This window comes from Sphingomonas sp. IC4-52, from assembly GCF_020707225.1.
Classification (GTDB): Bacteria; Pseudomonadota; Alphaproteobacteria; order Sphingomonadales; family Sphingomonadaceae; genus Sphingomonas.
The window spans coordinates 114,453-172,123 of the sequence record NZ_JAJFEU010000003.1; the positions used below are offsets into that span (position 1 = coordinate 114,453).

The following is a 57,671-nucleotide window of genomic DNA, read 5'->3' on the forward strand; positions in this document are numbered from 1 at the left end:
CGGCAAGTGTCGGTAATCACGACGCGGCAGACGGCATCGACAACCATTGGCTCGATCGCCTCCGCCGCTTCCATGCGATCTCCGTGCGCGATGAGAACAGTCGCGCATTGCTCACCGGCCTGGCGCGGGAGATCCCGCTCGTCCTCGATCCCTGCCTGCAATTCCCGAACGTGATTCCCGACGCAGCCACACCCGCCGGCAAGCGTTACGCCGTGGTGTACGGCCACAGCTTCCCGGATTGGTTTACCGCTCAGCTTCGCCGCTGGGCGGACCGCACCAACACCCGCCTCGTCACGATCGGCTATCCCAGCCAAATCGCGGACGAGGCCAGGATTGATGCCACTGCGGCCGATTTCTCCTCATTGATCGCCGGTGCGTGCGCGGTCGCGACCAATTTCTTCCACGGCTGCGTCTTTGCGATCCGCCACAATCGCCCGTTCGTCTGCGCCGCCTCGCCCTATCGCCGCAACAAGGTGCAGGATCTCACCCGTATCCTGGGGCTGCAGGATCACCTCGTCGCCGAGGGCCTGAGCGACACCGCCTTCGCCGATCGCCTCGCGGCCCTTCCGGCCGACCTCGCCGACCGCCTCGCGACCGCCCGCGCCGCCTCCACCCGCTTCCTCGACCATGCCCTCGCTTAACGCCCTCACTCCCGCCGACATCGTGGAATCGGGCCTGTGCATCGGCTGCGGGGGTTGCGCGACAAAGGGCATGGCCTGGGATCGCTATGGTCAGCGCAAGCCAAGCGCCGCGACACTCTCAGACTATCGAATCGGTACGATCGGCCCTGTCCCGACAACCATCGATCCGCAAACGCACGGATCGCACGTCGGGCGGCACAGCGGAGACCAGGATCGGCCAGCGCTGTCCGAAGGGGCCATTCCCTCGGCGACGATAACCAGCCAACCCGCCCCGAGCGGCGCTGCCTTCGCCGCCACCTGCCCCTTCTCCCCCGCGGCGCGCAACGAGGACCAACTCGCCGCAGCCCGCTTCCCGAAAGCCTCTCACCACGATCCCCGCCTCGGCCGCTACGAGGCGAATTACGTCGGCCACGCCGAGCAAGCCCCTTTTCGCGAGCGCGGCAGTTCCGGCGGCATGGTCAGCTGGGTCGCCGCAGACCTGCTTGCATCCGGTCAGATCGACGGCGTCGCGCACGTCATCCCCTCGACGGGCGAGCGCCTGTTCCACTACCGCATCTCGCGCACCCCCGATCAGATCCTGGAAGGCGCCCGGTCGCGCTATTATCCCGTCGATCTCGCCGAGGTGCTGGCCGAGATCCGCGCCACGCCTGGCCGCTATGCTATCGTCGGCGTGCCCTGCTTCATCAAGGCGGTCAGCCTGCTGCGCGAACAGGATCCGATCCTGAACGAACGCATCACCCACCTGCTCGGCCTGTTCTGCGGTCATATGAAAAGCGCCGCCTTCGTCGACAGCTTCGCCTGGCAGCTCGATGTGAACCGCAAGGATGTGCGCGCGGTGGAATATCGCCGCAAAGATCCCGATCGCCCCGCCAATTGGTACACCGCGCACCTGACCCTCAACGACGGCACCGCGCGCTGGCAGGACTGGTTTCACCTCGCCGATGGTGACTGGGGCGCCGGCTTCTTCCAGAACTCTGCCTGCGACGCATGCGACGATGTCGTCGCGGAATGCGCCGACGTGTCGTTCGGGGATGCGTGGGTGGAGCCTTACTCCTCCGACGGCCGCGGCACCAACGTGGTGATCGTTCGCTCGCCGGACATTGCCGGCCGCATTTCCTCGGCGATCGCGGACGGCCGCCTCGACCTGAAGGCTGTCGATGCGGACTTCATCGCAAATACCCAGGCCGCCGGTTTTCGCCAGCGTCGTGAGGGGCTGGCCTATCGCCTCACCTGGCAAAAGCGCCGCGTAACGCCCGTCAAGCGCGTTGCCCCGCGGGCAACCGGCCATCCGCCGCGCCGCCGCGCCATCTATCGCCTGCGCGCCGGCATTGCCCGCTGGAGCCACCGAATGGCCTTTGCGGCCAAACGACTGAACCGCACCGCGCTCTACACCCGCTGGGCCAAGGCAAGCCTCTACGTCTACCAGGCGTTCGCCTACAAACGCGGTCGCCTGGGTCGCCTGCTCGCGCGCCTCGACGGCGTCGAAGGCTAAGCACAAAGAAAAAGCGGCCGCCGAAGCGACCATTTGCGTAGCACGCACCCTGGGCCGCAGGCGCCAGCGTGGTCCGTTCCCGGTTGATCACGCAATTGCCCGGTCAACGCCGCAGACATCACCAATCCGCATGCGATGTGACAGTTATGTCACGAAAGTTTCAAAAGTCACTTTCTGCTGCACCGCACGGTTGCGATCAAGCACCAGAACGGGTCTGCGGGTCGGCCCACGTTCAGGGTAATGAAAAGGTGTTTGTCAATGCGTACTTTCCACTGGTTGTCGGCCACTGCGCTGGCGACCGCCGCCGTCGTGGTGCCAGGGGTTGCGCTGGCGCAGAGCGAGCCGCAGTCCGGCGAACCGTCGACTGTTGGTGCCGCTACCGGCGAGCAGGAAGCTGATCCGTCCAACGAAACGATTGTGGTCACCGGTACGCGTATCCGTCGTCCCAACGACGATGCGCCGACGCCGATCACGACGTTCGATTCACAGCAGATTTTCTCCACCGGTCGCGTCGCGGTCGGTGACGCTTTGAACCAGCTTCCGCAGTTCCGTTCGTCGCTGGGTTCGCAGAACTCCACCTCGGGCCTCGGTGTTCGCGGTGTGAACTTCCTCGACCTGCGCTCGCTGGGCCGTGCCCGTACGCTGGTGCTCGTCAATGGCCGCCGCCATGTGTCGGCCGACATCATCAACAACGGCAACGCCGTCGACATCAACGCGATGCCGACCGACCTGATCGAGAATATCGAAGTCGTCACCGGTGGTGCGTCGTCGGCAGTTTACGGGTCGGATGCGATCGCGGGCGTGGTCAACTTCAAGCTGAAGCGTGACTATGACGGTATTGCGCTTCGCGGTCAGACCGGCATCAGCGACTATGGCGATGCGGGTAACCAGTATCTTTCGCTCGTCGCCGGCAAGAACTTCGCCGACGGCCGCGGCAACATCGCGTTCAACGCCGAATTCGCCCATCAGAGCGACTATTACGCGTCTGGCCGTCCGAACCTGCGCCAGAACGACGCCTTCATCGTCGTCGACACCGACAGCGGTGTTGCATTTGACGATGTGCCGGATCGTAGGTTCTTCCGCGACCTGCGCAGCGCCACGATTTCGCTGGGTGGCCAGCTCGGCTTCCGTCAGGGCGCCAACCCGGGGTGCGGCGTTGACGCAGTCGGCGCGGCCTTCACCTGCGGCTATCTGTTCGATCGCAACGGCAACCTGACGCCGCAGACCGGCGACCGGGTCGGCCTGGGCCCGAACGGCAACTACATCGGCGGCAATGGCACGACGAGCCGCGAAAGCCGCCTCACCGCCCTCTCGCCCGACGTGAAGCGTTACGTCTTCAACGCGCTCGGCCACTTCGAAGTGTCGGAGGGCTTCGTCCCCTTCTTCGAGGCCAAGTACGTTCGCACCGAAGCAAGCGGCTCGCAGAGCGGTCCGTTCTTCTCGCAGGGCCAGACGCTCTCCGATGGCGTGGCGATCGCTGGGTTCACCGACCGCTCCTACTCGAACGCTGGTTCGGGTTCCGTCAACCGTGAAGGCATCCGCCTCGACAACCCGTATCTCAACGCGGCAGCCCGCGCGACGATTGCTGGGCAGCTTCGCAACTCGATCATTTCGGGCGTGAACCCGAACACGGGCGCCGCATTCAGCGGCGCGTCTGCCGCCGCCAACCAGGCAGCAGCGCTGGCCCAGGTCGACGCCGGCACCTATCGTTTCAGCCTGCGTCGCAACTGGCTGGACCTCGGTATCCGCGACGAGCAGATCAAGCGCGATACCTTCCGCTTCGTCGGTGGTGTCCGCGGCGACTTCAACGACGACTGGAACTACGAAGTTTCGGTGAACTACGGTGAGCACCGCGAAAACAATCTGATCGTCGGCAACGTGAACACCCAGCGCTACCTGCTGGCGCTGGACACGACGCGCAACGCCGCTGGTCAGATCGTCTGCCGCGCGCAGGTCGACGGCGCCTATGCCGGCAGCGACCTGGGTGGCAATCCGGCACAGCTCGCGGCCGATATCGCTGCCTGCGTACCGCTCAACCCGTTCGGCGAGGGCTCGGTCAGCGAGGCTGCGCGCAACTACATCCTGTCGCCGACCGAAGCTTCGGGCAAGGCAACGCAGCTCGTCGTCAACGGCTTCGTCGCGGGTGATTCCAGCCAGCTGTTCGAACTGCCCGGTGGCCCGGTCGGTTTCTCGGTCGGTGGCGAATATCGCCGCGAAACGCTGAGCTATGACCTCGATCCGCTGACCCAAGCGGGCTACAACTTCTACAACGCAATCCCCAGCTTCCGCGCACCGGCGTTCGAAGTGAAGGAAGCGTTCGGCGAATTGTCGATCCCTCTGCTGAAGGACGTGTTCCTGATCAAGGAACTGACGATCTCGGGTGCGGCCCGCGTTGCGGACTACTCCGGTTCGGTCGGCACCGTCGTGGCGTGGAACGGCAACGCGACCTGGCGTCCGGTCGACGACCTGCTGCTGCGTGGCGGTTACTCGCGTTCGGTGCGTTCGCCGTATCTGGGTGAGCTGTACTCGCCGCTCGGTCAGAATTACGCCCCCAACCCGACGAACGACCCTTGCTCGGCCCGCAACATCAACACGGGTTCGGCGACGCGCGCGGCGAATTGTGCGGCCGCTGGCCGTCCGGCGGACTATGACTTCGTCTACACCTCGTCGCTGGAAATCCAGAGCGGTGGCAACCGTCAGCTTGAGGCGGAAACGTCCAACTCGCTGACGCTGGGCGGTGTGTTCACGCCGCGCTTCGTGCGGGGCCTGTCGCTGTCGGTCGACTATTATGACATCACGGTCAACAACGTGATCACGTCGCCGTCGGTCCAGCAGGCCTTGAACGCGTGCTACGACGCACCGAACCTCAACAACCAGTTCTGCGATCAGTTCACCCGCGCGGGTGCCAACGGTGGCCCGAACGGTGAAGAGGCGTTCCGGATCATCGAGGGATCGTTCCAGGATCTTCCGCAGAACTATGCCCGCTTCAAGACGCGCGGCATCGACACGCAGCTGGCCTATAACCGTGACTTCGGCTTCATGCGGGCGAACTTCAAGGCGGTCTGGACTCACCTGATCCAGCTCGACCAGTTCACCGATCCGTCGCGTCCGGACTTCAAGAACGTGCTGACCGGTGAGCTCAGCTACCCGAAGGATCAGGTGATCGCGTTCACCGATCTTCGCTTCGGTCAGTTCACGCTGGGCCACACGATCCGCTGGATCGACGGCATGTATCTGAACACGTTCGAAGACTATAACGGCGTGAACGGTCAGCCGCCGCAGAACCCGGACTATGCGACGATCCGCAAGTATCCGTCGGTCGTGTACAACGACATCCGGTTCGGCATCGACGTGGAAGACGATTTCACGCTCGACTTCGGCGTCAACAACGTAGGCGATGTGAAGCCGCCGTACGGTCTGACCGGCATCACCACCGGCTCGGGCATCTACGACAACCGCGGCCGCTTCTTCTATGCGGGCTTCCGCGCACGCTTCTGATCCAGCGATCAGATTGCAACTTCTGGGGGGTCGGCCACGCCGGCCCCCTTTTTTCATGTCAGTCCGCCGCTCATCGCTCAGCCTGAAGGTCGTTCAGAGCCAGGCGCGCGACGCCAGCACAACGCTCAATTCCGTCCCCCGGCTGGCATGCCCCGCCCCCGCTTCCTACATCTCCGCTCTAGCCCCCCGACCGGAACGGAAGTAGAACTAAACGCATGCTGACTCACATCTCCGTCCGCGGCGCGCGCGAGCACAATCTGAAGGACGTAAGCGTCGATATCCCGCGGGATACGCTGACGGTGATCACCGGCCTCTCCGGCTCGGGAAAGTCGAGCCTCGCGTTCGACACCATCTATGCCGAGGGGCAGCGCCGCTACGTCGAGTCGCTGTCCGCCTACGCCCGCCAGTTCCTCGAACTGATGCAGAAGCCGGACGTCGATCATATCGAGGGGCTCTCGCCCGCCATCTCGATCGAGCAGAAGACCACCAGCCGCAACCCGCGCTCGACCGTCGCGACGGTGACGGAGATCTACGATTACATGCGCCTCCTCTGGGCGCGCGTCGGCATCCCCTATTCGCCGGTCACCGGGGAGCCGATTGCGGCGCAGACCGTCAGCCAGATGGTCGACCGCGTCATGGCGCTGCCTGAAGGCACGCGGCTATACCTGCTCGCCCCCGTCGTGCGGGGCCGCAAGGGTGAGTATCGCAAGGAGCTGGCCGAGTGGCAGAAGGCCGGCTTCACCCGCGTGCGGATCGACGGCGAGATCCACGAGATCGAGGACGCGCCCGCGCTCGACAAGAAGTACAAGCATGACATCGAGGTCGTGGTCGATCGCCTCGCGGTGAACGCGGACATCGCCACCCGCCTCGCCGACAGTTTCGAGACCGCGCTGAAGCTCGCCGATGGCCTCGCCTATGTCGACCTCGCCGACGGCGTCGTGCCGGGGCGCGAGGACGAGGCCGCGTCCGGCGGCGCGATGAAGAACGCCGGTGTGCCCGCCAACCGCATCGTCTTTTCCGAAAAGTTCGCCTGCCCGGTCAGCGGCTTCACCATCGCCGAGATCGAGCCGCGCCTGTTCTCCTTCAACGCCCCCCAGGGCGCCTGCCCGGCGTGCGACGGCCTCGGCGAAAAGCTGATCTTCGACGAGGATCTCGTCGTCCCCAACCACGCGCTCACGATCAAGAAGGGCGCCGTCGTCCCCTGGGCGAAATCCAACCCGCCCTCGCCTTATTACATGCAGGTGCTCGGCTCCCTCGCCCGCGCCTATGATTTCAGCCTCGACACCCCCTGGGCCGAGCTTCCGAAGGAGGTGCAGAACATCATCCTCCACGGCACCCGCGGCAAGGCGGTCACCCTCACCTTCATCGACGGCAAGAAGAGCTACGACGTCAGCAAGCCGTTCGAGGGGGTCATCGGCAACCTCAATCGCCGCATGGCGCAGACGGAAAGCGCCTGGATGAAGGAGGAGCTCGGCAAGTACCAGAGCTCCCAGCCCTGCGAGGTCTGCCACGGCGCCCGCCTCAAGCCCGAGGCGCTGGCGGTGAAGGTGGCGATGCAGGACATCAGCCACGCCACCCACCTCTCGGTGGTCGACGCGCTCGCCTTCTTCACCGATCTGCCCAACCACCTCAACGACCAGCAGCGCGCCATCGCGGAGCGGATCCTGAAGGAGATCGTCGAGCGGCTCGGCTTCCTCAACAACGTCGGCCTCGATTATCTCAACCTCGATCGCACCTCGGGCACCCTCTCCGGCGGCGAGAGCCAGCGCATCCGCCTCGCCTCGCAGATCGGCAGCGGCCTCTCTGGCGTCCTCTACGTCCTCGACGAGCCCTCGATCGGGCTCCATCAGCGCGACAACGACATGCTGCTCGCCACGCTCCGCCGCCTGCGCGATCTCGGCAACACCGTGCTCGTCGTCGAGCATGACGAGGATGCGATCCGCACTGCCGATTACGTGATCGACATGGGCCCGGGCGCCGGCGTCCACGGCGGCCAGGTGGTGGCGCAGGGCACCGTCAAGCAGCTCCTGAAATCGAAGACCAGCGTCACCGCGGATTACCTCAACGGCACGCGCGAGGTCCCCGTGCCGGCCAAGCGCCGCAAGGGCTCGGGCAAGAAGCTAACGGTGCATAACGCCACCGCCAACAACCTGACCGGCGTCACCGCCTCGATCCCGCTCGGCACCTTCACCTGCATCACCGGCGTCTCCGGCTCGGGCAAGTCGAGCTTCACCATCGACACGCTCTACGCCGCCGCCGCGCGCCAGCTGAACGGCGCGCGCATCCTCGCCGGCAAGCACGACAAGGTCACCGGGCTGCAGCATCTCGACAAGGTGATCGACATCGATCAGTCGCCGATCGGCCGCACCCCGCGCTCGAACCCGGCGACGTACACCGGCGCCTTCACCCAGATCCGCGACTGGTTCGCCGGCCTGCCCGAGGCGCAGGCGCGCGGCTACAAGCCCGGCCGCTTCTCGTTCAACGTCAAGGGCGGCCGGTGCGAGGCGTGCCAGGGCGATGGCGTGCTCAAGATCGAGATGCACTTCCTTCCCGACGTCTACGTCACGTGCGACGTGTGCCACGGCGCGCGCTACAATCGCGAGACGCTGGAGGTGAAGTTCAAGGGCCACTCGATTGCCGACGTGCTCGACATGACGGTCGAGGACGCGGCGGAATTCTTCAAGGCCGTGCCCCCGATCCGCGACAAGATGGCGATGCTGGTCGAGGTCGGGCTGGGCTACGTCAAGGTCGGCCAGCAGGCGACGACGCTGTCGGGCGGCGAGGCGCAGCGCGTGAAGCTCGCCAAGGAACTCTCCCGCCGCGCCACCGGCAACACGCTCTACATCCTCGACGAGCCGACCACGGGCCTCCATTTCGAGGACGTGCGCAAGCTCCTCGAAGTGCTCCACGCCCTCGTCGAACAGGGCAACACCGTGGTGGTGATCGAGCACAACCTCGATGTCATCAAGACCGCCGACTGGGTGCTGGACTTGGGCCCCGAAGGCGGCGTCAAGGGCGGCGAGATCGTCGCCGAAGGCACGCCGGAGGTTGTGGCGGCGGAACCGCGGAGCTTTACGGGGAAGTATTTGGCGCCGTTGTTGGGGAAGCGTGAGGCTGTGGCGGCGGAGTGAGCCGCAAATCCTCCCCGAGCTTGCTCGGGGAGGGGGACCAGCGAAGCTGGTGGAGGGGCTGGGTGTGCGTGACGCCTGCCCCGCCCGCTCGTCATCCCGGCCTTGAGCCGGGATCCATCGTGCCGCGGTTGCAGGTGTTGCCGCGGGCGCGACGGAGTGAACGGTGAAGGCGCAACAGCGAAACTATACAACGGCTTTACGCGCCCCATTGCTGAGGCAGCCGCCGGCTTCGGCGGAGTGATCCCTTCTACGACTACAGGTCGACCTGGTAGTCTAAACCGTCGCTTGCCTTCTTGATCAGATCGATAGCCTCTTGTGACCACTTCCGGGTTGCCGAGTTCTCCTTTTTTCCAGTCTTTATTTTGCAATGATATCGATTGTCGGTGTCTCTAAATTTGACGCCTTTATCTTCCTCAATCCTCTTAAGGATTTTGTCGACCTGTTGCCAGTTTTTCAAGCCGAGTTCTTCGGCCACCATCCCAAGTGTGTATGGATGAAGTTTGTTTTCAGTGTCAGTTATCGTGAGCCCGAGCATTCTTGGGACCTCGTCGTCGCTGCTCGTAAGACGCTCCAGTGTAGTGAAGTCTACTTCAACCTCACCGTTGGGGATGTCCTTCCGAGTAAGCTTCATAACACGAGCGGCGAGGGCTCGAACGAGAGCAGGATTGACGTATTTGAGGTCATGTTGGGCGGCAAGAGCTTCAAATATGTCAGCAAGAGAAGAAACGTTTAGAACTTTCAGGCGATACTGCGTACTCCCGCCCGCGACGACAAACTCACTCGCACCCTTTGCCTTGTCTGGATCGGAATGCCAAACAATTTGAATAACGTTTCCGATCAACCCTGTCTCGTCTGCTGTTATACGCCCAATATCACGAAGAACAGTTTGTACGTTTGGGTCACCTAGCCCATATCCGAAGATGAACACGGGATGCTCAACAAAATAGGTTAGCAACTTAGCCGCGAAGTATCGACTATCCTCAGACCAGCTTTCATAGTCTGGCCCAGATATCACTAGACTGGACGGGTCTGAAACAGAACCATGAATATGAAAAATCTCTCCGAAAGAGTCTAGATTGTACCTAAGTACTCCTGTTCCAACAATAGGCTCATATCCGGTGAATATGCGCTCCAGAGTGTCGTCATAGTTTGTTGTTATTATTGCATGCGGCCTAATTGCAACAAGCGCCTTAAGCTCTCGCACAATTTCTTTATCATCCTCGTCTATTTTCTTTGGCGTGATACTTCTGAGATGGTCGGCAATCACGGTCTTTAAGAAGATGTACCTGTCTTTCGACTGATACAGTTCCTCCTCAAAGTTTCCTCTTCCTTTCGCCCAGGCCCATTCGAAAAGTGCATTGCCGATATCGGTCCCAATCGCAACTTTGTCGTCGTTATGCTTTTGCACCAAATAGCTATAATCTGGCCCCTCCTCGCCCATACACGACAAGGCGTGACGCAGGGCACCCTCCCAGTCAGGGGCTCCTATGTAGCGCCTGGCTAAGCCAGCCCCAATGAAGAGTACAGGCTGGCAATCAAAGTTTTCGAGCGTTTGCTCCACTGCAGAGACAGCGATTGTCGTTCCGTCAATTTCGGCGCTCACCTTGACCCCTCACTCTTCGACAGTAACTTGAGAGGAACAAATGAGGATCGTGATGTCAATGCATCACTTTGTGTGACCATTCTCTCCTGCTATAACTTTCGTCCGCGCATGCGCCCTTGAGCTGCGACACTTGCGTCCTCGATCGCCTCGCCCCCGATCGCATCCGACACTCAAAGCCTAGCGCGTATCAATTACTGGCTCTGCGTGAATGGGAACATCACATAGCACGAGAACAGCCCCGCCGCGGCAAAGCCGCGTCGTCAGTCGGCGCTATAGCGCCGCTGGCCGGGCGCGCGCGAGTGCGCTCGGGCGTAGCTTTGCTACGCTCTCGCCGCGCGCGCTGTCCTACAACCCCCCTTTCGGTATAACTCCCCCGTCCAGCAATCATTTGCGAGGACGAAACCGATGCCGCATCCGCTCCCCCTCCCCATCTTCACCGATGGTCCCATCACCGATGCGCACGCCGAGGCCGTCCGCCACTGGCAGTCGCTGATCGACCGCGGCCTCATCGGCAAGCGCACCGAAACCCCGCCCGATGTCGCCGCCAATCTCGCCGCGACCGATCGCCTCTTCCGCGAGATCGCCCGCGACCGCCGGCGGCTCCAGCGCGGCTGGTAGCCCGCGCCGCTCCGCCCCATGCCCGACACCCCCGCCGCCGCGCCGCCGGGGAACCAGGAAGCAATCCGCGAGGCCCGCATGATCCCCCGCCAGTCCCTCTTCGATGCCGCGCCGCCCGCCGCCCCGGCGCCAAGCCCTCCCTCGGCCACCTTCGTGCCCCTGCCCGATGAGGAAATCGCCGAAAACGGCGTCCCCGCCAGCGTCTCGCGCCGGCAGGACGGCTGGTCCGCCGCCAACCAGCGCCGCTTCCTCGAAGCCATTGCGGAGGGGCATGGCGTCGAGGCCGCCTGCCGCTGCGTCGGCCTGTCCACCGCCTCCGCCTACGCCTTTCGCCGCAGCGCGAAGGGCGCCGCCTTTGCGCTCGGCTGGCGCGCCGCCTCGCTCGTCGCACGCGAGGCGCTCGCCGAAACGCTGCTCGTCCGCGCGCTCGAAGGCCAGGTGGACACCTATATCCGCGCCGACGGCAGCGAGGTGACGCGCCACCGCCACGACAATCGCCTCGCCATGTCGCTGCTCGCCCGGCTCGATCGCCAGGTGGAGGCCGCGCCAGATGCGGATGTGAAGGCCGCCCGGCTCGTCGCACAGGAGTTCGACGCTTATCTCGATCTTGTCACGCGCGATGAGGGCCCGGCGCGCGCCGGCCTGTTTCTCGCGCGGCGCTGCGGCACGCTGACTGGCGGCTTGCTGGGCGACGATGATGCCGCCGCTCTGGCCGATCTTGCCCCGATCTTTGCGCTCGCCGCTGCCGATCGCCTCGCGCGCACCGGCGTCGCCACGGCGGGCGAGGTGCCGGTGGACGATCTCGATCTGGCGCAGCGCGCGGGCTGGACGGCGGAGCAATGGGCGCGCGCCGAGGCCGCCGGCCTGCTCCGCCTCGCCGTGCCGGCGCCGCCCGCGACGGCAGAGGACGACGCCACCGATCCGCACGCCGCCGCAGACACCACGAACGCGCCCGTTGCGCAGGGCGCGCCAGCGTCTCAACTTTCTCAACATTGGCAGGCAGCCGGCCTTTCCGGCGACGCGATGTTCGCCGATCCCGCCGATCCCGATGCCGCGCCGCTCGTCTGGTGGGATCCACTCGGCGGCGAATGGCTCACCCGCTTTCCTCCGCCGGACGATTATGACGGCGAGGAGGAGGGCGAGGCGGGCAGCGAGGATTACGCCCGCAGCCTGACGGCACTTGAGGCTTATGCGGTCGGCCCTGCGCCGCCCGGCTTTGCGGATCGTTCGCCGCATGATCTTTGGGCGCGCCGCGACCAGTTTTTCGCCAGCATCTTGCTCCGTCAACGCGATAATCGGGCGCGCGATTCGCTATTTGGGGTCAGCGCCCCTACATAGGGCAAGCTTCAGTCGCAAATCGACGGTCTTTGGCGCTTTGCGGCACCTTCTTCCTTCTTTCCCTGCTGCCGCGGCACCGGGGCGTACCGGTCGTCGGCCCCCGTCCGAAACAAGAAGGAAAATACACATGGCTAATCTTGGCACCGTCAAGTTCTTCAACGCTGACAAGGGCTTTGGCTTTATTGCTCCCGACAATGGCGGCGCGGATGCGTTCGTCCATATTTCGGCCGTGGAGCGCGCCGGTTTTGTTACGCTGAATCAGAACCAGCGCGTCAGCTACGAGCTGGAGAATGATCGCCGCGGGCGTACCAGCGCGGTCTCGCTCGAAGCCGCGGAATAACCTTCCCGTTGCACGTGGGCCGGCAATGGTGCCGGCCCGCGGATCCTCGAACCAAGGAGCTTCCCCCGATGGCCGATGATGCAACCATGTACCGGGCCCGCGCCGCGACCGAGATGGCCAATGCCCAGGGCGCGACGCTCGCCAATGTGCGCGATCGCTGCGAACGCGCCGCGCGTGCGTGGGAAACCATGGCCGAGCGCGCCGAGCGGGTCGCCGTCCAGCGTCACGAGCGTGAGGCCGCAACCGCGGCGCAGCGCGATGCCGCTGTCGCCAGCGTCACGACCGCGGCCGGCTAGAAGCCCCCTTCCCTGATCGTCTCCATCACCACGAAGGTGGAGGTGCTGGCGACATGCGGCAGCGTTGAGATCCGCTCCCCCAGCACGTCGCGATACTGGCGGATGTCGCGGGTGCGGATCTTCAGCAGATAGTCGAAGCTGCTGGCGATCATGTGGCATTCCTCCACTTCCGGAATGGCCAGCACGCCGCGGCGGAATTCCGCCAGCGCCGCCTCGCGCGTGTCGGACAGTTTCACCTCGGTGAAGGCGACATGGCCAAGGCCCAGTTTCTCCGGGTCCACCACGGCCTTGAACCCGCGGATATAGCCGCGGTCGGTCAGCCGCTTCAGCCGCGTCTGGCACGGTGTCTTGGACAGGCCCACCCGCTTGGCCAGTTCGGTCACGGAAAGGCGCCCGTCCTTTTCCAGCACCGCGATGATTTTCCGATCAAACGCGTCGATCTCGTCCATCTGGCCTGTCCTACATCCGCTTGATGGGCTAAATAGCCTGTCGGAATGCCGATCAAAAGTCGGATGGCCCGCGGGCAAATCGCTATATTTGCGGTCATGGAACCGCTGTTCGCCGATTTCGCCCCGCCGATCCGCCCCGCGACGCCGCTGCGCGCCGCGATCACCGCCGCCACGCGCCGCGCCGAACCGGAGGCGCTGGCGCCGCTGCTCGACGAGGCGACGCTGCCCGATGCGGTGAAGGCGCAGGCCCTCGCCACCGCGACGACGCTGATCACGGCGCTCAGGGCCAAGCACAAGGGCACCGGCGTCGAGGGTCTGGTCCAGGAATACGCCCTGTCCAGCCAGGAAGGCGTCGCCTTGATGTGCCTCGCCGAAGCCCTCCTCCGCATCCCCGACGACGACACCCGCGACGCGCTGATCCGTGACAAGATCGCTGGCGGCGACTGGCGCAGCCACATCGGCGACGGCCGCTCCCTCTTCGTCAACGCCGCCACCTGGGGCCTGGTGGTGACGGGCAAGCTGACGAACAGCGTCAACGACCGCGGATTGGCCGCCGCCCTCACCCGCCTCATTGCCCGGGCCGGCGAACCCGTCATCCGCCGCGGTGTCGACATGGCGATGCGGATGATGGGCGAACAGTTCGTCACCGGCGAGACCATCGAAGAGGCGCTGAAACGCGCCCGCCCGCTCGAGGCCCGCGGGTTCGGCTACAGCTACGACATGCTGGGCGAGGCGGCGACCACCGCCGCCGATGCCGACCGCTATTATCGCGACTATGAGACCGCGGTGCACGCGATCGGCAAGGCCTCCGCTGGCCGCGGCATCTACGCCGGCCCCGGAATCTCGATCAAGCTCTCCGCCCTCCACCCCCGCTACGCCCGAGCGCAGGCCGACCGCGTCATGGGCGAGCTGCTGCCCCGGGTCCGCGCCCTCGCGCTGATCGCCCGCGGCTATGACATCGGCTTCAACATCGACGCGGAGGAGGCCGACCGCCTCGAACTCTCGCTCGACCTCCTCGAAAGCCTCGCGCTCGATCCCGCGCTCTCCGGCTGGCACGGCCTCGGCTTCGTCATCCAGGCCTATGGCAAGCGTTGCCCCTTCGTGATCGACTGGATCGTCGACCTCGCCCGCCGCGCCGACCGCCGCATCATGGTCCGCTTGGTCAAGGGCGCCTATTGGGATGCCGAGATCAAGCGCGCGCAGGTCGATGGGCAGGCGGATTTCCCCGTCTACACGCGCAAAATCCACACCGACGTGTCCTATCTCGCCTGCGCCCGCCGCCTGCTGGCGAACCGCGATGCGGTGTTCCCACAATTCGCCACCCACAATGCGCAGACGCTCGCGACCGTCCACGCCATGGCGGGCCCCGACTTCACCCTCGGCGATTATGAGTTCCAATGCCTCCACGGCATGGGCGAGCCGCTGTATGATGAGGTGGTTGGCGCGGACAAGCTGAACCGCCCCTGCCGCATCTACGCGCCCGTCGGCACGCACGAGACGTTGCTTGCCTATCTCGTCCGCCGCCTGCTGGAAAACGGCGCCAACAGCTCCTTCGTCAATCGTATTGCCGATCCCGAGGTTTCGATCGCCGACCTCGTCGCCGATCCCGTCGCGATCGTTCGCGCGACCGACACGCCGGGGCAGAAGCACGCCGCGATCGCCCTTCCGGCTGATCTCTACCCCCGCCGCCGCAACTCCGACGGGCTCGACCTCGCGGACGAGCGCACGCTCGCTTCGCTGGGCGAGACGATGCAGGCCGGCGCGCACGGCAACTGGCGCGCCGCCCCCGCCGATGGTCAGGGCACGCCCCGCCCCGTGCTGAACCCCGCCGACCACCGCGACACCGTGGGCACCGTCGTCGAGGCAAGCCCCGCGCAGGCCGCCGCCGCCGCGCGCACCGCCGCTGCCGCCGCCCCCGCATGGGCCGCCGTCGCCCCCGCCGACCGTGCCGCCATCCTCGATCGCGCCGCCGACACGATGCAGGCGCGCATGGCCGAGCTGATCGGGCTGACCGTGCGCGAGGCGGGCAAGTCGGTCCTTAACGCGATCGGCGAGGTTCGCGAGGCGATCGACTTCCTGCGCTATTACGCCGACCAGGCGCGCCGCAGCTTCGGCCCCGCGCACCGGCCGCTCGGCACCGTCACCTGCATCAGCCCGTGGAACTTCCCGCTGGCGATCTTCACCGGGCAGGTCTCCGCCGCGCTTGTCGCCGGCAACACCGTGCTGGCCAAGCCCGCCGAGGAAACCCCGCTGATCGCCGCACAGGCGGTCGCCATCCTCCACGCGGCCGGCATCCCCGCCGACGCGCTTCAGCTCGTCCCCGGCGACGGCGCGATCGGCGCTGCGCTGGTCGCCGCGCCGGAGACCGCCGCGGTGATGTTCACCGGCTCCACCGAAGTCGCCCGGCTGATCCAGTGCGAACTCGCCACCCGCGTCTCGGCCGATGGCGCGCCAATCCCGCTCATCGCTGAGACCGGCGGCCAGAATGCGATGATCGTCGACAGCTCCGCACTCGCCGAACAGGTGGTGGCGGACGTTATCGCCTCCGCCTTCGACAGCGCCGGCCAGCGCTGCTCGGCGCTGCGCATCCTGTGCCTGCAGGAGGAGGTCGCCGACCGCATCCTCACCATGTTGCGCGGCGCGCTGCAGGAGCTGCGCATCGGCCGTACCGATCGGCTGGCGGTCGACATCGGCCCGGTCATCACCGCCGAGGCGCAAGGCAACATCACCCGCCACATCGCCGCAATGCGCGACCGCGGCCACAAGGTCGATTCGCTCCCGCTCGGCGAGGCGGCCACGCACGGCACCTTCGTCGCCCCGACGATCATCGAGCTGCCCGACATCGCCGAGCTTCAGCGCGAGGTGTTCGGCCCGGTCCTCCACGTCGTCCGCTACAAGCGCAGCGGGCTCGACGCGCTGATCGATCGCATCAACGCCACCGGCTACGGCCTGACCTTTGGCCTCCACACCCGCCTCGACGAGACGATCGCCCATGTCACCGCGCGGGTGAAGGCAGGCAATCTCTACATCAACCGCAACGTCATCGGCGCGATCGTCGGCGTTCAGCCCTTTGGTGGGCGCGGTCTGTCGGGCACCGGGCCCAAGGCGGGCGGACCGCTTTATCTCGGCCGCCTGGTGCGAGGCGCGATCGAGGCGCCCGCGGGCACGTCGACGACGGCCGACGCCGCCACCCGCGACCTCGCGCTCTGGCTGGAGGCGCGCGGGGACCAGGCCGCCGCGGCCGGCGTTCGTGAGGTTGCCGTCGCCTCCCCGCTCGGCCTGGAGGCGGAGCTCGACGGCCCGGTGGGTGAGCGCAACCTGTACGCGCTACACCCGCGTGGCCGCATCCTGCTGCTGCCGGCAACCACGGCCGGGCTGATGGCGCAGCTCGCCGCCGCGCTCGCCACCGGCAACGACGTGGTGGTGGACTCGGCGCTGCGCACCGATCTCCCCGCGCCGGTCGCCGCGCGCGTCCGCTGGACCAGCGACTGGTCCAGCGACGGCCCCTATGCGGGCGCGCTGATTGAGGGCGACGCTGCCCGCGTGCGTGACCTGCAACAGCGAATCGCTGCACTGGGCGGCCCGATCGTGCTGACCCAGGCGAACGATTATCGCCTCGAATGGCTGGTCGAGGAGGTTTCCACCTCGATCAACACCACCGCGGCGGGCGGCAACGCCAGCCTCATGGCGATGACGTAAACCGCGCCCCCGCGTACACATGGCGGGGTGCGCAGGGCGGGGTCCGCGCGGGACTGGATTTTTCCCCGCGACCCCGCTATGCGCGCGCTCTTCCAGGTAAATCGCTGGAACGCTTGCGGGAGGGTGCGGCAACGCGCCCGCGACGACCGCTAAACTTAAAGAGAGTGACATGGCGAAGAAAATCACAGGCTATATCAAGCTGCAGGTGCCTGCCGGCGCTGCAAACCCGTCGCCGCCGATCGGCCCGGCGCTGGGTCAGCGCGGCGTGAACATCATGGAATTCTGCAAGGCGTTCAACGCGCAGACCGCTGACATGGAAAAGGGTTCGCCCCTCCCCACCGTCATCACCGTCTACGCCGACCGCTCGTTCAGCTTCGAGACGAAGACGCCGCCGGCGACCTTCCTCATCAAGAAGGCGCTGAACCTGAAGTCGGGCTCGAAGGAGCCGGGCAAGACCAGCGCGGGAACCATCAAGCGCTCGCAGCTGTCGGAAATCGCCCAGGTCAAGATGAAGGACCTGAACGCGAACGACATCGACGCAGCAACGAAGATCATCGAAGGCTCCGCTCGCGCGATGGGCCTCCAGGTTGTGGAGGGCTGAGGACATGGCGAAGCTCACGAAGAAGCAGAAGGCGATCACGATCGACCGCGAGAAGCTGCACGGCGTCGACGAGGCGATCCAGCTCGCTAAGTCGGGTGCGACCTCCAAGTTCGATGAGACGATCGAAGTCGCGCTGAACCTCGGCGTCGATCCGCGTCACGCTGACCAGATGGTCCGCGGCGTCGTCACGCTGCCCAAGGGCACCGGCAAGACCGTTCGCGTCGGCGTGTTCGCCCGCGGCGCGAAGGCTGACGAGGCCCGCGAGGCCGGCGCCGACGTCGTCGGTGCGGAAGACCTGATGGAAACCATCCAGGGCGGCAAGATCGACTTCGATCGCTGCATCGCGACCCCGGACATGATGGGTATCGTCGGCCGTCTCGGTAAGGTCCTGGGTCCGAAGGGCCTGATGCCGAACCCGAAGCTCGGCACCGTGACGATGAACGTCGCCGAGGCAGTGAAGGCGGCCAAGGGTGGCCAGGTCGAGTATCGCGTCGAAAAGGCCGGTATCATCCACTCCGGCATCGGCAAGGCGAGCTTCCCGGCCGAGGACCTGCGCGCGAACTTCGACGCGCTGGTCGATGCGGTGGTCAAGGCCAAGCCGGCCGGCGCCAAGGGCAAGTACGTCCGCAAGGTCGCGATCTCCAGCACCATGGGTGCGGGCATCAAGGTCGACGTGGCGGAAGTCGCCTCGGCCTGATCCGGGCTTTCCAGTTAGCGTAACGAAAAAGGCCGGGGGCAACCCCGGCCTTTTTTGTTGCCCGCTGCCGCCGGCGTCATCGCCCGCGTGAACCCTTCCGTTGCCGAGGCGTTACGAACCGCATGAGCGAGGGCACCCCCGCTGCGCCCTGGTGGAAGCGCGGCGTCATCTATCAGGTCTATCCGCGCTCCTTCGCGGACAGCGATGGCGACGGTATCGGCGACCTTGCAGGTATAGAGGCGCATCTCGATCATATCGCCTCGCTCGGCGTCGACGCGATCTGGCTTTCGCCAATCTTCCCCTCGCCCATGGCCGACTTCGGCTATGACGTGGCCGATTATACCGGCGTTGAGCCGATGTTCGGCGACCTTGCCGCTTTCGACCGCCTGCTCGCCGCGGTCCATGCGCGCGGGCTGAAGCTGCTGCTCGATTTCGTCCCCAACCATTCCTCGACGCAGCACCCGTGGTTCATCGAAAGCCGCGCCAGCCGCGACAATCCGAAGCGTGACTGGTACATCTGGCGCGATCCGGCGCCGGACGGTGGCCCGCCCAACAACTGGATCAGCGACATGGGCGGCCCGGCGTGGGAGCTCGATCCGGCGACCGGCCAATATTACCTCCACACCTTCCTGAAGGAGCAGGCGGACCTCAACTGGCGCAACCCGGAGGTCGCGGCGGCGATGACCGACGTGCTGCGCTTCTGGCTCGATCGCGGCGTCGACGGCTTTCGCATCGACGTGCTGTGGCACATCGTGAAGGCGGAAGGATTGCCCGACAATCCGGGCAATCCCGGCTGGCGCGCTGGCATGGCGGAAAAGCTGCGCGTCATTCAGCAGCATTCCACCGACCAGCCGGAGGCGCACGCCTTCACCCGCGGCTTCCGCGAACTGGCCGACAGCTATGGCGAGACCTTGCTGGTGGGCGAGATCTTCCTGCCGCGTGACCGCCTGATGCGCTGGTACGGCAGCGCGGCCGAGCCGGGCGTCCATTTGCCCTTCAATTTCGAGCTGATCGAGAACCCTTGGGATCGCGACACGCTCGCCCGCCTCATCGCCGACTATGACGCCGCGATCCCCGAACACGGCTGGCCCAATTGGGTGATCGGCAGCCACGACGCAGCCCGCATCGCCGCCCGCGTCGGTGAGCGCCAGGCCCGCGTCGCCGCCATGCTGCTCCTCACGCTGCGCGGCACCCCGACTTTGTATCAGGGCGACGAGATCGGCATCGGCACCGTCGACATCCCGCCCGACCGGATTCGCGATCCGCAGGATTTGCGCCAGCCCGGCATGGGGCTCGGCCGCGATCGCTCGCGTACCCCGATGGCATGGGATGCCTCACCCAATGCCGGCTTCTCGACCGCCGAGCCATGGCTGCCGCTCCACCCCGACTGGCGCGCCCGCAATGTCGCCGCTGAGGACGCCGACCCCGCCTCAATGCTGTGGCTCTACCGCCGCCTTCTCGCCGCGCGTCGCGCCAGCGATGCATTGTCGCTCGGCGCCATGACGCTGCACGACGCGTCGGCCGACGTGCTCGCCTATGAGCGTCGTCTAGGTGAGGAACGACTGCTGGTGGTCCTCAATCTCGGCAGCACCGCGCGCGACGTGACGCTGCCCGATGCCACCCGCCCCGGCCGGATCATCGTCGCCACTGGCACGCGGGCCACATTCGACGGCACGGTCGATGCGGATGAAGGATATGTCGTGGAGCTGCTGACCTGATGCGCATTGCCATGTTGTCGTCGATCTCCTGGCCGACGCCGCCGACCGGCTATGGCCCTTGGGAATTGGTGACGAGCATGCTGACCGAGGCGCTGGTCGCCCGCGGTGTCGACGTCACACTCTTCGCCACGCAGAATTCCCGCACCGCCGGCAAGCTGGAGGGTGTCGCCCCGCGCGGCTATTCGGAGCCGCCGCACCTCGATGCCAAGGTGTGGGAAGCGATGCACATCGCGCATTGCATCGAACGCGCCGGCGACTTCGACCTCATCCACAACCAGGCCGATTTCATGCCGCTCGCCTGGTCGCGGCTGATCGACACGCCGATGCTGACGACGATCCACGGCTTTTCTTCCGAACGGATCGTGCCGGTGTACCAGCGCTACGACGATCATGTTCACTACGTCTCGATCAGCGACGCCGATCGCCACCCGTCGCTCAGCTATGCCGCGACCATCCATCACGGCATCCCGCTGGATGATTTTCCCTTTGACGCGGCTGGTGGTCAGGACCTGCTCTTTTTCGGCCGGATCCATCCCGATAAAGGCCCGCACGCCGCCATTGCCGCGGCAAAGGCGGCCGGACGGCGGCTGGTCATGGCGGGGCTCGTGCAGGATCACGGCTATCACGAACGCGACGTTGCGCCGCACATCGACAACGACCGCGTCGTCTTCCGCGGCGTCGTCGGTGGCGCGGACCGCATCCGCACCTTGGGCCAGGCCAGCGCCCTCCTCCACCTCATCGGCTTCGACGAACCCTTCGGCCTGTCAGTGGTGGAGGCGATGGCCTGCGGCACCCCCGTCATCGCCTACAACCGCGGCTCGATGCCCGAGCTGATCGAGCATGGCGTCACCGGCTTCCTCGTCGACACGCTGGACGAGGCCGTTGCCGCCATCGAGCGCGTGGGGGAGATCGACCGCGCCACCTGCCGCGCGCGCGTCGCGGAGCGGTTCAGCGTCGAACGCATGGCAGACGATTACATCAGGCTATATCAACAGCTTATCGGCTGAACGATTTTCTCCGCCGATGGCGTGACAAGGCTTCTCCAGCCCGCGACAATGCGTGCAAAGGAGAGCGTACCCCATGCCGCATTACGGCGACTTGCAGACCCAGATCTATGGCGCCGGCCTCACCGGCGTGGTCCCCACCTATCCGGTCGATTTCGCGACGCTGGAAAAGCGCGCCCAGTCCGCGCTGCCGCCGCATGTTCTGACCTATGTCCAGGGCGGTTGCGGCGACGAATTTACGCAGGACGAGAATGCCCGCGCCTTCCGCCATTGGGGGATGGTGCCGCGGATGATGGTCGATGCGACGCACCGCGACCTGTCGGTCGAGTTGTTCGGGCTGAAGCTACCCTCCCCGCTGTTCATGGCGCCGATCGGCGTCACCGGGATGATGACGCAGGATCAGCATGGCGACGTGGCAGCGGCGCAGGCCTCGGCGACCACCGGCGTGCCGCTAACCGCCTCGACACTGTCGAACGATCCGCTGGAGGACGTGAAGGCCGCCTGCGGCGAGACACCGGCCTTCTTCCAGCTCTACACGCCGCGCGACAAGGAACTGGCGGAGAGCCTGGTCGGGCGCGCGGAGGCCGCGGGGTACAAGGCGATCGTCGTCACGCTGGATACCTGGGTCACCGGCTGGCGCCCGCGTGATCTCAACCCGTCGAACTTCCCGCAGCTGCGTGGCCATGTGCTGCAGAATTACTTCGTCGATCCGCGCTTTCGCCAGATGCTGGGCGGCAAGGCGCCCGAGGAGGATCTGCGTACCGCGATCGGCACCTGGGGCGCGACGTTCGGCAAGGTACTGACGTGGGACGACATGGCGTGGCTGAAGTCGATCACCAAGCTGCCGATCGTGCTGAAGGGGATCTGCCACCCCGATGACGCGCGCCGCGCAATCGATACCGGCGCTGACGGCATCTACGTTTCCAACCACGGCGGTCGGCAGGCGAATGGCGGCATCGCGGCGATCGACATGCTGCCGGCGGTGGCCGAGGCGGTCGCAGGGCGCGTGCCGGTGCTGTTCGATTCGGGCATCCGATCGGGCACCGACGTGGTGAAGGCAATCGCGCTCGGCGCTGACGCTGTGGGCCTCGGCCGGCCCTATTCCTATGGCCTGGCGCTGGGCGGCGCGGCGGGCTGCGCGCACGTGCTGAAGTGCATCCTCGCCGAGGCGGACCTCTTGATGGCGGTCAACGGCTGGCCGACGCTGAAGGCGGTGCGCGAGGCAGGCGCAATCCGCACGGATCTGTAAACCCACTCTCCTCGCCAAAACGCGTCATCCCCGCGCAGGCGGAGATCCATAAACTCCGAACCAGCGGCTGGAACCGCAACGTTCGCCAGTATGGATTCCCGCCTGCGCGGGGATGACGGAACTCGAGAGCGCGCCTCCTGTCTTCCAGGCAGGGATGCGCTCAGCTCATCAAATGCCGACCAGCCCGCCGTCCTGGCGGGTAATCACGATCGTCGCTGACCGAGGGCGCGTGCCCGACGCCGCAGTACCCCCTTGGGAGGCCGGCCAGTTCGACGTGATGTTGTCCGGGCCGCCATTTTCGCCGGGGTGCTGGATGTTGACGAACAGCGCCTTTCCGTCAGGCGTCGACGTGATGCCGGTGATCTCGCATTCCTTTGGCCCGACCAGGAACCGCTTCAGCGTCGCGCCCGGCGCCTTGCCGACGCGCGTCGTCGCCGTGCTGGTCCCAGCCGGCGTCGCATTGTTCACCGTCTTCGTGCCCCCGTCACCCACGCGCCCCGGGATGGCGGCGAGCATTTGGTTGTTGGTCACATCGGTGAAGGCGCCATCATCGGTCTGCAGCCACATCACCGGGCTCGCCCCCTGCCCTGCGACGTTGGTCGGCAGGCTGAACCACAGGCCGTCGGGCGAGGAGAAATCGTTGCTGTCGTCCAGCCCCGACAGGTTGATATTGTCCTTGTTGAGGTCGCTGCCCGATCCGAAGGCATAGACGTCCCAGGTGAAGGCCACGGCCTCCGTCGTGTCGCCATTCTCCCGCAGGCGAATGACATGGCCGTTGACGTTCCCCGCGCTGTTGCTCCGGCCATCGGTCCGCGGATCGACATAGGAGCGCGGATTGGCAGCATCGGTGCGCGCCGGGCTGCGCGACGAATTGTTGGTGAGCGTGCAATACATCTCGCCGTTCGCCGGGTTGACCGCGGTCCATTCCGGCCGGTCCATCGGCGTCGCGCCCAACAGGTCGGCGGCGATGCGGGCGTTGATCAACACGTCGGCCTGATCCGCGAACGGACAGGTCGCATTGCCACTGGTCAGCGGGCCCGATCCGAACGTCAGGGCCAGCCACTGGCCACTGCCGTCCGCATTGAACTTCGCGACATAGAGCGTGCCGGCATCCAGATACTTGTCGCCCACCGCCAGCCGGTCAGCGGCATTGGCGTCACTGGCCGACCAGGGCGTGCTCGACACGAACTTGTAGATATATTCGTTCTGCGCGTCGTCGCCCATGTAGAAGGCGGGCCTGACGCCGGCGACCATCCGGCTCGGCTCCACGCCTTCGTGGTTCATGCGGCCGAGCGCGGTTCGCTTACGCGGCGTCGACTGCGGATTGTACGGGTCGATCTCGACGATCCAGCCGTACTGGAACGGCTCGTGGCGGAAATCGGCGGTGCCGTCTGCAACCGCGTCGGCCACGGCGGTGGCGTTCCATTTGCGAAAGACCGTGCTGGACGGATCCGATGGTGTCACGGTCGTCCAGCCGTAATTGCCCGCCCGACCCTCGCTGATACCGTAGCGCGACAGGCTGGCATTCTCCTTCGCCTGGCCAGCCGCAATGCGCACCGCGGCATCGCCGCGATCGCGCCGGAAATAACCGGCCCAGTTTTCCTCCGCGGTCGCGTAGGTGCCCCAGGGCATGGTGCCGTTGGCGCAATTGTTGATCGTGCCGCGTCCTTGCGTCCCGTCCTTGGAATACAGCGTGCGCAGCAGCGCATGGCCGCGCGCCGGGCCGTTGAACGCCATCGGCGTGTTCGGGGTGATCCGCCGGTTGAGCGCGGACGCCTGCACGTAGCTCCAGGCAGAAGCCCCTCGAGTCACCTCGATCACCGAAACGCCATGCGCCTCGATCTCCTTGATCGCTTCCGCTTCCGGCCGCACACCGCCCGTGGTCGTCTGACCCCGCGCGTGCAAATAGCTCTCGGTGATGTTTTCGTGATTGAGCACCAGCAGCCCGCGCGTGCTGCCCGCCGGATCCCGGCTGGTGCCGGTTGCGGCGAGACCGAAGAAGCTCATTCCGTCATGATGATCGCCCGCGCGCGCCGCGAAGTTCGTGTCCGTCCCGTCATTGGCATAGGCAGGCGTGCTGGCGTTGATCGGATCGCCCAGCCGGTACAGCACCGTTACGGTATAGCCGGCCGGCACGGTCACCAGGTCGTTGCGGTTCTTGGCAACGGCGGCGAAGTCCAAGGTCGCCGGTGAAACGGTAACGGTGGTGTCCGCGGTGGCGCTGTCGCCAGCCGCCCCCACGCCGGTAAAGCGAAACACTAGCGGCGTGGCAGTGCTCACCGCCGGAGCGATAAAGGTCGCGGTCGTGCCACTCGTGCCGCTCAGCGTTACGGAAGGCCCGCTCACCTGCACCCAGCCGATCGACTGGGCGCCCGTGTTTGCCGTGCCTTGCAGCGTCACCGTCTTGCCGGCGGTGGTAGCGACGGCGCTGCCCGCACTCACCTTCACCGGCTCGCTCGTGATCGTCTCGTCGTCGCAGCCAGCCAGCAGAACGCCGCCGAACACTGCCGTGGTCATCGCGCTCAGCCCGCCGCGCAGCGTCTGCCGCCGCGAATAGCGCTGCGCAATCAGGTCGTTGAGGTGACCGTTCGCGCTTCGGTTCGTGTCGATGTCACCGTCATCGTAAAGAAAGGTCGAATCGGTCATGGGTCCCCCCGGGGCTGCTTGTCTGGACAGGCTGTGCCGGGCGCGGATGACGGCGCCGTGGCGAGACGATGTCGTTCCGGTTGCGATTTGATGTGGGTTCAAAGACACTTGACCCACAGCGCCATTCCGCTATGGGGCTGCGCTTGCCGTACCCCTCGGGCGTGCGGCGCCGTCCGAGACAGCGGGTGGGCCACAGGGCCCTTAATGCCCCGCCGAGACGGGGACAGGATTTCACCGCGAGCGTCCTGGCGCTCCGGTCTGCCGCGTGGCTCATTGGGCCCGCGACTGCTTCCCATTCCCCTTCACTCGGGTCCTGTCAAAGTATCACTTTGACGGGGTGCCCTTGGACAACCCGTTCGCACGGTTTCGTGCGGACGGATCGTAACCGGCCGCAGCCTTCGGGATGCGGTCATAGTGTGGAGAATGGCATGGATCGTGCTCAAAAGGCCGCAGCCGTCGCCGAACTCAAGCAGACCTTCTCCGAGGTCGGCGTGGTGGTCGTCACCCGCAACCTCGGCCTCACCGTCGCACAGTCGACGCAGCTGAGGACGAAGATGCGCGAGGCCGGTGCCGTCTACAAGGTCTCGAAGAACAAGCTTGCCAAGATCGCGCTCGATGGCACCGACTATGATTCGCTGGGCGACATGCTCACCGGTCCGGTCGGTCTCGCGACCTCGGTCGATCCCGTCGCGGCTGCCAAGGTAGCCGTGGATTTCGCCAAGACGACCGACAAGTTCGAGATCGTCGGTGGCGGTATGGGTGCGACCAAGCTCGACGTGGCAGGCGTTCAGGCGCTTGCGACGATGCCGTCGCTCGACGAGCTCCGGGCGAAGATCGTCGGTCTCATCGTGGCCCCGGCCACCAAGATCGCGACCATCACCCAGGCGCCCGCCGCGCAGATCGCGCGCGTGCTTGCAGCTTACTCGGAAAAGGAAGCCGCCTGATCCGTCAGGCAGCATCGTTTCATTCGATCGTTTCAAAGGAAGTATATCATGGCAGACCTGAACGCGCTGGTTGACCAGCTGTCCGAACTGACCGTCCTCGAGGCGGCTGAGCTCTCGAAGCTCCTCGAAGAGAAGTGGGGCGTTTCGGCCGCAGCAGCGGTTGCAGCAGCTCCGGCAGCTGGTGGCGGCGCAGCTGCTCCGGCCGCTGAAGAGAAGACCGAGTTCGACGTGATCCTCACCGGCGACGGTGGCAAGAAGATCAACGTCATCAAGGAAGTCCGCGCGATCACGGGCCTCGGCCTGACCGAAGCGAAGACCCTGGTCGAAGGCGCGCCGAAGCCGATCAAGGAAGGCGTGTCCAAGGACGAGGCCGAGAAGATCAAGAAGCAGCTGGAAGAAGCTGGCGCGACCGTCGAGCTCAAGTAAGCCGCTGTGCTGGCGCGGGCTGCGTAGCAACCCGCGCTTCGCACAAGGCCGGCCGACGTGGGCCAAGGCGCACGTTTGACGTCATGGGATCAGCTCCCGGGACGGACCAGCCGACAGAAAGGGCGGCACCTTCGCGGGTGCCGCCCTTTTCGTATCTGACACGATGAAGGCCCGCCCGCTGCGGAGGGCCAGTTCGCCGCGGTAACCCGGCTTCAACCACTCAGGCGCTACCGCCCAGCCGGTGATCACCGGCGCGCTCCCCACCTACCGGCTGCCATCATCGGCACTTCGACCGGGGTGGCCGATGCTCGTGATCGTGGCCGCGCTGGTTCAGCAGGCGCTGTCCTCGCTGAACTGCGACGTTTCCTGGCTGATCACCACGGCCGAGCGGGTGCTCGACGGCGCCCGCCTGTACCGTGACATCGAGGAGGTGAATCCGCCCGCCTCGGTCCTGCTGTACATACCGGCCGTTGCCACGGCCCGGCTGCTCGGGATCGCGCCGGAAGCAGTGACGGTGCTTCTGGCGAGCATGCTGGCGATCCTGTCGCTCCGCCACGTGGGCCGGATCCTCGCGGTGCCGCCCGCCGCTTTGGCATCGCTGGGGGCTGCCGCCGCTTTCATCCTGCTGGTTCTGCCCGCCGATCTGTTTGCGCAGCGCGAGCATGTTGCGCTGATCGCCGGCCTGCCCTGCCTGGCCGTGATCGTCAGGCGGACCCGGAACCTGCCCGTTCGCGCCGGCGATGCTTGGGCGGCCGGGATCGGCGCCGGTATCATGGTGGCCATCAAGCCTCACCTGATCCTCGCCCTTGCCCTTCCACAGCTCTGGTCCTCGGCGCGGCAGCGAAACCTCGACGTGTTGAAGTCACCGGAATGGCTCGCGCTGGCCGCGACAGGGGTTGGCTATCTGCTGATCGTTCTGCTCGTCTTTCCCGATTATACCGCGCACATGCTGCCGCTGCTTCGGCTCGTGTACCTGCCGGGACGGGACAGCTGGGGCCATCTTCTGACCGGCACGATGGTCACCATCCCGGTCACCGTTGCGATCCTTACCCTGTGGCTGGCCCGCGCGCGTCCGACGGAGGATGTCGTCGTCCTGCTGCTCGCCGCCGCCGGCTTCGCCGCTGCCGGGCTGGTTCAGGGCAAGGGTTATCTCAACCACGGCTATCCCGCGGTCGCGACGTCACTTCTGGCGATCACGCTGCATCTTTCGCGCCCCGGCCATGCCCGCGCGTTCGGCGCCGTCTGCGCCGCCATACTCGCCCTGTTCGCCACCTACAGCTACGCCCGCGTGCCGGAGCCCCGCGCCCTCAGCGACGCGGTGCAGCGTCTTGGTCCAGCGCACCCGCGGCTGATCGGCATTTCCTTCGATTTCTCGCTCGGCCATCCACTCACCCGCTGGGTTGGGGGTGAGTGGGTCGGCACACGCGGCAGCCAATGGGTGACTGGCAACGCCTGGCAGCAACTCGAAAATCCCGCGCTGCCGGCAACCGCTCGCCGCGCCTATGAACGCGCCGAGCAGGACGATGCCGCGCTGCTGGCCGCCGACATCACAGGTCATCGGCCCGACATCATTCTGGTTGATGACGTTCCGGGGCCGCGATGGATTGCTGCTCACCCACCACTCGCGCGGGCAATGCAGGGCTACCGGCCGGCACGCCGCGTGGGTACCGTCACCCTGTGGACGAAGCGCTGAACCTCCGCAGACCGCGATGCCTTACCATTGGCCGCTGTGCGGGCGCACGCCGACCGTGTCGAACATCCGCCCGGGCTGGTCGAGCCAGAACGGCCCCAGCTTCGCCTGCCCCGGCCGCTCGATGCCCAGCGCATGAACGGTCACCGTCTGCCCGCCGGCGTGAATGGCGCGGATCGCCACCACCGGCACGAACATCGGCCGCCCGCCAGCCTGAAGCACCGTGATCGAGTCGCGCGCCATCGTCACCAGCGTACGGACCCGGCGGCTTTCCCCCGGTGCGAGGTCAAAGGGCGGCGCTGCCGGCCGGGGTACCGGCCCGGCAAACATCGCCGCAATCGCCGCATCCTGATTGGGCTGGGCGCTGGCGAGCCGCACGTCCAGCGTGACGCCACGTGCCGGCACGTCCGACACGTTGCGCACCTCAACCGTCAGGTCTGCCGTTGCCGTGATCATGTTGAGGCCGGCGCGGCGCACCACTGGCTCGCCCACTTCGATGCGGGCCGGTGGCATCTTGTCAGACAGGTCGAGAAAACGCGGGGCGGCGGTGACGGGTGCCGGAGCCTGTGGTGCCGATGCAGGGGGCTGAACGGGCGCAGGTAGTACAACCGGCGACGGGGCCGGAGCCGGCGCAGGTTCGGCCACCTCGTCCGCGACCGACCAGTCCTCGGCTGGCTCCATTGGCGCCGGCAGCGCATCCATCCGGCTTGACCGACGGCGCCACAGGAACAATCCGGCAGCGGCGAGCACGAGGACACCGATCAGCACTGTCCACAGCCAATTGCCGCCGTTGCCACCGGTCGCCGGCTCGACCGAAGCCGCTGTCGGTTCTGCGGCGGGTACTGGCAATGCGGGGGTGTCGGCGGTTGATGGCTCAGCCGGCAGCACCTCTGGCGTCAGTGGAGCAGCGGGCGTCGCTGCCGGCACGGCCTCCCGTGTTGCCGCCGGAGTGGCTGCTGCGCTCGGGGCTGCCGTGGCTCGGGGCGATGGGGTTGGCGTCGGCGTCGCCCGCGGTGCCGGCGCACGAGTGGGTGTCGGGTTCGGCGTGCGTACCGGTGCGGCGCGCGGGGTGGCGGTCGGCGTAGGCGCAGGTGGCGCGATCACCGGCAGCGCCTCGGTGGGGGTCGGAGACGGCGTCGGCGCCGGATTCAGCAGCGGGCTCTGCTGCGCAGGTCGGGGCGATTCAGGCAGGCTGAAATTGCCCACGTCCGGCACTGTCGTCGGCGGCACTTGCGCGCTCGCCATGCCTGCCATGCAAAGCGCCGCCACTCCGGCTGCCAACCGCATCTTCGTCACCCCTGCCATGCTCATCGCGCTAACCGCGCCAACCTGAACGCCGGACAACCACTCACGGCCGCGACGGCGTCTCGCCGCTGGCCACAACCGGCAGCCATACCGCACTTGCCTGCGCACCGCCCCGCGAAAGCGTGACCGTCGCCTTCTGATAATCCTCCTTTTTCGCAAGGAAGATGTTGGGCACGTACTTCTGCGGGTTACGATCGTATAGCGGGAACAGCGACGATTGGACCTGCACCATGATGCGGTGCCCCGGCTTGAAGACATGGTTCACGGTCGGCAGGCGGAATCGATAGCGTTGGACCTTGCCCGCGGGGATCGGCGTCGGCTTTTCGAAACTGTCGCGATAACGCCCGCGGAAGATGTCCAGGCTGATCGGCAGTTGATAGCCGCCCTTCTTCGGCTCGTTCGGGTAATCGTCCGGGTAGACGTCGATCACCTTCACGACGAAGTCGCCGTCGGTGCCGGTGGTCTTGGCGAACAGATCCGCCATCGGCGCGCCGGAGACACGCACCGCCTGGGTCAGCGGCGCGGTCTGGTACGTCATCACATCGGTACGGCCGTCGACCGATCGCTGGTCGGATACCAGCCACGCGCCCCAGCGCCCGTCACCAAAGTTCACCGGGCGCGGCAGATGCGGCACTGGCTTGTCCGGGTCGGAGACATAGCTGTCGCCGCCCGCCCCGCCCTTCTGGAACCCTAGCGCGCCGTCCGCGCCCAGATAGATCGGCGTCAGCGGCGCGTCGCATCCGCTGTCGCAGGCGAGCGGCCATTGCGACAGCTTGTCCCAGCGATTGTCGCCGGTGTTGTAGATCAGCGCTTGCGGCGGCGTGAAAGCGGGCCGGCCGTCCCGCAGATATTGGTCGAAGAACGGGAACAGATATTGTTCGCGCCACTCCGTGGCCGTGTCGCCGTTCCACTTGAAGTCGCCCAGCGACGAACCGTCGTAGTTCGCCTGGCTGTGACGCCACGGGCCCATCACCAGGAAGTTGTTGCCGGCCTTGCCCTTGGCCTTCAGCGCCTCCCAGGTGGTGATGGCGCCATACATGTCCTCCTGATCGAACAGCCCCTGTTCCCACATGGTGGGCACGTTGGAAGGGTTGGCGGCCAGCAGCTTGTCGAGCGCCTGGCCCTGCCAGAACCCGTCATAGGCCGGATGGGACACCATGCGCTGCCAATAGGGCAGCTTGGCATAGCCGGACTTTTCCGCCCAGGCACCGGCCGATCCGATCCGCCGGAACTGCTCGTAATCGTCATAGATCGCCGACACCGGTTCCGATCCCGAACCCTTGAAGCCGGTCTGACGACCAAGCCAGGCAATATTGGCCAGCCGAAACGCGCCATAGTGGAACCAGTCGTCGCCCATCCAGCCGTCGATCATCGGGCTTTCCGGCGCGGCGACCTTCAGTGCCGGGTGCGGGTTCAGCAGGGCCATCACGACGGTGAACCCCTCATAGGAGGAGCCGAGCATCCCTACGCGTCCGTTCGATTCCGGCAGGTTCGCCTTGTTCACCAGCCAGTCGATGGTGTCATAGGCATCGGTGACGTGATCGACCTTGGTGGTGTTGAGCGGCCCGATGACCGGACGGGTAACCACATAGTCGCCCTCCGAACCGTATTTACCGCGCACGTCCTGGAACACCCGGATGTACCCCGCCCGGACGAACGGCTCGTCGCCCTGGGGCAGCAGGGAGGCCATGTTCGAGCTGTTGGCGACCCGGTTGGCCCGGCCGGCAGCATTGTAGGGCGTTCGGGTCAGCAGGATCGGGGCGTTCGCCGCACCCTTGGGAATCACGATAACGGTGAACAGCTTGGTGCCGTCGCGCATCGGGATCATGACTTCACGGCGGATATAGTCGCGTGCATCGATCGGATAGGCGAAGCCGCTGGGAACGTCGCCGGACGGCGGCGGCGTCTGCTGCGCCGCAACGGGGGTAAGCGCCAGCGCGGCGCCGGCAAGCAGCAGCAGTTTCTTCATTCCAGCATCTCCCACGCCGCCCCGACTGTCGGACCCGGCTGGATGATCGGCGACGCTCAGGCCGGCAGCACGCGGTCGAGCATCCCGCCTCCGGCTCGCGCTGAAGTCACGGCTGAAGTGAGTGGCGATAATCCTGCCGGGGCTCGCGGATCAACCGGCCACTGCACGCCGGCGCCCCGGCTACTTCTCTTGCGCCTCTCGCACTTGTCCGCTGGCCGGCGCCCGGGCACGCGAGGCCGATCTTCTCCGCGCAGCGGCCGATGCACCTCCAGTCGTGCAGTGCGGGCGGCCACGGCGCTCCCCCTACGGCTGCCCGTTTCCTTTCCGCGGACTCAGCATGGGGCCGCTGTTGGATGCGTGGTTGACGCGATCCAACACGGCTCCTATATCCGCTCCATCACCACAGCTTCGGGAAATGGCATGGCCTCGCGCACCGTGTCGAACGGATGGAAGTCGGTGGTTTCATAAGACGCTTCAAGGCTGCCGTTTGTGTCCGTAAGACACAGAACGAGCGGCCTTTTGGCGTCTTGTCCTGCGCCCGGACGAATTAGACCAAGGCAGACAGCTACATGGCAACCAAGGCGATCGAAGGCGGCACCGCAAAGCGCCGCATCCGCAAGGTGTTCGGCAACATCCACGAAGTGGTGCAGATGCCGAACCTCATCGAGGTGCAGCGCGAGAGCTACGAACAGTTCCTGCGGTCCGACCCCTCGATCGGCTATGTCTCGGGTCTCGAGAAGACGCTGCGCAGCGTGTTCCCGATCCGCGACTTTGCCGGCACGGCAGAGCTCGACTTCGTGAACTACGAACTCGAACCGCCGAAGTTCGACGTCGAGGAATGCCGCCAGCGTGGCATCACCTATGCCGCGCCGATGCGCGTGACGCTTCGCCTGATCGTGTTCGAGGTGGATCCGGAAACGGAGACCCGCTCGGTGCTCGATATCAAGGAGCAGGACGTCTACATGGGCGACATGCCGCTGATGACGGAGAACGGCACGTTCTTCATCAACGGCACGGAGCGCGTGATCGTCAGCCAGATGCACCGCTCGCCGGGCGTCCTCTTCGATCATGACCGCGGCAAGACCCACGCCTCGGGCAAGTATCTCTTCGCGGCGCGCGTGATCCCCTATCGCGGTTCGTGGCTCGACTTCGAGTTCGACGCGAAAGACATCGTTAACGTCCGTATCGACCGTAAGCGCAAGCTGCCGGTCACCGCGCTGCTGTACGCGCTCGGCCTCAACAGCGAGGAAATCCTCAACCACTTCTATAACCGCGTCACTTATGTGCGCGGTGAGGGTGGCTGGCGCATCCCGTTCGCGGCCGAGAACTGGCGCGGCGTGAAGCCGACGTTCGACCTCGTCGACGCCAACTCGGGCGAAGTGGTGTTCCCCATGGGCACCAAGGTCACCCCGCGCGCGGCCAACAAGGCAGCGAAGGACGGCCTCACCGACCTCCTCATCCCGACCGAGGAAATCTACGGCCGCTATTCGGCCTATGACCTCATCAACGAGCAGACCGGCGAGATCTACGTCGAGGCTGGCGATGAGATCGGCCCGGACAACCTCGAAAAGCTGGATCGCGCCGGCATCGACCGGATCGAGCTGCTCGACATCGACCATGTCACGACCGGTCCGTGGATCCGCAACACGCTGAAGGCCGACAAGGCCGAGGAGCGCGAGCAGGCGCTGTCAGACATCTACCGCGTGATGCGCCCTGGCGAGCCGCCGACGCTGGAAACGGCCGAGGCGCTGTTCGCCGGCCTGTTCTTCGATCCGGACCGCTACGACCTGTCGGCCGTCGGCCGCGTGAAGCTCAACATGCGCCTTGACCTCGATGCCGAGGACACGGTGACGACGCTGCGCACCGAGGACATCCTGGCGGTCGTGAAGACCCTCGTCGACCTGAAGGACGGCAAGGGCGAGATCGACGACATCGACAACCTCGGCAACCGCCGCGTGCGTTCGGTGGGCGAGCTGCTCGAGAACCAGTATCGCGTCGGCCTGCTCCGCATGGAGCGCGCGGTGAAGGAGCGCATGAGCTCGGTCGACGTGTCGACCGTCATGCCGAACGACCTCATCAACGCGAAGCCGGCGGTCGCCGCGGTGCGTGAATTCTTCGGCTCGTCGCAGCTGTCGCAGTTCATGGACCAGACGAACCCGCTGTCCGAAGTGACGCACAAGCGGCGCGTCTCGGCCCTCGGGCCGGGCGGTCTGACGCGTGAGCGCGCAGGTTTCGAAGTGCGCGACGTTCACCCGACGCACTATGGCCGTATCTGCCCGATCGAAACGCCGGAAGGCCCGAACATCGGTCTCATCAACTCGCTGTCGACCTTCGCGCGCGTCAACAAGTACGGCTTCATCGAGACGCCGTACCGCCGCGTGGTGGACGGCAAGGTGACCGGCGAGGTCGTGTACCTCTCCGCGATGGAGGAGCAGAAGCACACGGTCGCGCAGGCGAACGCCGAGCTCGACGCCGAAGGCCGCTTCACCGAGGATCTCATCTCCGCCCGTCAGGCCGGCGAATTCCTCATGGCGTTGCCCGAGACGATCACGCTGATGGACGTGTCGCCCAAGCAGCTCGTGTCGGTCGCCGCCTCGCTGATCCCGTTCCTCGAGAACGACGACGCGAACCGCGCGCTGATGGGCTCGAACATGCAGCGTCAGGCCGTGCCGCTGGTGAAGGCGGAAGCGCCCTTCGTCGGCACCGGCATGGAAGAGACGGTTGCGCGCGACTCGGGCGCTGCCATCGCGGCTCGCCGCGCCGGCGTGGTCGACCAGGTCGACGCGAGCCGTATCGTGATCCGCGCCACGGGTGAGGTCGATGCCGGCAAGTCGGGCGTCGACATCTACTCGCTGATGAAGTTCCAGCGTTCCAACCAGTCGACCTGCATCAACCAGCGCCCGCTGGTGAAGGTCGGCGACGTGGTGAACGCCGGCGACATCCTCGCCGACGGCCCGTCGACCGAGTTCGGCGAGCTGGCGCTCGGCCGTAACGCGCTCGTCGCGTTCATGCCGTGGAACGGCTACAACTACGAGGACTCGATCCTCATCTCCGAGCGGATCGTGAAGGACGACGTGTTCACGTCGATCCACATCGACGAGTTCGAGGTGATGGCCCGCGACACGAAGCTCGGGCCGGAGGACATCACGCGCGACATCCCCAACGTCGGCGAGGAAGCGCTGCGCAACCTCGACGAGGCGGGCATCGTGTACGTCGGTGCCGAGGTCGAGCCGGGCGACATCCTGGTCGGCAAGATCACGCCGAAGGGCGAAAGCCCGATGACGCCGGAAGAGAAGCTGCTGCGCGCCATCTTCGGTGAAAAGGCCAGCGACGTGCGTGACACCTCGCTCCGCCTGCCGCCGGGCGTTGCCGGTACGGTCGTCGACGTTCGCGTCTTCAACCGCCACGGCATCGACAAGGACGAGCGCGCGATGGCGATCGAGCGCGAGGAGATCGAGCGCCTGAAGAAGGACTCGGACGACGAGCGCACGATCCTCAACCGCGCCACGTGGTCTCGCCTGCGCGAGATGCTGATCGGCCAGACCGCGACTGCGGTGCCGAAGGGCGGCCCCAAGAAGGGTGCCGTGATCGATCAGGACATGCTCGACAGCGTCGACCGCCACGAATGGTGGAAGTTCGCGGTCGCCGACGACAAGGTCCAGTCGGATCTCGAAGCGGTGAAGGCGCAGTACGACGAGGCCGCGAAGCTCATTAAGGAGAAGTTCGAGGACCGTCGCGAGAAGCTGGAGCGTGGCGACGAGTTGCCGCCGGGCGTGCTGAAGATGGTCAAGGTGTTCGTCGCGGTGAAGCGCAAGCTGCAGCCGGGCGACAAGATGGCCGGCCGTCACGGCAACAAGGGCGTCATCAGCCGCATCCTGCCGGTGGAGGACATGCCGTTCCTCGCCGACGGTACGCCGGTCGATCTCGTGCTGAACCCGCTGGGCGTGCCGTCGCGCATGAACGTCGGCCAGATCTTCGAGACGCACCTTGGCTGGGCCGCCCGCGGCCTCGGCCAACAGATCGCGCAGCAGCTGGAGGAATGGCGTGAAGCCAATCCGGATGCCACCCCGGGCGCCATGCCCGAGGCGGTGAAGGAGCGGCTGAAGACGATCTACGGCGAACATTATGTCGACGAGATCGAGGCACGTGACGCGCAGGGCATCATCGAGCTGGCGAACAACCTGAAGCCCGGCGTTCCGATGGGCACTCCGGTGTTCGACGGTGCGGTGGAGCAGGACGTCGCCAACATGCTCGAACTGGCGGGTCTTGATCCGTCGGGTCAGTCGGATCTGTTCGACGGGCGCACCGGCGATCAGTTCGACCGCAAGGTGACCGTCGGCATCATCTACATGCTGAAGCTGCACCACCTCGTCGACGACAAGATCCACGCACGTTCGATCGGGCCGTACAGCCTAGTCACCCAGCAGCCGCTGGGCGGCAAGGCGCAGTTCGGCGGCCAGCGCTTCGGCGAAATGGAGGTGTGGGCGCTGCAGGCTTATGGTGCTGCGTACACGCTCCAGGAGATGCTGACGGTAAAGTCCGACGACGTGGTCGGCCGTACCAAGGTCTATGAGGCGATCGTCAAGGGTGACGACACGTTCGAGGCCGGCATTCCGGAGAGCTTCAACGTGCTCGTCAAGGAAATGCGTTCGCTGGGCCTCAACGTCGAGCTGAAGAGCATGGAAGACGCGGACGACGGTGATCTGGCCGAGGCGGCCGAGTAACCGCACCGCTCCGACGATCGACCATCCCTCCCCTAGCCCCTCCCGCCCGCGCGGGAGGGGGAAGAGGTAGAAAAATGAACGAACTTACCAATTTCGCGAACCCGGTCGCCAAGCCGGAGACCTTCGACCAGATCCAGATCGGCATCGCGTCTCCGGACCGCATCCGCTCCTGGTCGTTCGGCGAGATCAAGAAGCCGGAAACGATCAACTATCGCACGTTCAAGCCCGAGCGTGACGGCCTGTTCTGCGCGCGCATCTTCGGTCCGATCAAGGACTATGAATGCCTGTGCGGCAAGTACAAGCGCATGAAGTACAAGGGCATCGTCTGCGAGAAGTGCGGCGTCGAGGTCACCGTTTCGAAGGTCCGCCGCGAGCGCATGGGCCACATCGAGCTCGCCGCCCCGGTCGCGCACATCTGGTTCCTGAAGTCGCTGCCGTCACGCATCGGCCTGCTGCTCGACATGCAGCTGAAGCAGCTCGAGCGCGTGCTGTACTTCGAAGCGTATATCGTGATCGAGCCGGGCCTCACCCCGCTGGAGAAGTATCAGCTCCTCACCGAGGACGAGCTCCTCGAGGCGCAGGACGAATATGGCGAGGACGCCTTCTCCGCCGGCATCGGCGCCGAGGCCGTGCGCATCATGCTCGAAAGCCTCGATCTCGAGGGCGAGAAGCAGCAGCTCCTCGAAGAGCTGGCGACGACCAAGTCGGAGCTGAAGCCCAAGAAGATCATCAAGCGCCTGAAGGTCGTCGAGAGCTTCCTCGAATCGGGCAACCGCCCAGAGTGGATGATCCTCGAGGTCGTGCCGGTCATCCCGCCCGAACTGCGCCCGCTGGTGCCGCTCGACGGTGGCCGCTTCGCGACGTCGGACCTGAACGATCTGTACCGCCGCGTGATCAACCGTAACAACCGCCTGAAGCGCCTGATGGAGCTGCGTGCGCCGGACATCATCGTCCGCAACGAAAAGCGCATGCTGCAGGAAGCCGTCGACGCGCTGTTCGACAACGGCCGCCGCGGCCGCACGATCACGGGCGCCAACAAGCGTCCGCTGAAGTCGCTGTCCGACATGCTCAAGGGCAAGCAGGGCCGCTTCCGTCAGAACCTGCTCGGCAAGCGCGTCGACTATTCGGGCCGTTCGGTCATCGTGACCGGGCCGGAGCTCAAGCTGCACCAGTGCGGCCTGCCCAAGAAGATGGCGCTCGAGCTGTTCAAGCCGTTCATCTACGCCCGTCTCGACGCCAAGGGCCTCAGCATGACGCTGAAGCAGGCGAAGAAGTGGGTCGAGAAGGAGCGCAAGGAAGTCTGGGATATCCTGGACGAGGTGATCCGCGAGCACCCGGTGCTGCTGAACCGCGCGCCGACGCTTCACCGCCTCGGCATCCAGGCGTTCGAGCCGGTGCTGATCGAGGGCAAGGCGATCCAGCTTCACCCGCTGGTCTGCTCGGCCTTCAACGCCGACTTCGACGGTGACCAGATGGCCGTGCACGTCCCGCTGAGCCTCGAGGCCCAGCTGGAAGCGCGCGTCCTGATGATGTCGACCAACAACATCCTGTCGCCGGCGAACGGCAAGCCGATCATCGTGCCGTCGCAGGACATGGTGCTCGGTCTCTACTACCTCTCGATGGAGAAGCAGAACGAGCCGGGCGAAGGCATGCTGCTGGCCGACATGGAGGAAGTGCACCAGGCGCTGTTCAACGGCGCGGTGACGCTGCACACCAAGATCATCAGCCGCGTTCCGCAGACCGACGAGGACGGCAACCAGTATCTGAAGCGCTACGAGACGACGCCGGGCCGCATGCTGCTCGGCGAGTGCCTGCCGAAGAGCCACAAGGTACCGTTCGAGACCGTCAACCGCCTGCTGACCAAGAAGGACGTCACCGACGTCATCGACGAGGTGTATCGTCACACCGGCCAGAAGGAGACGGTGCTGTTCGCCGACGCCATCATGGCACTCGGCTTCCGTCACGCGTTCCGCGCCGGCATCTCGTTCGGCAAGGACGACATGATCATCGCGCCGGACAAGACCAAGCTGGTCGATGAGACGCGTGAGCAGGTGAAGGACTTCGAGCAGCAGTATCAGGACGGCCTGATCACGCAGCAGGAGAAGTACAACAAGGTGATCGACGCCTGGAGCCGTTGTGGTGATCAGGTGGCGAACTCGATGATGAACGAGATCAAGGCCGTTCGCATCGACGAGGAGACCGGCCGTGAGAAGCCGATCAACTCGATCTACATGATGGCTCACTCCGGTGCGCGTGGTTCGCAGGCGCAGATCAAGCAGCTTGCCGGCATGCGCGGCCTGATGGCCAAGCCGTCGGGCGAGATCATCGAAACGCCGATCATCTCGAACTTCAAGGAAGGCCTGACCGTCCTTGAATACTTCAACTCCACCCACGGCGCTCGTAAGGGCCTCGCGGATACGGCGTTGAAGACGGCGAACTCGGGGTATCTCACCCGCCGTCTCGTCGACGTGTCGCAGGATTGCGTCATCGTCGAGGACGATTGCGGCACCGAGCGCGCGCTGGAGATGAAGGCGATCGTTCAGGGCGGCTCGGTCATCGCGTCGCTCGGCGAGCGTATCCTTGGCCGTACGACGGCGGAGGACATCGTCGAGGCGAAGACCGGCGAGATCGTGATCCCGGTCGGCACCCTGCTCGACGAGCCGATGGTGGCGAAGATCGAGGCGACTGGCATCCAGGCCGTCAAGATCCGCTCGCCGCTGGTCTGCGAAAGCAAGATCGGCGTCTGCGGCAAGTGCTACGGGCGTGATCTCGCCCGCGGTACGCCCGTGAACATCGGCGAGGCCGTCGGCGTCATTGCGGCGCAGTCGATCGGTGAGCCGGGCACGCAGCTGACGATGCGTACCTTCCACATCGGCGGCGCGGCGCAGCTCAACGAGCAGTCGAACCTCGAAGCGCCCGTCGACGGCACGATCGAGTATCGCGACCTGCGCATCATCGTCGACCAGCGTGGTCGCCGCGTGGTGCTCAGCCGCTCGGGCGAAGTCGCGATCGTCGACATGGATGGCCGCGAGCTGGCGGTGCACAAGATCCCGTACGGCGCGAACGTGCTGTGCGACGATGGGCACATCATCAGCGCCGGCGATCGCATCGCCGAATGGGATCCGTTCACCATGCCGGTGATCACGGAGACCGGCGGCACGGTGAAGTATCAGGACCTCATCGAGGGCAAGACGCTGACCGAGCAGGTCGACGAGGCAACGGGCATCGCCCAGCGCGTCGTGATCGAATATCGTGCAGCTGGCCGTTCCAAGGAGGATCTGCGTCCGCGCATCACCCTGCTCGACGAGGGTTCGGGTGAGTCTGCCCGCTACATGCTGGCGCCGGGTGCGGTGCTGTCGGTCGACGACAACTCGGTCGTCTATGCCGGCGACGTGGTTGCCCGTGTCGCTCGCGAGTCCGCCAAGACCCGCGACATCACCGGCGGTCTGCCGCGCGTTGCCGAGCTGTTCGAAGCGCGCAAGCCGAAGGAAAATGCGATCATCGCGAAGGTCTCGGGCCGCGTGGTGTTCGGCAAGGACTATAAGGCGAAGCGCAAGATCGGCATCCAGCCCGAGGACGGCGGCGAGGTGGTGGAATACCTCATCCCGAAGTCGAAGGTGATCGACGTTCAGGAAGGCGACTACGTCAAGCGTGGCGACAACCTGATCGGCGGCAGCCCGGATCCGCACGACATTCTCGAGGTGCTCGGCATCGAGCCGCTCGCGGAATATCTCGTGTCGGAAATCCAGGAAGTCTATCGACTGCAGGGCGTGAAGATCAACGACAAGCACATCGAGACGATCGTTCGTCAGATGCTGCAGAAGGTCGAGATCACCGAAGCCGGCGACACCACCCTGCTCCCCGGCGAGCAGGTGGACCGTGCGGAGATGGACGAGGTCAACGCGAAGCTCGGCAAGAACGAGGCGCCCGCCCAGGGCAAGCCAATCCTGCTCGGCATCACCAAGGCGTCGCTGCAGACCCGGTCGTTCATCTCGGCCGCGTCGTTCCAGGAGACCACCCGCGTCCTCACCGAGGCGGCGGTCCAGGGGAAGCAGGACACGCTGATGGGCCTGAAGGAAAACGTCATCGTCGGCCGGCTCATCCCGGCAGGCACGGGCGCCGGCATGAACCGCCTGCGCGTGGCCGCTTCCTCGCGCGACGCCGCGCTTCGGGTGCAGCAGCGCAAGCTGTCCGAGATGCTCATCGCGCCCAACAGCGCGGAGGAACTGCGCGCGGCGGAGAATGCCCGCACCGTGCGTGACGACGCCGGCACCGGCAGCGACCCGCTCGCTACGGTCGTCCCGTCGGGCGACGGCAGCGACGAGGCGGCTGGCGAGTATCTGAACGACTGATCGTCGCCAGGATAAGCCTGATGCAATCAGCCCCGCCGGAGCGATCCGGCGGGGCTTTTTGTTTCTGTCGCGAGATCAGGCTGCCGGCTCTGCCGCTAGCCGGTTCAATCAGATGCCTGACGCGGGCAGGCGCGACTCGCTGCACACGACGGCACAGAGCCGGCAGTGCGGTCGGAGCGACGTCACGCGGCTACTGAACGAACGCCTGGGTTCGGCAACACTCTCGGCGGGAGCCTTCCTGAAGCCGGTCGCGCGACGTGAGCGCCAGCCCGGCACAAGCGCACTTGGCGCTCTAAGGAAAGGCATTAGCGGCAGGGCAGATGCGGCAGGATGGCGGATGCAATTACGGCGCTTGTCGCGAGAGGCCGCCTGCCGTCGCTCGAATTGGGTAAGGCCCGCCCTCCCGGAGGTGTGTTCCAGTGCCGCTAACTGACGGTTGTCGGAAACATCGCCCCAGAACCCCCGCAGGCGTGTGAACGCTCAACGCGCTGGCTTCCCTCGCCATTCGTCGCGCAGCAAGCCCCAGATTACGCTGTCGCGCACGCCGATGTGCGTCTCCCATTCCGCGCGCAGCAAGCCCTCGCGTTGAAAGCCGAGATCCACCAACAGCGCGATCGACCGGGCATTATCCGGGTCGGTATCGGCAAACACGCGGCGCGCGCCCTGCGCGAACAGCAAGCCAATAAGCGCACTCACGGCTTCGCGCGCATAGCCGCGGCCGGAGGCTGCGGCGGAAAGGAGATAGCCGACTTCCATCACGCCGCGGCGCCGTTCGCCTGCGGCCAGCGTGCCGATCGCGCGGCCGCTTGCCTTCTCCACGATCACCCACTGCCGCCACTGGTCGCCAGCGTGCGGGGTCACATAGGCGACAGTTTCCGCGACCGATCCGTGCGGCGGGCTGGACCAGAAACGCATCACTCGCGGATCGCGATAGGCTTCAAACAGGGCCGGTGCGTCGTCCGTCGTGGGCGCCCGCATCGTCAGCCGCTCGCTTTCGAAGGGTTCCGCCCTCATGCGCGCCTCAACCTGCCAGCGCCTCGACCAGCGACTGCACCTTTTGCTGGCGCCATTGCGGCAGCGGCGCGACCAGCCAGAAGCCGAGGCGAGACGGACGCGGCTCGCCCACCATCACCACGTTTCCGGCCGCGATGTCATTGGCGGCCAGCAGTTCGGGCACGGTCGCGCGGCCAAGCCCGCGCGCCGCGGCATCGAGCGCCAGGCCAGCGTCACCCACGCGGACCAGCGCGGCCGCATCGTCCATGCCATCCCCCGGCCATGCGATCAGCGCCGGTGCGCCGCCGCCGGGGCGCTCCACCGTTACCATACCTTCGCTTTCGATCGCTTCGCCCTCATGCGCTCCCGGACCTTCGCCCCAGGTGATGGCGAGGTCCAGATTGGCTTCGGTGAAATCCGGCGGCGCATCGGCCGTGACCAGCACGAAGCGCAGGTCGCTGTCGCGCTGCGCAATGGTTGCCAGCCGCGGCAAGAGCCACTTTTCCGTAAGATCGCGGGGCGCCGCAATGGTCAGCGACTTGGACGATTGCCCCGCCTGCATCGCGCGCACCGCTTCCTCGAACTGGAGAAAACCATTGCGGAGCGCGGAAAGGCCGGCCTCCCCTTCTGGCGTCAGCTCCAAACCCTTGGTGGTGCGGCGAAACAGGACAACGCCAAGGGTATCCTCCAGCGCCCGCACCTGCTGGCCGACGGCAGCCGGCGTCACCGCCAGTTCGTCGGCAGCGCGGGTGAAGGACAGATGGCGGGCGGCCGCGTCCAGCACGCGCAGCCCGTTCAGCGGAAGATGCGTACGCTTCACCTGGCACCTGCCATAAGGCGGAACGATCCATCGGGGATAGTGGGGCGGCTGTTCACCATGGTCGCATGCCATGCCGCGCTATGGCGTCGCCCGCAAGCGACCGTGCTCAGCCGCGCTCTCCCCCGGTCACGGCCGGAGCGACCAGCGCGAACTTCGGGATCGCGACATCAAAGGTCATGCCAGCGGCATCGACCATGCGATAGCTGCCCTGCATCGATCCCAACGGCGTCGCTAATGGGCAGCCGGATACATAATCATAACTGGCGCCCGGCGCGATCAGCGGCTGCTCGCCGACCACCCCTTCGCCTTCCACCGAATGGCGCGCGCCGCGCCCGTCGGTGATGATCCAGTGCCGAGTCAGCAGCTGTACGGCCTGCGGCCCGTCATTCTCGATCCGGATGTGATACGCCCAGAACCAACGTCCGCGCGCGGGTTCCGATTGTTCGGGCAAATAGCTCACCGAAACACGCACGGTGACTCCCCGCGTCGTTTCTGACGAGGGGAAAAAAGCCTTCACAAGCCGACCTTGCGTAATGCGCGGTCAAGATCCTCGATCAGATCCTGCGGATCCTCCAGCCCGACGTTCAGGCGCAACATGCCTTCGGTCACGCCCATTTCCTCACGCTTTTCCGGCGTGACAGAATTGTGGGTCGTGGAGGCGGGATGAGTCATCAGGGATCGAGAATCGCCGATGTTGTTCGAAATGTCGATCAGTTCCAGAGCATCGAGCAGCCCGTGTGCCTGTTGACGTCCCCCATCCAGCAGGACGGCGAAGATCGGGCCTGCCGCCTCCATCTGGCTCATCGCCAGATTATGCTGCGGATGGCTGGGCAGGCCGGGGTACAACACCGTCGGAACCCGGCCTTCAAGGAAGGTCGCGACCTTCACGGCGTTCTCGGACTGGCGCCGGATCCTCAGGTCCAGCGTTTCCAACCCCTTCAGCACCACCCACGCATTGAACGGCGACAGCGTCGGTCCGGTGTTGCGCGTGAACGGCAGCAGGGTGTTCTCGATGAAATCCTTGGTTCCGCAAACCGCACCGGCCAGTACACGGCCCTGTCCGTCCATCATCTTCGTGGCGGAATAGGCGGTCACATCCGCGCCGAACTCCAGCGGGCGCTGCAGTGCCGGGGTGGCAAAGGCATTGTCGACCACACTGGTGATCCCGCGCTCGCGCGCAATGCTGCACACCGCCCTCAGGTCCACAACGTCCATCGTCGGGTTCGCCGGCGTTTCGAAGAAGAACACCTTCGTTTCAGGGCGAACCGCATCCTCGAACGCCTGCGGATCGCGTGCGTCCACCACGGTCGTCGCGATGCCGAACTTGGGCAGTAGGTTGTCGACCAGCCAGCGGCACGATCCGAAGGCAGCGCGCCCGGCAACAACATGGTCGCCAGCCTGCAACTGGCTCAGCAGCACGGCCGTCATCGCCGCCATGCCGCTCGCCATGGTGCGACACGCCTCCGCCCCTTCCAGAATGGCGATGCGATGTTCCAGCATCTCCACCGTCGGGTTCTGCAGCCGGGAATAGGTCATTCCCTCCTGCTCGCCGGCGAACCGCGCCGCGGCGTCACCGGCGCAATCGTAGGTATAGCCGGAGGTGACGAAGATCGCCTCGGATGTCTCTCCGAACTCCGTGCGCACGGTTCCGCCGCGGATCGCACGGGTAGCGGGGCGCCAGCTGTCGGTGATCGCGCGATCTTGTCCGGTACGACGTTTCATGACGCCGCTTTCGGCCAATACTGCTTGGCTTTCAAGGTTATCCTCCCCCGGCGTACGTCGCGGGAGCTGACTCTAAGGGGCCCCACGCCGTGCAGAAAACGCGAACGCCTGGCGATACGGCCGCTCGCGGCTGTCCTACAGCCCGTGCGTCGTGGCAAAAGCGCTCTAGTTTTCCGGAGCGAACCGAATGCTGAGCGATACGTCGCCGCCGTCTCAACTTTCTCAACATTCGCGCGACACTTGGATGCAACAGTCCGCGTGAAGAGCGCCTTGGATCCTGCGCCTATCGCATGGTCGGCTGCCCCGCTAAGCACACGGCCCATGCTGCGCCGTCCGCTGCCGCTCGCCATCCTCCTGTTCGCGCTGGCCGAGGCGGTGTTCCTGATCCGCCTCGCGGTCCCGCACCAGCTGGTCTTTGACGAGATCCACTATGTCCCGGCGGCCCGCTCGCTGATCGTCCTGTCCGGCCCGGCCAACATCGAACATCCGCTGCTGGGCAAATCATTGACTGCGCTGGGCATGCTGCTGTTCGGCGACACGCCGGTTGGATGGCGCTTCATGTCCACGCTCGCCGGCAGCGCGACCGTGGTCGCAATGTTCGCCACCACCTGGCAAATCACCGGGCGCCCGCGCCCCGCTCTCGTGGCCGCCGCACTGACACTGCTGAACTTCACCCTCTATGTTCAATCGCGCATCGCAATGCTGGATGGCTTCATGCTCGCCTTCCTGGCCGGGGCGATAGCGATGATCGCCTGGACCGTTCGAGCGGGCGGATGGTGGCGATGGGTGGCGGCCTCAATCCTGCTCGGACTGGCAGTCGGCTGCAAATGGCTGGCGGCACCCTATGTTGCCTTCGCTGCGGCGGCGCTGGTCATCCTGAAACGCCAGGATCCACGGCGATTTCCGGGCTTATCGGTCTGGCCGGCAGTCGCCGTGCTTGGCACCGTCTCGGTGACGGCCTATCTCCTCACCTTCGCGCCCGCCTTCTTCTACGCCGTCGAACCGCTGACGCCCGCGCGCTTGATCCCCTTTCAGCTGGAGATGTTCGAAAAACAGACCCAGGTTCTTCCTCCCCACGCTTACCAGTCAGACTGGTGGAGCTGGCCGTTGCTGATCAGACCGATCTGGTATCTCTACGAACCGGTCGATGGGGCGCAGCGCGGAATCCTGCTGCTTGGCAATCCGGCGATCATGTGGGGCGGCCTCGCGGCGGTGCTCGGCTGCTGGATCGGATGGGTGCGCCACGGCTCGCCGCGCTTCTTTGCCGCCGCGGCGCTTTGGACGGCAAGTCTCGGCATCTGGGCCGTGATCCCCAAATCGCTCGGCTTCTATTATTATTACTTCCCGTCCAGCATCTTCATCGTTCTGCCAATCGTGCTGCTGCTCGATCACTGGCGCATGCGGCTGCGGGGCGCGGATCTGGCATTGCTCGGCGTGGCGCTCTGCCTCGCCATTTACTTCTTCCCGATCCTCTCTGCCCACGCCCTGCCCGATGCTGGCGCATTCCGGCAGTGGATGTGGTTCGACAGTTGGATATGAGCCGCCTCAGTACCGTCCCCAGGTGAAGCGCGATGAAAGCGCGTAGTTCCAGACGGCGCCCACCAGCACGCCAGCAAGTGCAGAGCCAGCCCATGCACCGTAGCGGAAGTCATAAAGGAAGGCTGCCACCCCGACATTGGCGATCGCCCCCACGGAACATACTAGGCAGAACGATACCCACCCGTCGAGCATTTGGCGCCATCCCCGCAAGCGCCGGTCGCGATATGTCAGCGCGTTGTTCAGGAAGAAGTTGAACGTCATCGCCGCCACCGTTCCGACGATCTGCCCGACCAGAAAGGCGGCCCCTATTCCAAGGTGCAACAGCGTCAGCACGCTCATGTGGATCAGCACGCCGATCACGCCGATGGCCGAAAACATCGCGAAGCGCACCGGCACCACTCGGCCGAACTTCCGATCGTAGATCGCGATCAGATATTCCAGCGCCACCACGTGATCGAGCTTCGACTCTCCCTGCTCCCGGCACCGGAATACGTACGGCAGCTCAAGGAACCGCAACGGGCGATCGGACGCCGCCATGATGTCGAGCAGGATCTTGAATCCGATCCCTGAAAGGCAGGGCGCCACCGTCCGGACAGCTTGCGTGCGGATCATGAAAAAGCCGCTCATCGGGTCTGTCAGGCCCACGTTAAGCACGCGTTGGGACAGCCGGGTCGCAAGGGCGGATTTTGCCACGCGATCCCTGTCCCACTCGCCGGTGCCGCCACCATCCACGAAGCGGGAGCCGATCACGATGTCCAGCGCGTCGTCTTCGCGCATCGCCTGCAGCATGCGCGGCAGGATCGCTTCATCATGCTGAAGATCGCCATCGATCACGGCCACCAACGGCGCCGCCGTGGCGCACATGCCTTCGATACAGGCCGTTGCCAATCCGCGCCGCCCGATGCGCTGGATCACCCGGACGCGTGGGTCCCGCCGCGCGATTTCGCGAGCAGCATCGGCCGTGCCATCCGGGCTGTCATCGTCGACGAAAATGGCTTCCCATCTCGTGCCCGCCAGCGCCTGCTCCAGCCTGGCCACGAGCAACGGCACATTGGCCCGCTCGTTGAACGTCGGGATGACGATCGCCAGCTCGAGCGGATCGCTCACAGCGCGGCCAGAACTGCGTCTCCCATTGCTTGGGTCGAGCAGTCGCCGCCGAGGTCCGCCGTTCGGTTGCCGCTGGCCAAGGCGCGTGCCACCGCCTGTTCGATCCGGTCAGCCGCGTCCGGTTGGCCAAGCGAATGACGAAGCATCAGGGCGGCGGAAAGGATCGCTGCACACGGATTGGCCTTGCCCTGCCCCGCAATATCGGGCGCCGACCCGTGGATCGGCTCGTACAGCCCCTTGCCGGCTTCATCGAGTGAGGCGGACGGCAGCAAGCCGATGGAGCCGACGCACATGGATGCCTGATCGGACAGGATATCGCCGAACAGGTTGCCGGTTACGATCACATCGAACTGGCCGGGGTCACGCACCAGCTGCATGGCGGCATTGTCGACGTACATATGGCTCAGCGCCACATCCGGATATTGCCGCGAAACCTCGATCACCACGTCGCGCCACAATTGCGAAGTCTCAAGCACGTTCGCCTTGTCGACCGAGCACAGCTTGCCCCGCCGCCGCTGAGCCGCCTCGAAGCCGGCGACGGCGATGCGCCGCACCTCCCCTTCGTCATAGCTCATCAGGTCATACCCTTGACGCAGGCCAGCCTCCGTCGTTCGCATCCCCTTCTCGCCGAAGTAAACGTCGCCGTTCAGCTCGCGCACGATCAGCAGGTCGATGGTTCGCGCCACCTCCGGGCGAAGCGCGGACGCATCCTCCAGCCCTGCGAACAGCTTTGCCGGGCGCAGGTTGGCGAACAGGGTAAGCTCCTTGCGCAGGCCGAGAATGGCCTGTTCCGGTCGCAGGTGCCGGTCCAGATTGTCGCAGGCGGGATCCCCCACCGATCCGAAGAGGATCGCGTCCGCGCGCTGCGCCAGGTCAAGTGTCGACGTCGGGAGCGGATTGCCGGTCTGATGGTAAGCCGCCCCTCCGACTGGCGCTTCCTCGAACGCGACCGCAAGGTCGAGCGCCTCCAGCACGCGCCGTGCCTGAGCGGTAACTTCCGGGCCGATGCCGTCTCCCGGCAGGATCGCGATGAGGTGAGATTGCGCCATGATCACCGTTTTGGGCTGAGCTTGTCGACATCGCCGCCGATAGTGCCACGCGGGCTGCGCAGACCTATTCGACAGCGTCGACGGCGAGCCTTGCCGGCCCGGCGCTGGTCACGCAACTGCTCTCTTCAGTCGGTCCATCAGCCGGGTGCGCGCGGACAGCGCGTCGACGCGGCGATCCGTGAGGACGTTTCTCGAGAGAAAGCGGCCTGTGATTGCCAAAGCGTCGAACACATCGGACCAGTCAGGCTCGCCCCCCGCGCGTAAAAAGTCGGGCAAGGGCAGGAGACGGTCCTCATAGCCCACAGCAGCCGCCCGACTCACTGCCCCGCCGCTCTTGGGGCTGATGAACGCCACGTCCTCGGCCGACCCCGTCGCCACGCAGCGCTCCAGATCCAGACCAAAGCCAAGCTGCGCCAGCACCAGAAGCTCGTAACGAGCCATTGCCCCTGCCCAGCCCCTCGCGGCCGGCGCCGCCTCGACGGCGTCCAGCATCGCTGCCAGCGCATCGTACAGCTGCGGATAAGGCTGCGCCTCAGGCAACGCGGCGGCCGTCAACGTCGTCAGCCACTCCAGCGCTGCTGCCGGCAGCGGCTCGCCATGCAGCGATGCGCGGCTGTGCACCAATTCCACGGTCAGCGCGGGCAGTTGTTCGGCCGTTCTCGCGCGCCACTCGCCAAGGACGGCATTGGCCGGCTGCAATACCGGCCGCAGCCCGCGCGACCGGCCGCCACGCACATAACCGGCCTGCACGCCGTCTCTTGGCGTCAGGGCACGAACGATCGCGCCATGCTCGCCATGCGGACGCACCGACAGGATGATCGCTGGTGCCGTGAGCTGCATTCCTGCGGTCTAGCGCCGTCGCCCCGCGCTTGTCGAAATCTTCATGGCCGGCATAAAGGGTGCCCGCTCAGGCCCGCCGCACCCGCTTTGCCATTTGCTCCAGCCCCGGCAGCGCCGCTGCCCGCTTCGCGACCTGGATCGCCGTGTCGAAGCCGCTCACCAGCGCCATGGCTGCCTTGTTCGCCAGCGTCGGCCGCAGCAGCAACAGATCCCGGCAGGCAATACCTGCATTGGCCATCAGCCGCTTGTGCTGCCCTTCCCCCTCGGTGAAGTCGAAGCGAGCGAACCGGTCACTGAACAGGTCGACCAGTGCGGCTTCCATCAGCACGCTTCCTGGCGAAAGCGCCGCGAAAGCCTCGTCATGACCGACGTAATCGTAGCGAAGCGTCTCTCGATCGGCGCTGCACCACAGATAGGCTGCCGGTGTATCGTTCACGAACAGCAACCATGCCCGCACTTGATCCGCTTGCGCGAGCGTCACCATCCGCTGAACCCAGGCATCGTCACCGGGGAGTCCTGCGCCCATCAGGCGTTCCTGATAGGTCTTCTCCGCCAGTGCCCGCGCGATCGGATGAAAGACTTGCAGTTCGGCGGCAGTGCGAAACCGGCGCACGTCCAAGCCACCGCCACTGGCCGCTGCTAGCTTCTTCGCCTTGCGCTTCAGCGTCGACCGCGTCTGCCCGGACAGACCTGCCCGCCACGCGGATTGGCCAATGGCAAGGTCCACATAATAGCGTGTGTATCGCTGCTTCTCGAACAGTAGCCCTGGCCAGTCGGGTGATAACGCCGCGGGCAGCGACGTGAGCAGATAACCGTCGTCGGCATCTGTCAGCGGCGGAAAAGCGGGCAGTTGCCCCGCCAGCGCCGCGTCCAGGGACATGCCAACCCGGGTCAGGCGCCTTGGAATGGTGGCAATGGTGCGGGCGCCGATCTGCAGCCGCAGGGCGGCGTTGCTCATGCGCTACGCTCGCTTATCAGATTGGACCACGCCTGCTCCACCTGTCGCCGGCCCCGCCGCCAGCGACTTGCCGGCAGCGGCTTGTCGCGCGCATCCAGGGCCAGGCTTGGCCGGTCGATGAAATGGGTGGTGGGGGCGCTCGCCTCGCGCTCCGAAAGCAACTGGCACAAGGCTTCGAAGCGACGCACGTGCACCCCGTTCGCCGTCATCCCGCTGCGATCGGCAAGCTCGAAACTATGGCTGACGATGGTGAGTGCGGCATGTCGATCGGCAATGGCGTGGTCGATGGCGGCCGTCATTTCTTCGACAGAAAGGGCGCAAATCTGGAAGTTGCGCCACACACCTGCCGTGTCCTCGATCGTGGTAACGGGCACTTCCACGACGCCCCTGTGCCTGACGGGCGCGATCTGGGTGGCGGCCAGGCCGATTGCACTGGGCCAGGGATGATGGGCGCCATTGTGGCTGCTGTCATAAACGATTCCGAGCGATGCCAGTGCCCTGAGCGTATCGTCGTTCGCCGAATAGCTGCCGCTGCGGAACGCAATGGGCCGGGGCGCACCAGCCGCCATCAACAGGCTTGCCGCCTCGCTCAACAATTCTCGCTGTGCATCCGCGGGATAATCGCTGAGTTCGAAGCCTGCATGAACGCTCCGATCGCCCAGCCTCGCCTTTGTCCAATTAGGGTGTAGGTGAAGCTGCACCTCCTGCCCGGCTGTTAGGATCGCATCGATGATCCGCTTGAAAGGATCGAGGCCGTAGATCCGTGCCGGCATTGGATCCACGAAGAACGTCGCCTTCAGTCCGTGACAGCCAAGACGATTGAGTTGCCAGCGAAGCCCCACGCCTGCCGGCTCGATGGATCGCGCTTCCACGACGTCAGGACCAAGCCCCGCCGCATGGTGACGCCAGGCGATCTCTGTATCGATCGTAAGAAAAACCGGGGTCATGTCGACACTCTAGGGCTCGCCCGTAAACAATCCCCGAACTGTTTCCTACGAAAAAGGGCTGCCGGAGCGACCCGGCAGCCCTGTTGAGACACGTCAAACCGGATCAATCCGCGCCAGATTTCACCGAAGCGCCAAGGAAGCCGGTAAGTTCCTCGCGGGTGAGCGAGGTCGACTTATCCTTGTCGGCCTGCGCGAAGGCGGCGTCATTCCACTTGGTATCACCAGGCTTGTCGCCGCCGGCCGGCGCCTTGGCCTTCAGCGCGTCCATCCATGCGGCGAACTCCACCTTCTCCAGCGTGCCGTTGCCGTCCTTATCATATGATGCGAATTCAGCGTTGACGATCGTGGACACCTGATCCGTCGTCGTCGCGGCCGCCTGGGCATTCGCTGTTGTCGCAGCGGCCTGCGCCGGATCAGCAGATGCGGGTTCTTGCGGCACGCTCGCAGCGCCCGGCGCTGACGACGGCGCCGTCGGCTTCGTCGTGGCACCATCCTGCGCAAGCGCTGGAACAGCAACAACCATGGCACTGGCCAGGAATAGCTGCTTCAACATCATAACTCTCCTTACAAAACTCTTAGTTCTGCCCGCGTTTCGCATTACGAATGTCATCGCGGCAGCGCAAATTCTTTGCCGTATCAACCGACAATTGCCATATCGGGTTCCGGGCGTCGGATTTGAAGCCTTGACGCATGCCTGCTACCCGCGCGCAACCTTTTCCCTCGACGACTCACGGCGAGCCGTTGTCACCGCACGACCAAGGATGTTCACATGGTTCCGCGCTATTCCCGACCAGAGATGACGGCAATCTGGACGCCAGAATCCCGCTTCAAGATCTGGTTCGAGATCGAGGCGCACGCCACCGAGGCTCTGGCAAACCTGGGCGTCGTGCCCAAGGAAGCCGCCGAGGCGCTTTGGGCATGGTGGCGCACCAACCCGGCCATCGATGTCGACGCGATCGACGCGATCGAGGCGGTCACGAAGCATGATGTGATCGCATTCCTCACCTGGGTGGCCGAACAGGTCGGCGATCAGGCCCGCTTCATGCACCAGGGGATGACGAGCTCGGACGTGCTCGACACCTGCCTCGCCGTGCAGCTCGCCCGCGCATCCGATATCCTGATCGCCGATCTCGACGCGCTGCTGGCCGTGCTTCGCCGCCGCGCCGAGGAGCATAAGCTGACCCCGACGATCGGCCGCAGCCACGGCATCCATGCCGAGCCGGTGACCTTCGGCCTCAAGCTTGCCGAGGCTTATGCTGAGTTCAGCCGCTGCCGCGCCCGGCTCGTCGCTGCCCGGGCGGAAGTCGCCACCTGCGCCATTTCCGGTGCCGTCGGCACCTTCGCCAATGTCGATCCGCGCGTTGAGGAGCATGTTGCGGCCAAGCTGGGCCTGGCGGTGGAGCCGGTGTCGACGCAGGTCATCCCCCGCGATCGCCACGCCATGTTCTTCGCCACCCTGGGTGTGGTGGCGAGCTCGATCGAGCGACTGGCCGTGGAGGTCCGCCACCTGCAGCGCACCGAAGTGCTGGAAGCGGAGGAATATTTCTCGCCGGGGCAGAAGGGCTCGTCGGCGATGCCGCACAAGCGCAATCCGGTGCTGACGGAGAATCTCACCGGTCTCGCCCGCATGGTCCGCGGCTATGTGACGCCCGCTCTGGAAAATGTGGCGCTCTGGCATGAACGCGACATCAGCCACTCGTCCGTAGAACGCTACATCGCTCCCGACGCGACCATCACGCTCGATTTCGCGCTGGCTCGCCTGACCGGCGTGATCGACAAGCTGCTCGTCTATCCCGAGCGCATGCAGAAGAACATGGATCGCATGGGCGGCCTGATCCATTCGCAGCGCGTGCTGCTGGCCCTGACCCAGGCCGGTGTCAGCCGTGAGGATGCCTATCGGCTGGTTCAGCGCAATGCGATGAAGGTCTGGGAGTCCGACGGCGCCTTGTCGCTCAACGAGTTGCTGAGGGCTGACGCGGACGTAACCGCCGCACTATCGCCTGAAGCGATCGATGCCGAATTCGACCTCGGCTATCATTACAAGCACGTCGACACGATCTTCGCACGCGTGTTCGGCTGATCCGGTCGCTTCCGGCCACCCCGGCAAGGCTGGGGTGGCCGGAAGGCGAGCGGCGTCAGGTAGGGATCTGCTGGGAAATGCAGTGGAAGCTGCCACCACCTGTCAGGATGGCGTCGGCGCGTAGCCCCACGACCTTCCGGTCCGGGAAGATCGCCTGGATCGCCTGCACAGCCGCCTCGTCTTGTTCGGAGCCGTAGATCGGCACCACGACGGCGGCGTTGCCGATGTAGAAGTTCATGTAGCTGGCCGGCACGATCTCACCATCGCGCAGGACGCGACCCGGCGATGGCACCGTCACGACATCGACCCCGAACGCGCGCGCGCGCTCGATCGCCTGCTGATAGACGTGCCAGTTGGGATCATTCTCCTCGCCCACCGGCAGTGCCAGACGCCCCTCGCCGACGAAGCGGGCGAGGTTGTCGACATGGCCGTCGGTATGGTCGTTGAGCAGCCCATCACCAAGCCACAGCACCCGGTCGAAGCCGAGGTCGGCCGCCAGCCGCGCCTCGATGTCGGCGCGTGACAGGTCGGGATTGCGGTTCAGGTTGAGCAGGCACTGCTCCGTGGTCACCACCAAGCCGGTGCCGTCTCCGTCGATGGCGCCACCCTCCAGCACCCAGCCGTGGCTTTGCACCTGCTGGCCCCGCTCCTCGGCCAGCCGCTGGCCGATGTCATCGTCGCCGGGCAGGTCGTATTTGCCGCCCCAGCCGTTGAACATGAAGTCGTGCGCCAGGTCGTCATGCCCGATGATCGGAGCGGTATCGCGCAGCCAGATATCGCCGAACAGTTCGACGACCACCTCGGCGAACGGCGCCATCCGCCGTGCCTGGGCTGCCGCCTCCTCGTCCGCGGCGACAAGCAATACCTGCTCGCCCTTGCCCTCCGCGTGAACGGCGGCGGCAAAAGCGACAACCTCGCTGCGCGCCTGTTCGAGGTCCTCCAACCAGAGATCCGGATGGCTCGGGAAACCGATCCAGACGGCCGTATGGGGCGCCCATTCGGGCTTGGGTGCGCGGCTCACTTCGCCTCCTGCCGAGACTTGTCGCGGATCGCCTTGAACTCGGCGGACGGGTACCAGTTGGGCCAGGCGTTGCCGTCGGCCAGCTGCCGTCCCAGCTGGTAATAGATGGTCAGATCCTGCACCGCGCCGTCCCAATTCCAGTTCGGATCATATTCATCCTTCGGGCCGTGATAACGGTTCTTCAGATAATCCGCGGAGGCACGCTCCCCGGCTGCCGTTCCGCCGTTCACCAGGTCAAGGCCGCTGCCACCCGAAAGCATCGGCACGCCCAGCTTCGCGAAGCTGAAATGATCGGAACGGTAATAATGTCCCTTTTCCGGCGTGGCTTCGGCCGACACGGTCCGGCCCTGCGCCGCCAGCAGCGGCTTCACCATATCCTCCAGCTCGGACTTGCCGGCCCCTGCGATCTCGAAATCGCGGGTCGCGCCCAGGGTGTTCAGCCCGTCCATGTTGACGCCGCCCACCGTCTTGCCCAGCGGGAAGGCCGGATTGGCGGCATAATATTGCGAACCCAGCAGGCCGCTTTCCTCCGCGGTCACGGCGACAAAGGCGACCGACCGCCGCGTCGGACCGCCCGCGCGATAGGCCTCGGCCATGGCGACCAGCGCCGCCGTGCCGCTCGCATTATCGGACGCACCGTTGCAGATGTCGTCCCCATCGACTGGGTCGCATCGGCCCAGATGGTCCCAGTGGGCCGAGTACAGCACCACCTCGTCAGGAGCGGTCGTGCCCGGCAGCATGCCGACAACATTCTTCGACATGCTGCGCTTGATTTCGTTCGAGAAGCTGCCCGACAGCTTCAGGCCGAGCGGCACGGCGCGGAACCCCTTCTGCTTGGCCGCGGCGGACAGCTGGTCGAAATCCTTGCCAGCGGCGGCGAACAGTTCCTTCGCCTTGGCCAGCTGGATCCAGCCAACCATTTCGCTCTGGTCCATATGGTTGTTCGGGACGTCCAGTTCATATTGTGCGCCCGTCCATGACGACTGAACCACGGACCAGCCGTAGGCTGCCGGCTCCGTATCGTGGACGATGATCGCGCCAGCCGCCCCCTGGCGGGCGGCTTCCTCGAACTTGTAGGTCCAACGACCGTAATAGGTCATCGCGCGGCCCTCGAACAAACCGGCCTGCGCGCCTGCTTCCTTGGTCTGCCAGTCCGGATCGTTGACGAGGATGACGACCGTCTTTCCCTTCACGTCCAGGCCGGCATAGTCGTTCCAGCCCTTCTCGGGCGCATTGATGCCATAGCCTACGAAGACCAGGTCGCTGTTCTTCAACTCGATTTTCGGCACGACCCGATACGTTCCGGCGACGATATCCGTTCGATAGTTGAACGTGACCGGCGCCTTGCCGCCCGTTGCCGTGAAGGCAGAAACGTTGCCGGCCGTGATCTCCACCATCGGCACGTCCTGAGTCCACTGGCCCTTGTTGCCGGGCTTCAGCCCCGCCGCCTGGAAGCGCTTCACCAGATAGTCGATGGTCTTCTTTTCGCCGGCCGTTGTCGGCGCACGCCCTTCATAGGCATCCGACGACAATTCCTTGGTGACCGACTTCAGCGTCTCCACCGAAATCTGCGGCGCGGTCTGCGCCAGCGCGGGGGTGGCGACGATGAGAGCGGCAAGGGAACACAATATCGAACGCATCCGCAAAACCTCATAGGAAGGATTGCTGTCCCATACAGGTTGCAGCCCCGCTCGCAACGCACTCGCGCGCCCTTGCAATTGCCCTGACGCCCGGCAAAGTTGCTTCCGGGGGGGAAATCAAGACCATGACAATAAGAGTGAAGTCGCGCGCGCTTGTCGCGGCGTTGTTGGCGGCTGCGTCGCCGGTTGCAGCGCACGCGCAAGGTGCCGCGCCATTGGCTCGGGCGTTCGGCGCACGGGAGGGCATCAGCCAGATCAGCCTTTCGCCGGATGGAAGTCGCGTTGCCATGATCGTACCGGCGGGCACCAGGGGTGCAGCGCTGATGATCGCCGATCCTGCCAAGGGCGGTGAGCCTGTCTCGATCATGCAGACGAGCGGAAATCCCGAAAAGCTGGCAAGCTGCCAATGGGCCACGACAGAGCGCCTGGTCTGCCGTGCCGTCGTGATGACGCGCAATTCCAACCTGATCGAAGGCTATACGCGCCTGTTCGCGATCAATGCTGATGGCAAGGATTTCAAACTCATCACCGCCCGGGTGAACGAGCGCTCCTTGTACTTTCACGGCGACGGTGGGCGCGTCCTTGACCTCACCGGCGATGGCAAGGGAACTGTCCTGGTTGCCCGGCAATATGTTCCGGAAAGCTCGATCGACCGGGTCATTCAGAAGAATGACGAAGGTCTGGGCGTGGAGCGGGTCGATCTGAAAACGCTTCAGCGTCGGCCCGTCGAGCGCGCGAAGCGCGATGCGGTCGAATATATCAGCGACGGGGTCGGCACGGTCCGCATCATGGGCGTGCGGCCGATCGCCGGAACTGGCTATTCTGCCAACGAGATCAACTATTTCTATCGAAAGCCGGAGTCACGGACATGGGAGCCGCTGTCCAAGCTCGAGCTACTCGGCGGACGCTACAAGGGCTTCAACCCTTATGCGGTGGATCCCAAGCTGAACGTCGCCTTCGGCTTTGACGATTACAACGGTCGGCAGGCGCTCTGGAAAGTGGCGCTGGACGGATCGATGCGGCGCGATCTTGTGCTCGCCAATACGCAGGTGGACGTCGATGATCTGATCCAGATCGGTCGGCACCGCCGCGTCGTTGGGGCAAGCATTGCCACTGATTTCCGGCAGCCCCAGTTCTTTGACACGGAACTGGCCGCTTTGTCGAAGTCGCTTGCCAAGGCACTGCCCAAGCAGCCGCTCGTCAGCTTCGTCGACGCCAGCACCGACGAAAGCAAACTGCTGATGTTCGCCGGGGGAGATACCCACCCGGGCACCTTCTACCTTTTCGAAAAGCAGAACCGGAAACTCGCGGAGGTGCTGCCCATTCGGGCCGAACTGGCGGGGGTGCCACTCGCAACCATGAAGCCGGTTACCTTTCCGGCCGCCGACGGAACGAAGATCCCGGGCTACCTGACCCTGCCGGTCAACAGTGACGGCAAGAACCTGCCCGCCATTGTCATGCCGCACGGTGGGCCCTCGGCGCGTGACGAATGGGGCTTCGACTGGTGGGCACAGTTCTTCGCGGCGCGCGGCTTCGCGGTGCTGCAACCCAACTTCCGTGGCTCTACGGGCTATGGCTCGGACTGGTTCGCCGACAATGGCTTCAAGTCGTGGCGCACGGCGATCGGCGACGTGAATGACGCCGGCCGCTGGCTCTTGTCCTCCGGGATCGCACGCCACGGCAAGCTCGCGATCGTCGGTTGGTCATATGGCGGCTATGCCGCGCTCCAGTCAGGCGTCGTTGACCCCGATCTGTACAAGGCGGTCATCGCCGTGGCGCCGGTAACCGACCTTGCCGCCTGGAAGCAGGAATTCTTTGAACGGGCGAATTACCCGCAGGTTGTGCGCATGGTCGGCGAAGGCCCCCATGTCCGGGAAGGCTCCCCCGCGCAAAATGCAGCGGCGATCCGCGCGCCCGTTCTGATGTTCCACGGCGACCTCGACCTCAATGTCGAAATCGAGGAAGCACGCCTGATGGAACGTGCGCTGCGCAGCGCCGGCAAGAGCGTCGAACTGGTCGAATATAAGGGGCTTGCCCATTCGCTGGACGACGGCGCCGCGCGTGCCGACATGCTGGAACGGTCGGACACCTTCCTGCGCAAGTCGCTGGGCCTGTAAGCAAAGGAAAAGGGCGGCCCCGCAGGACCGCCCTTTTCTTTTCCACTCCGCCGAGGCGGTGACACTCCGGCTCGCACCGGAGCATCAGATCAGCGGCTGTAGAACTCGACCACCAGGTTCGGTTCCATCTTCACCGGATACGGCACTTCGTCCAGCGTCGGTACGCGGATGAAGGTCACCTTGGTGGTGCCGTCCTGGACGACATAGTCAGGAACGTCACGCTCGGCCAGGTTCTGCGCCTCGAGCACCAGCGCCATTTCCTGCGCCTTCTTGCCGATGGTGATTTCGTCGTTCACCGCGCAGCGACGCGACGCAATGTTGCACTTCACGCCGTTCACGTAAACGTGGCCGTGGCTGACGAGCTGGCGGGCAGCGAAGATCGTCGGCGCGAACTTCGCGCGGTACACG

The 57,671-nt window shown here is 65.4% G+C and carries 40 protein-coding genes (2 of these 40 cut by a window edge); 22 read left to right on the top strand and 18 right to left on the bottom strand.

Going from position 1 to position 57,671, the window contains the following annotated elements; translation table 11 throughout:
* From LK535_RS09535 to uvrA, 4 genes are all read left to right on the top strand, one after another.
* Positions 1-641 carry the 3' portion of a polysaccharide pyruvyl transferase family protein gene (locus tag LK535_RS09535; protein ID WP_227771676.1) on the top strand. 421 nt of this gene lie to the left of the window's left edge, so 641 of the gene's 1,062 nt are visible here — the last part of the coding sequence; its start codon lies beyond the left edge, outside the window; its stop codon occupies positions 639-641.
* 70 nt (positions 642-711) lie between these two features.
* Positions 712-2,133: a Coenzyme F420 hydrogenase/dehydrogenase, beta subunit C-terminal domain gene (locus tag LK535_RS09540; protein ID WP_227771677.1), complete on the top strand. Its 1,422-nt coding sequence runs from the start codon at positions 712-714 to the stop codon at positions 2,131-2,133.
* Between the two features lie 258 nt (positions 2,134-2,391).
* Entirely contained in the window at positions 2,392-5,631 is a 3,240-nt protein-coding gene (locus tag LK535_RS09545) for a TonB-dependent receptor domain-containing protein (protein WP_227771678.1), read from the top strand.
* A 215-nt stretch (positions 5,632-5,846) separates the two neighbouring features.
* A complete protein-coding gene (uvrA, locus tag LK535_RS09550) occupies positions 5,847-8,762 on the top strand; it encodes an excinuclease ABC subunit UvrA (RefSeq protein ID WP_227771679.1) in 2,916 nt (971 codons plus the stop codon).
* Between the two features lie 253 nt (positions 8,763-9,015).
* Here uvrA and LK535_RS09555 read toward each other — a convergent pair whose 3' ends face one another.
* Positions 9,016-10,365, bottom strand: a complete 1,350-nt coding sequence (locus tag LK535_RS09555; RefSeq protein ID WP_227771680.1) for an SIR2 family protein — start codon at positions 10,363-10,365, stop codon at positions 9,016-9,018.
* A 405-nt stretch (positions 10,366-10,770) separates the two neighbouring features.
* Here LK535_RS09555 and LK535_RS09560 point away from each other — a divergent pair, with 405 nt between their 5' ends.
* The 4 genes from LK535_RS09560 (at position 10,771) to LK535_RS09575 (ending at position 12,957) form a co-directional block, all read left to right on the top strand.
* Complete coding sequence (locus LK535_RS09560) at positions 10,771-10,983, top strand: hypothetical protein (RefSeq protein WP_227771681.1); 213 nt, start codon at positions 10,771-10,773, stop codon at positions 10,981-10,983.
* Between the two features lie 18 nt (positions 10,984-11,001).
* Positions 11,002-12,321 carry a hypothetical protein gene (locus tag LK535_RS09565; protein WP_227771682.1) on the top strand — a complete coding sequence of 440 codons (1,320 nt, stop codon included), beginning with the start codon at positions 11,002-11,004 and terminating at the stop codon, positions 12,319-12,321.
* Between the two features lie 127 nt (positions 12,322-12,448).
* Entirely contained in the window at positions 12,449-12,661 is a 213-nt protein-coding gene (locus LK535_RS09570) for a cold-shock protein (protein ID WP_227771683.1), read from the top strand.
* Positions 12,662-12,729: 68 nt separating this feature from the next.
* Positions 12,730-12,957: a hypothetical protein gene (locus LK535_RS09575; protein ID WP_227771684.1), complete on the top strand. Its 228-nt coding sequence runs from the start codon at positions 12,730-12,732 to the stop codon at positions 12,955-12,957.
* On the opposite strand, the gene LK535_RS09580 is transcribed toward LK535_RS09575, so the two are convergent.
* Positions 12,954-13,406 (bottom strand): Lrp/AsnC family transcriptional regulator, encoded by a 453-nt coding sequence (locus LK535_RS09580; RefSeq protein WP_227771685.1) that lies wholly within the window; start codon positions 13,404-13,406, stop codon positions 12,954-12,956. The two genes, LK535_RS09575 and LK535_RS09580, sit on opposite strands and share 4 nt — an antisense overlap.
* A 96-nt stretch (positions 13,407-13,502) precedes the next feature.
* Here LK535_RS09580 and putA point away from each other — a divergent pair, with 96 nt between their 5' ends.
* The 6 genes from putA to LK535_RS09610 all read left to right on the top strand — a co-directional run bounded on the left by putA (position 13,503) and on the right by LK535_RS09610 (position 22,374).
* Positions 13,503-17,105, top strand: a complete 3,603-nt coding sequence (putA, locus tag LK535_RS09585) for a trifunctional transcriptional regulator/proline dehydrogenase/L-glutamate gamma-semialdehyde dehydrogenase (protein ID WP_227771917.1) — start codon at positions 13,503-13,505, stop codon at positions 17,103-17,105.
* 169 nt (positions 17,106-17,274) lie between these two features.
* Complete coding sequence (gene rplK, locus LK535_RS09590) at positions 17,275-17,706, top strand: 50S ribosomal protein L11 (RefSeq protein ID WP_227771686.1); 432 nt, start codon at positions 17,275-17,277, stop codon at positions 17,704-17,706.
* Positions 17,707-17,710: 4 nt separating this feature from the next.
* Entirely contained in the window at positions 17,711-18,403 is a 693-nt protein-coding gene (gene rplA, locus LK535_RS09595; protein WP_227771687.1) for a 50S ribosomal protein L1, read from the top strand.
* Positions 18,404-18,525: 122 nt separating this feature from the next.
* Entirely contained in the window at positions 18,526-20,121 is a 1,596-nt protein-coding gene (locus tag LK535_RS09600) for an alpha-amylase family glycosyl hydrolase (RefSeq protein ID WP_227771688.1), read from the top strand.
* Positions 20,121-21,128 carry a glycosyltransferase family 4 protein gene (locus tag LK535_RS09605; protein WP_227771689.1) on the top strand — a complete coding sequence of 336 codons (1,008 nt, stop codon included), beginning with the start codon at positions 20,121-20,123 and terminating at the stop codon, positions 21,126-21,128. The genes LK535_RS09600 and LK535_RS09605 overlap by 1 nt, the downstream gene beginning before the upstream one ends.
* Positions 21,129-21,201: 73 nt before the next feature.
* Complete coding sequence (locus LK535_RS09610; RefSeq protein ID WP_227771690.1) at positions 21,202-22,374, top strand: alpha-hydroxy-acid oxidizing protein; 1,173 nt, start codon at positions 21,202-21,204, stop codon at positions 22,372-22,374.
* Positions 22,375-22,542: 168 nt separating this feature from the next.
* Here LK535_RS09610 and LK535_RS09615 read toward each other — a convergent pair whose 3' ends face one another.
* Positions 22,543-25,020 carry a PhoX family protein gene (locus LK535_RS09615; protein WP_227771691.1) on the bottom strand — a complete coding sequence of 826 codons (2,478 nt, stop codon included), beginning with the start codon at positions 25,018-25,020 and terminating at the stop codon, positions 22,543-22,545.
* Positions 25,021-25,448: 428 nt separating this feature from the next.
* Here LK535_RS09615 and rplJ point away from each other — a divergent pair, with 428 nt between their 5' ends.
* The 3 genes from rplJ (at position 25,449) to LK535_RS09630 (ending at position 28,083) form a co-directional block, all read left to right on the top strand.
* Positions 25,449-25,964 carry a 50S ribosomal protein L10 gene (rplJ, locus tag LK535_RS09620; RefSeq protein WP_227771692.1) on the top strand — a complete coding sequence of 172 codons (516 nt, stop codon included), beginning with the start codon at positions 25,449-25,451 and terminating at the stop codon, positions 25,962-25,964.
* Positions 25,965-26,012: 48 nt separating this feature from the next.
* A complete protein-coding gene (gene rplL, locus LK535_RS09625) occupies positions 26,013-26,390 on the top strand; it encodes a 50S ribosomal protein L7/L12 (protein WP_227771693.1) in 378 nt (125 codons plus the stop codon).
* A 304-nt stretch (positions 26,391-26,694) separates the two neighbouring features.
* On the top strand, positions 26,695-28,083 hold the full coding sequence (locus LK535_RS09630; RefSeq protein WP_227771694.1) for a hypothetical protein: 1,389 nt from the start codon (positions 26,695-26,697) through the stop codon (positions 28,081-28,083).
* A 21-nt stretch (positions 28,084-28,104) separates the two neighbouring features.
* On the opposite strand, the gene LK535_RS16800 is transcribed toward LK535_RS09630, so the two are convergent.
* Both LK535_RS16800 and LK535_RS09640 read right to left on the bottom strand, forming a co-directional pair.
* Positions 28,105-29,385: an LPXTG cell wall anchor domain-containing protein gene (locus LK535_RS16800; protein ID WP_265334156.1), complete on the bottom strand. Its 1,281-nt coding sequence runs from the start codon at positions 29,383-29,385 to the stop codon at positions 28,105-28,107.
* A gap of 43 nt (positions 29,386-29,428) precedes the next feature.
* Complete coding sequence (locus LK535_RS09640; protein ID WP_227771695.1) at positions 29,429-31,354, bottom strand: CocE/NonD family hydrolase; 1,926 nt, start codon at positions 31,352-31,354, stop codon at positions 29,429-29,431.
* Positions 31,355-31,923: 569 nt separating this feature from the next.
* Here LK535_RS09640 and rpoB point away from each other — a divergent pair.
* Both rpoB and rpoC read left to right on the top strand, forming a co-directional pair.
* Positions 31,924-36,078 carry a DNA-directed RNA polymerase subunit beta gene (gene rpoB, locus LK535_RS09645; protein WP_227771696.1) on the top strand — a complete coding sequence of 1,385 codons (4,155 nt, stop codon included), beginning with the start codon at positions 31,924-31,926 and terminating at the stop codon, positions 36,076-36,078.
* Between the two features lie 74 nt (positions 36,079-36,152).
* A complete protein-coding gene (gene rpoC, locus LK535_RS09650; RefSeq protein ID WP_227771697.1) occupies positions 36,153-40,430 on the top strand; it encodes a DNA-directed RNA polymerase subunit beta' in 4,278 nt (1,425 codons plus the stop codon).
* Positions 40,431-40,910: 480 nt separating this feature from the next.
* Here rpoC and LK535_RS09655 read toward each other — a convergent pair whose 3' ends face one another.
* From LK535_RS09655 to LK535_RS09670, 4 genes are all read right to left on the bottom strand, one after another.
* Positions 40,911-41,444 carry a GNAT family N-acetyltransferase gene (locus tag LK535_RS09655; RefSeq protein ID WP_227771698.1) on the bottom strand — a complete coding sequence of 178 codons (534 nt, stop codon included), beginning with the start codon at positions 41,442-41,444 and terminating at the stop codon, positions 40,911-40,913.
* Between the two features lie 7 nt (positions 41,445-41,451).
* Positions 41,452-42,243 carry a LysR family transcriptional regulator gene (locus LK535_RS09660; protein WP_227771699.1) on the bottom strand — a complete coding sequence of 264 codons (792 nt, stop codon included), beginning with the start codon at positions 42,241-42,243 and terminating at the stop codon, positions 41,452-41,454.
* 106 nt (positions 42,244-42,349) lie between these two features.
* Positions 42,350-42,760 (bottom strand): Co2+/Mg2+ efflux protein ApaG, encoded by a 411-nt coding sequence (apaG, locus tag LK535_RS09665; protein WP_227771700.1) that lies wholly within the window; start codon positions 42,758-42,760, stop codon positions 42,350-42,352.
* Positions 42,757-43,965: a trans-sulfuration enzyme family protein gene (locus LK535_RS09670; RefSeq protein WP_227771701.1), complete on the bottom strand. Its 1,209-nt coding sequence runs from the start codon at positions 43,963-43,965 to the stop codon at positions 42,757-42,759. Before LK535_RS09670 ends, apaG begins: the two co-directional genes overlap by 4 nt.
* A gap of 321 nt (positions 43,966-44,286) precedes the next feature.
* Between LK535_RS09670 and LK535_RS09675 the strand changes: the two genes are divergently transcribed.
* Entirely contained in the window at positions 44,287-45,504 is a 1,218-nt protein-coding gene (locus tag LK535_RS09675; RefSeq protein WP_227771702.1) for a phospholipid carrier-dependent glycosyltransferase, read from the top strand.
* A gap of 6 nt (positions 45,505-45,510) precedes the next feature.
* Here the strand turns inward: LK535_RS09675 and LK535_RS09680 are convergent, their stop codons facing one another.
* The 6 genes from LK535_RS09680 to LK535_RS09705 all read right to left on the bottom strand — a co-directional run bounded on the left by LK535_RS09680 (position 45,511) and on the right by LK535_RS09705 (position 50,958).
* Positions 45,511-46,611: a glycosyltransferase family 2 protein gene (locus LK535_RS09680; protein WP_227771703.1), complete on the bottom strand. Its 1,101-nt coding sequence runs from the start codon at positions 46,609-46,611 to the stop codon at positions 45,511-45,513.
* Complete coding sequence (gene leuB, locus LK535_RS09685) at positions 46,608-47,660, bottom strand: 3-isopropylmalate dehydrogenase (protein WP_227771704.1); 1,053 nt, start codon at positions 47,658-47,660, stop codon at positions 46,608-46,610. The genes LK535_RS09680 and leuB overlap by 4 nt, the downstream gene beginning before the upstream one ends.
* Before the next feature lie 108 nt (positions 47,661-47,768).
* Positions 47,769-48,500 (bottom strand): DNA repair protein RecO, encoded by a 732-nt coding sequence (gene recO, locus LK535_RS09690; protein ID WP_227771705.1) that lies wholly within the window; start codon positions 48,498-48,500, stop codon positions 47,769-47,771.
* Positions 48,501-48,567: 67 nt separating this feature from the next.
* A complete protein-coding gene (locus LK535_RS09695; RefSeq protein WP_227771706.1) occupies positions 48,568-49,458 on the bottom strand; it encodes a GNAT family N-acetyltransferase in 891 nt (296 codons plus the stop codon).
* Positions 49,455-50,405: a polysaccharide deacetylase gene (locus LK535_RS09700; RefSeq protein ID WP_227771707.1), complete on the bottom strand. Its 951-nt coding sequence runs from the start codon at positions 50,403-50,405 to the stop codon at positions 49,455-49,457. Before LK535_RS09700 ends, LK535_RS09695 begins: the two co-directional genes overlap by 4 nt.
* Before the next feature lie 103 nt (positions 50,406-50,508).
* Positions 50,509-50,958 carry an EF-hand domain-containing protein gene (locus tag LK535_RS09705; protein ID WP_227771708.1) on the bottom strand — a complete coding sequence of 150 codons (450 nt, stop codon included), beginning with the start codon at positions 50,956-50,958 and terminating at the stop codon, positions 50,509-50,511.
* Positions 50,959-51,174: 216 nt separating this feature from the next.
* Between LK535_RS09705 and purB the strand changes: the two genes are divergently transcribed.
* The gene (gene purB, locus LK535_RS09710; protein ID WP_227771709.1) at positions 51,175-52,485 is read left to right on the top strand and encodes an adenylosuccinate lyase; all 1,311 of its coding nucleotides are present in this window, start codon (positions 51,175-51,177) and stop codon (positions 52,483-52,485) included.
* Between the two features lie 55 nt (positions 52,486-52,540).
* Here the strand turns inward: purB and LK535_RS09715 are convergent, their stop codons facing one another.
* Together LK535_RS09715 and LK535_RS09720 are read right to left on the bottom strand one after the other, a co-directional pair.
* Positions 52,541-53,506, bottom strand: coding sequence for an agmatine deiminase family protein (locus LK535_RS09715; protein ID WP_227771710.1), 966 nt, complete (start codon positions 53,504-53,506; stop codon positions 52,541-52,543).
* A complete protein-coding gene (locus LK535_RS09720) occupies positions 53,503-55,146 on the bottom strand; it encodes a M28 family metallopeptidase (RefSeq protein ID WP_227771711.1) in 1,644 nt (547 codons plus the stop codon). The genes LK535_RS09715 and LK535_RS09720 overlap by 4 nt, the downstream gene beginning before the upstream one ends.
* Before the next feature lie 125 nt (positions 55,147-55,271).
* Here LK535_RS09720 and LK535_RS09725 point away from each other — a divergent pair, with 125 nt between their 5' ends.
* Positions 55,272-57,263 carry an alpha/beta hydrolase family protein gene (locus tag LK535_RS09725; RefSeq protein WP_227771712.1) on the top strand — a complete coding sequence of 664 codons (1,992 nt, stop codon included), beginning with the start codon at positions 55,272-55,274 and terminating at the stop codon, positions 57,261-57,263.
* A gap of 89 nt (positions 57,264-57,352) precedes the next feature.
* On the opposite strand, the gene rpsD is transcribed toward LK535_RS09725, so the two are convergent.
* On the bottom strand, positions 57,353-57,671 hold the 3' portion of the coding sequence (rpsD, locus tag LK535_RS09730; protein WP_088367976.1) for a 30S ribosomal protein S4. 296 nt of this gene lie beyond the right edge of the window; the window shows 319 of its 615 coding nt (coding positions 297-615); the start codon falls outside the window, past its right edge — the gene reads right to left on this strand; its stop codon occupies positions 57,353-57,355.

Coding starts and splice junctions, on each gene's coding strand:
- LK535_RS09580 (WP_227771685.1), bottom strand. CDS start 13,406: ATGGACGAGATCGACGCGTTTGATCGGAAAATCATCGCGGTGCTGGAA.
- LK535_RS09640 (WP_227771695.1), bottom strand. CDS start 31,354: ATGAAGAAACTGCTGCTGCTTGCCGGCGCCGCGCTGGCGCTTACCCCC.
- LK535_RS09605 (WP_227771689.1), top strand. CDS start 20,121: ATGCGCATTGCCATGTTGTCGTCGATCTCCTGGCCGACGCCGCCGACC.
- LK535_RS09695 (WP_227771706.1), bottom strand. CDS start 49,458: ATGAGCAACGCCGCCCTGCGGCTGCAGATCGGCGCCCGCACCATTGCC.
- rplK (WP_227771686.1), top strand. CDS start 17,275: ATGGCGAAGAAAATCACAGGCTATATCAAGCTGCAGGTGCCTGCCGGC.
- LK535_RS09615 (WP_227771691.1), bottom strand. CDS start 25,020: ATGACCGATTCGACCTTTCTTTACGATGACGGTGACATCGACACGAAC.
- LK535_RS09630 (WP_227771694.1), top strand. CDS start 26,695: ATGCTCGTGATCGTGGCCGCGCTGGTTCAGCAGGCGCTGTCCTCGCTG.
- putA (WP_227771917.1), top strand. CDS start 13,503: ATGGAACCGCTGTTCGCCGATTTCGCCCCGCCGATCCGCCCCGCGACG.
- leuB (WP_227771704.1), bottom strand. CDS start 47,660: ATGGCGCAATCTCACCTCATCGCGATCCTGCCGGGAGACGGCATCGGC.
- LK535_RS09540 (WP_227771677.1), top strand. CDS start 712: ATGGCCTGGGATCGCTATGGTCAGCGCAAGCCAAGCGCCGCGACACTC.
- LK535_RS09720 (WP_227771711.1), bottom strand. CDS start 55,146: ATGCGTTCGATATTGTGTTCCCTTGCCGCTCTCATCGTCGCCACCCCC.
- LK535_RS09570 (WP_227771683.1), top strand. CDS start 12,449: ATGGCTAATCTTGGCACCGTCAAGTTCTTCAACGCTGACAAGGGCTTT.
- LK535_RS09675 (WP_227771702.1), top strand. CDS start 44,287: ATGCTGCGCCGTCCGCTGCCGCTCGCCATCCTCCTGTTCGCGCTGGCC.
- LK535_RS09700 (WP_227771707.1), bottom strand. CDS start 50,405: ATGACCCCGGTTTTTCTTACGATCGATACAGAGATCGCCTGGCGTCAC.
- uvrA (WP_227771679.1), top strand. CDS start 5,847: ATGCTGACTCACATCTCCGTCCGCGGCGCGCGCGAGCACAATCTGAAG.
- LK535_RS09655 (WP_227771698.1), bottom strand. CDS start 41,444: ATGAGGGCGGAACCCTTCGAAAGCGAGCGGCTGACGATGCGGGCGCCC.
- recO (WP_227771705.1), bottom strand. CDS start 48,500: ATGCAGCTCACGGCACCAGCGATCATCCTGTCGGTGCGTCCGCATGGC.
- LK535_RS09575 (WP_227771684.1), top strand. CDS start 12,730: ATGGCCGATGATGCAACCATGTACCGGGCCCGCGCCGCGACCGAGATG.
- LK535_RS09705 (WP_227771708.1), bottom strand. CDS start 50,958: ATGTTGAAGCAGCTATTCCTGGCCAGTGCCATGGTTGTTGCTGTTCCA.
- LK535_RS09600 (WP_227771688.1), top strand. CDS start 18,526: ATGAGCGAGGGCACCCCCGCTGCGCCCTGGTGGAAGCGCGGCGTCATC.
- rpoC (WP_227771697.1), top strand. CDS start 36,153: ATGAACGAACTTACCAATTTCGCGAACCCGGTCGCCAAGCCGGAGACC.
- rplL (WP_227771693.1), top strand. CDS start 26,013: ATGGCAGACCTGAACGCGCTGGTTGACCAGCTGTCCGAACTGACCGTC.
- LK535_RS09545 (WP_227771678.1), top strand. CDS start 2,392: ATGCGTACTTTCCACTGGTTGTCGGCCACTGCGCTGGCGACCGCCGCC.
- LK535_RS09560 (WP_227771681.1), top strand. CDS start 10,771: ATGCCGCATCCGCTCCCCCTCCCCATCTTCACCGATGGTCCCATCACC.
- LK535_RS09565 (WP_227771682.1), top strand. CDS start 11,002: ATGCCCGACACCCCCGCCGCCGCGCCGCCGGGGAACCAGGAAGCAATC.
- rplA (WP_227771687.1), top strand. CDS start 17,711: ATGGCGAAGCTCACGAAGAAGCAGAAGGCGATCACGATCGACCGCGAG.
- LK535_RS09610 (WP_227771690.1), top strand. CDS start 21,202: ATGCCGCATTACGGCGACTTGCAGACCCAGATCTATGGCGCCGGCCTC.
- rpoB (WP_227771696.1), top strand. CDS start 31,924: ATGGCAACCAAGGCGATCGAAGGCGGCACCGCAAAGCGCCGCATCCGC.
- LK535_RS16800 (WP_265334156.1), bottom strand. CDS start 29,385: ATGGCAGGGGTGACGAAGATGCGGTTGGCAGCCGGAGTGGCGGCGCTT.
- LK535_RS09670 (WP_227771701.1), bottom strand. CDS start 43,965: ATGAAACGTCGTACCGGACAAGATCGCGCGATCACCGACAGCTGGCGC.
- LK535_RS09725 (WP_227771712.1), top strand. CDS start 55,272: ATGACAATAAGAGTGAAGTCGCGCGCGCTTGTCGCGGCGTTGTTGGCG.
- purB (WP_227771709.1), top strand. CDS start 51,175: ATGGTTCCGCGCTATTCCCGACCAGAGATGACGGCAATCTGGACGCCA.
- rplJ (WP_227771692.1), top strand. CDS start 25,449: ATGGATCGTGCTCAAAAGGCCGCAGCCGTCGCCGAACTCAAGCAGACC.